This window comes from Occallatibacter sp. (assembly GCF_049582745.1).
Taxonomy (GTDB): Bacteria; Acidobacteriota; Terriglobia; order Terriglobales; family Acidobacteriaceae; genus Telmatobacter.
Genome location: NZ_JBAUUO010000116.1, coordinates 1 through 43,861, shown reverse-complemented (window position 1 = coordinate 43,861; position 43,861 = coordinate 1). Strand labels below are relative to the sequence as shown.

The following is a 43,861-nucleotide window of genomic DNA, read 5'->3' as shown; positions in this document are numbered from 1 at the left end:
GGCATCGACATCGGCGGCCGGCACGCCCGGACGCGCGGCAGCCAGCGCCGCGGATTGCGCTCGCTGCACAATGTCGAAGACGGCTTTCATCTTGTCGGTCGGTTTGCCCAGGACGAAAGTGCGCGTGATGTCCGACGTGTAGCCCTCGACAGCGCAGCCATCGTCGAGCATGAGAATGGAGCCTTCGCGAAGCGTCTGCGGTTTGGCCGAGCCGTGCGGCAGCGCCGTAAATTCATCGACGTTGAGACTGGCTTCGCCTTCAAAGCCGACACGATGGTACGCGGCGGCGACAAGCGCATGTACCTCCGGCGTGGTCATGCCGGGCGTGAGCGACTGCGCCACCGCGCGATACACAAGCAGCGTGACATGGCACGCAAGGCGCATGCAGTCGATCTCGTGCGCTTCTTTGATCATGCGGCAGCCGGCAGTGATGGGCGTGGCTGAAACGAGATTCAGGTGCGGGCTGGCTGTGCGGATGCCGTCTGAAAAGACAAAGGCCATGTGCTCGTCCAGGCCGACAGTCCCGCTGCTAAGACCGCGATCCGCGAGCCCTTTGCCCAACAGCACATAAGGGCTTTCATCTTCCTGCCAGATCAGCACGTCGACGTTGCCGGCGAGCGGCCCGGCCGAAAGCAGATCATGCGCACGCCCCTCCTCGAATGCCGGACAGACCAGTAACGCCCTGCCGCGCGCCGGAATCACGAGCGCCCACAACCGTTCGCCGCCATGGAGCCGCAGGTCGGCAAAGTAAACCGAAGAGCTTGTGGAGTTGGCGAGAACGATGGCGTCGATTTTCGCGGAGGTCATTAGCCGACGGGCGCGCTCAATGCGTGCCTGACGTTCCACGTTCGTGAATGGCCGCGCCTGGCTGGAGAGGTCAGGCAACGCGGCAATAGCGGGAGGTGCTTCTTTGCCGGCGATGGCCTGCGCCGCCCGCGATGGGAGGACGGTGGCTGCGACCGCTGCGGTGGCAGCGCCGAGAAAGCTGCGGCGCGTAAATGCGGGTGTATAGGGCATGGGTCTCCGGGGAAAAGAGAGAAGATGGTTCCTTTCAGAATAATCGGTTCAACCGGGGCCGCAATCCCTGATCGCCAATTCCGAGAAAATACGCAACCGTTGGGCTGCAATTCTATTTCACGTCGTCGATTACCAGCGTCATGCAATGCTGCTGCGTGACTTCGCACTGCAGCATGTCTTCGGCCAGCAGATTCCAGCCAACGAAGCCCGCGAATTTTCCGCCGGGGGACTGCGCAACGGTGGGCGCCAGTCCATCGCCGGTCTCAGCATCGTAGTCCTCATGCATCGATCCCCACTTTTGAATGTCGCGATGGAGATCGGTGGCAAGCGTCAAGGCCAGCCAGTGGGCCTCGCCGTTGAATCCGTACCGTCGCAGCGCGATCCAGTCGAGAAAATTGGCATTGATCCAGATGGGGCCGCGCCAGTTGGAGTAGGGATTGATGATCGCCTCGTTGTTGTAGGCGGCGTCAAACCGCGACAAGCTGCGGAATCCGTGCTCCGAACGCATCTGCGCCGGGTTCAGCAGGTAGGCAGAGATCATGCGGCGGCCCTCATCGCACGGCAACAGGCCATCCATCAGCGGCAGAAAGTTGGACCACGCGACCACGCGGACAATCGCGCCCGTGTCGCGGCGGCGATTCCAGAACATACCATCGCGCGCCGACCATAGCTGCCGCAGCATGGCGTGACGCGTCGAGAGAACTTCAGCGCGATAAGCCTTCGCATCAGCCAGGTCCCCGAGTTGATCGGCGAGTACGGCCATCGCTGCATATTCGCGCATCGCATAGATCGAGGCATCGACGGCAAGGATGGCGCTGCGATCCTTCTCACCGTTTGTAAGTGCGGCATTGTTGTCGGCGCCGGACTGCATGGCGTTATCCCAGTACCAGAGCTTCCACTTCTCGTCGTACTGCGTGCGGCGGCGATAGTCGAGAACGCGCTTCATCGCAGGCCATACGGGGCGGAGCCATTCGTAGTCGTTGAGATCTTGCGCAGCGATCAACGCACCCTGCGCGAGGAAGGGCTTCATCGCAAACTTTCCGAACAGCGGGCGCGGGCCTTTCGGCGTAATGCATCCGGCGACATAGCCGTCGGCGTCCGCGGAGCCTGCGAATCCGAGAACCCAGTCGCGGAGATACTTCGCGTTCGCTGGGTCCTGGTTGGCCCAGTGCAGGCCGATGAAGAAGCCGTCCCAGTCCCACATCTGGTTGTAGTAGCCGGCGGGGATGAGGTACGGATGCTGGATGTATCCGTCGGCCGGGCGAATAGTTTGCGGTGCGAGGCGATTAAAGTCGGCGGTAAGTTCGCGCAGGAGGAGGGTGGGATTGTGCTGGTCGGGAGGGTCTTGGGCGGCGGAGAATGCGATGCCGATCAGAATCACGGAGATGATGGGAAGATTGATACGAAGGACTCTTCGAAGATTCTGCACGTGGAAATCATAGCGCCGTTCAAGCGGGAGCGTCTGTGTTCGTCTGTATCCACGCTGAATTGTCGGGTCAAAGTTTGCGGGTGCTTAGACGGGAACAACTTCACTCACCTGCACGACACTCTCTCCGCTGTAATATTTCCGCTGGTCCGCAATCAGTTCCGGCGCCGTCGCGGCCAGAGCGACGTCAAGCTCCAGCATGGTCTCGAAGTAGAGATGGCCGATGGCGTGATAATGCGAGGGCGTGCCGGGCGGAAAGGCGCCGATGCCGCGATCGACTTCGATCCGGACGAGCCCGCGCGGCGAAAGCAACTGGCGCGCGACAACGAGGTGCGGTCCGAGGTAGTAGTTCCAGTCAAAGGTCGATCCGGCTGTAGTGGGATACATCACGCTGAGACGAACCATGAGTTCGGAATACATCCCGGGAAGACGGGATGTCAATGAAATCTAGGGCGCAGGTGTTGCCGGGTAAGTTTCAACGTAGTCGAATGCTGCGGGGTCATGACCGTTCGGCGTGCCGGCAATCCGGATTGTGTCGCGCGGCTTGAGTGCGACGTCGTAGACGATGTGCCGCGTAGAGTTGTCTCCGTGCAGGTGCGGCGTCGGCAGCATTGCATCGGCCGACCACGAGGCATCCGGCACTGGCTGCTGGCCGTTGACGCTGAGCGCGAATTTCGCAACTCCATCCTGCAAATCGAAATATTGGACGGCAATGTTGAAGCGGCCGGCGGCGCCGTTATACGTCCATTCGGCAGAGCAAGTGGCCAGCTCGCACGAGACAGCCTTCCCGCGGCTGGCGTCTTCCCACGGATTGACGTCGATGACTTTGTACCCGGCAAGGCGAGCATTTTCAGCTTCAAGACGATTTGGATAGTGGCCCGCGCGGCCGGTTTCGTCAGGAATTCCGCTAAGCTTGAGAAAGTATTGCGTCACCGCATCGCGCCATGCCACGGCGTGACCGGCCTGGTAGATGAGCCGAGGCAGCACGCTCGCGTGGAGCTCTGGATCGATGCGACCCTTGAGCGACTCCCATTCAGGGACAAACCTTGCCGCCTGCGCCGCCCCCTGGTAGTGCGAGTCGTAAAGATACTGGATCACCGTTTTTCCATCGTGCAGCTTGTAGGTATAGGGCACATGGTGAAAGAAGAGGAGCAGATCGTCAGGCGTCGTGGCCTCGTTCTCGTAGATCTTCGCAACCTCGGGCTGGTACTGGCCGACGTAGCCTGTTCCCGTCGCGACCGTGCGATCGAAGCCAACGCCTTCGTGATCTGCCTTGTGCCACTGCCCCCAGCCGTTGCGCTCGCTCGACTCAATGTTCGGTCCGTAATGGCTGCCGGTGATGTCGGTCAGCGTCTGCAAACCGAGAGGCCCAGTGTAGCTTTCATACGCGAGCCAGCTTTGCATCAACATTGTGGCGACAGTGCGCACAACCGACGGATCATTGGAGATCGTCTGACGTGTCCATTCGGCGACGATCTGTTCCGGCGTGAGATTAGGATCCCACGCGAGCCGCCCGAATGCATACAGGTTGGCAAGAGCCAGCGGCGACCCAAGCCACGCCTGCTGGCCTACACAGGCCACGCCCACCATTCCACCCAGCGGCCGATGAAAAGCCTGTCCGGCAATAACCTGCTTTACCGGTGTGGAAGCGCCGTCGACGCGCATGTCGAAGTCGAGGACCTCTTTCCACATGGGTGCGAGATAAACGAGGTGACGTTGCTGTCCCATGTACTCCTGCGTGATCTGGAGTTCCATCGCCTGGCTCGTCTGCGGAAGTCCGCCGAAGAGGGGCGAGACCGGCTCGCGCGCCTGGAAGTCGATGGGGCCTTCCTTGGTCTGGATAATGACGTTGGGCGCGAACTTGCCGTCGAGGGGATGAAAGATGTCGTAGGCGGCGCGGGCGCGGTCGGCTTTCGGATCCTGCCAATCGAGGTGATGGTTGTAGACGAAGGCGCGATAGAGCACTACGCCGTTGTGCATCACAAGGGCCGCGGCGAGGGTGTTTGCGGCGTCGGCCGGCGTGCGGCCAAAACTGGCGGGCCCGGGTTGGCCTTCGCTGTCAGCCTTCACCGTGAACCCCGCGAAGTCGGGAATAAGATCGTAGATTTCGTTGACCTTCTTGGCCCACCACTTTTTGACAGCCGGGTCGAGTGGATCGAAAGTATTCAGTCCGCCAATTTTCTGCGGGCTCGCAATATCGGCGGAGAGGCCGACGCGCACCCCGTATGGCCGCATGGCTTCGGCAATGCGGGCAACTCCCTGCAGCATCTCCGGCGTCAGAAAATCCGCCCCGTTGTTCACGTTGTTCAGATTGCAGCCGTTGACGCCGACCGATGCCAGCAGGCGCGCGTATTCGGCGACGGGAGCGAGGTCTTCGCGGACGTGCCCATGGTCGAAGAAGATGCTGCGCCCGGCGTAGCCGCGCTCGACGGAGCCGTCGAGATTGTCCCACTCGTCGACCCAGCGAATGGGCATGGCGGGGCGCTCGCGCAAGTTGGCATTGCTCATGTCAGCGCCCTGCGCGAGATTCCGCAGGAATGCGAAGACCCCGTAGAGAACGCCGCGGTCGCTGCCGCCAATAATGTCGATTTCGCGTGTCAGGTCGCCATGCCGCGCGGAGATGAGGAACTCATCGGGCTCGAGGGATGGCACAGCGCTTTTTGGATGGACCGCGCGCATCTCCTGCGCAGTGCCGAGAAGGATCTTGTTGGGACCCATTTCGAGCGGAGCGCCTCCAGAGAGCGAGAGAAGTCCGCGACGAAGCTCGATCGCCGCGGTTTGTTCGAGGAGAGTCTGCCGCAGAGTGTCTACACGCGTCGGGACCGTGAGCGGCTTGCCGACCGCGCGGTACTTGAGCCAGGCCTGGGCCGCATTCTGCGCGAGTGACGTTGCCGGAAAAGCTACAAGGGCTAGGAACGCAATAACGGCAAACCTCTTCTTGAAGAAGGGGCTCCAGCTCGATCGGCATCCCCACACCGTGATCAAACTCCGCATCCCAACGTTCTATCATCCCCAGCCGACACGGGGCTTTTTATTCCCTGATCCCTAATCCCTATTCCCTGCCTTCTTGACACGCCTAGCCCTCTATGCCTAGACTTCTCCATACCAAGATTGCTAGGGGTGAAACATGGCGAAGAACGATCTTCAGGGGACACTCGACTTACTTGTCCTCAAGACGCTGGATCAGAACGGCGCACTGCACGGCTACGGCATCGTGCTCCACATCCAGAGCGCTTCCAATGACATGCTGCGCGTGGAAGAGGGTTCGCTCTATCCGGCTCTGCATCGCATGGAGCAGAGCGGCTGGATCGCCGCGGAGTGGGCATTGACCGAGACTAACCGACGCGCCAAGTATTACAAGCTCACTGCCACCGGACGCCGCCAGCTGCAGCAGACCGAAGAAAGCTTCGATCAGCTGGTCAAAGGCGTACGCGCGGTGCTGCGCTACGCCTGAGGTTCGTCTTTCTCGGAGGTTCTGCCATGGCTGTTTTTCACCGCATCTTCAATCTTTTTCGCAGCTCCCGCGTAGACCGCGACATCCTCGACGAACTCCAATCGCATATCGACCTGCGCATTGAGTCAAACCTCGCCGCAGGCATGTCGCCCGAAGAAGCGCGCCGCGACGCCCTGCTTCGTTTCGGCAACCCTACTTCCACGCGCGAACGCGTAGCCTCTGCCGACGCCGTCCTGAGCCTGGCATCCGTTTGGTCTGACGTGCGCTATGCCGGACGTCAATTAGTGAAGTCTCCAGGGTTTGCTATTACCGCGGTGTTGACGCTCGCCATTGGTATCGGGGCAAATACGGCAATCTTCAGCAGCATGGACGCCGTCGTGCTGCATCCGATTTCCGTGCCCGATTTGAATCGGGTGGTGACGCTTGCCGAAGAGCAGGGCGCTGGAAACTATCATTCGGTTGCCTTGGCGAATTACTACGATTGGAACCGGCAAAACGGTTCGTTTGAGCAACTGGCCGTGCGCACCTACGCGGATATGAGCCTGACCGGCGCTGGCGATGCAGCGCATGTTCAGGCGGCGCTGACGTCGGCGAATTTCTTCAGCGTTCTCCGCGCGCAGCCGCTGCTGGGCCGCGTCTTCGCCGATAGTGAGTGCCAGCCGGGTCGCGATGCCGTGGCTGTTCTGAACTACGGTTTCTGGCAGCGGCGCTTTGCCGGCGATCCATCGATCCTGGGCCGCCAGATCGAGCTTGACCAGCGCGTATTTACCATCGTCGGCGTCATGCCCAAGAGCATGCAGTATCCGTCGATGGCCGACCTTTTTCTGCCGCTGGCGCCGACTCCGCAGCAGGTTGCTGACCGCAGCACCCATGACTACCTCGTGATCGGCCGCCTGCGCGGCGGAGTCACGGTCAAACAGGCCCAGGCCGAGATGCGCATTGATGCCGAGCGGCTGGCAAAGGACTATCCGGCAACCAACCTTGGCTGGTCAGTGAAGGTTGAGCCGCTGCTCGACGGCATCAATGGCGAGTCCACTCCGCTCTATTACCGGATGCTGATGGGCGCTACTCTCTTTGTCCTGCTGGTAGTCTGCGCCAACATAGCCAACCTCCAATTCGCCCGCGGCATTGCGCGCCGTTCTGAAATCGCCATGCGCTCCGCCCTCGGCGCCAGCCGCTTGAGGATCATGCGCCAGTTGCTCACCGAAAATGTCCTGCTGGGAATGGTGGGTGCCGGCGGTGGCCTGCTTCTGGGCGGCATCTACCTCCATTTCCTCATCATCAACATGCCTGCGCGCATCGCGCGCTACATGGCGGGATGGTCCAACACTTCGTTGAACGGCCGGGTCATGGCCTTCTCTCTGCTCATCGCATTGGGCGCCGGAGTGATCTCAGGCATTGCGCCCGCCATCGAGGCCATGCGCATGAATCTCATGGATCAGCTGAAGGCTGGGTCCCGCGGCGCCACAGGATCAGGGCGTCATCGCCGTCTTAGGAATGTCTTCGCCGTCTCGCAAATCGCTCTCGCCGTCGCCCTCGTGATCGGCGCGGCCCTGATGTCGAAAGGCATGTTGCACCTGCTGCACCTGGGAGACGTGTACAAACCCGAAAAGGTGCTCACGTTCAACGTGACACCGCCAGCGACCCGTTACAACAAACCGCAGAAACTTGCTGCCTGGTATTCCGACAGCCTTGAACGGCTGCGCGCTCTTCCCGGCGTCACGCATGCCGATGTAGCCGCCGCGCTGCCCTACAGCGATAACGGGTGGATGCAGGACATGGTGATTGAAAACCGTCCTGCCGTACCCGGAAAATTTCAAAGCGCGCTTCGCATTCCGGTCAGCGACGGATACTTCTCTGCTTTCCATCTTCCCGTGATCGCAGGTCGCGCGCTGAACCGAGGCGACAACCTGAACTCCCAGCCAGTCGCCGTGGTAAGCAGAAGGTTCGCGGCGCAATATTTCGGTGGGGAAAACCCGCTCGGCCATCGCGTGCGCATGGGCAATTTAAACGACAAGAAGGAATCGTGGCTCACCATTGTCGGCATCGCGGAAGACACCAGCTACTCCACATGGGACCAGTCGATCCAATCCGTCGTCTACATGAGCGCGACGCAGATACCTCCGCCCGGCGTGACGTATGCGGTCGTCACGGACGGTGATCCCCTCGCCCTCGCTCTCCCCGCACGGAAGGCCCTAGCTTCGATCGATTCCACGTTGCCGCTCGATGCGGTAATGACTTACCAACAATCTCTGCATGAAGCGTTAACCGGGCTGATCGACGCTTCTGTGATGCTGGGAATCGATGCGCTCATCGCTCTTTTCCTCGCGGCCATCGGCATCTTCGGCGTCATGGCGAACCTTGTCGGCGAGCAAACGCGGGAGATCGGCGTTCGCCTTGCGATGGGCGCACCCAGGGAACGTGTGCTGGCCATGATTTTGCGCCGGGCTTCGTGGCTCACGGCAATCGGGCTCGGCTGCGGTCTGCTCCTGGCTTTTGGCCTCGCCCAGCTCGTTGCCAACCTTCTGCGCGGCGTCAGTCCGCACGATCCCGTCATCTTCGGCGGAGTATCCACTGCCATTGCGGCGATCGCGCTTGCATCAAGCTGGATTCCTGCCCGACATGCCGCAAAAGTTGATCCCATGCAAGCCCTGCGAGGCGACTAACCAAAGACAGGAGACTTTCCCATGGCTCTCTTCCGTCGATTTGCGAATTTGTTCCGCCAGTCCAAAGTCGATCACGATATCGACGCCGAATTGCAGGCGCACATCGACCTGCGCATCGACGCGAACATAGCCGCGGGTATGTCGCTGGATAAAGCCCGCCGCGATGCGCTCGTGCGCTTCGGTAATCCCACCATGACCAGGGAACGTGTCGCCGCCTCCGACGCGCACCTCAGCCTCGCCGATCTGGGCCGCGACCTTCGCTACGCCGCGCGCCAGTTGCGCCGCTCGCCGGGATTCGCGCTGACCGCGATTCTTACCCTGGCCCTCGGCATCGGCGCGAACGTCGTGGTCTTCGGGGTGATGAACGCCATGATTCTGCGGCCGCTGAATGTTGCGGGTGCGGATCGCCTGCTGGAGTTAGCAGGCGCGAGGCCGGCTGACGACAACCAGTCTTACCCCGACTTCGTCGACTTCAAGACGCGCAACTCAACATACACAGATATGGCGGCATACCGTCTGGGGTACGTAGGCCTGAGTTCCGGCGGCACCGCGCAGAAGTCCTGGGAATACGAGGTCTCAACCAACTACTTTGACATGCTGGGTGCGCAGCCGCAGGTCGGCCGCTTCTTTCACACGAGCGACGAGCACGGTCCCAACTCGGCTCCCTACATCGTGCTGAGTGATGCCACGTGGCGCACACGATTCAACGCCGACCCGCGCGTCGTGGGCACCACCGTCGACCTCAATAAGCATCCCTTCACCATCATCGGAGTGGCGCCGAAGAACTTCAATGGAACGGAAATCTTCTTCTGGCCTGAATTCTGGGTTCCGATGGTCAATGAAGAGCAGATCGAAGGCTACAACTTTCTCACCAAACGTGGAAGCCACGGGCTCTTCGTGGTCGGGTCGCTGAAACCCGGAGTAACGCCGCGCCAAGCCGAAGACAACCTCACCGCTGTTGCGCACCAGATGACGCGCGAACATCCAACCGACGATGACGGTCTTACCGTTCGCCTCGTCAAGCCTGGACTTCTCGGAGATACTCTCGGCGACCCTGCGCAGCCGTTTCTGGCCGCAATCATGGCGCTTGCGCTGCTGGTATTGCTTGCGGCCTGCGTCAATCTGGCTGGCATCTTCGCCGCGCGTGCGGCGGATCGCAGCAGGGAACTGGCAATCCGGCTCTCGATCGGCTCGACGCGCTGGCGCATTCTCCGTCAACTGCTCACCGAAGCAGTAGTGGTTTCACTAGCCGGAGGCGCGCTGGGGACCCTTATCGCGACGGGCATGCTCAAAGTGCTCACCCAGTGGCAGCCCATCAGCGAATATCCCATCCACGTCACCGTTATCGCAGACAATCGCACATACATCATCGCCGTGTTGCTTTCGTTCGCCGCCGGAATCTTGCCCGGCCTTTTGCCCGCGCGCCAGGTATGGAAGACCGATGCCACCGACGCCATGAAGAGTGGAACGATTTCTGCCAAGATCATGCGCCGTCTCACCCTCCGCGATCTCCTGCTCGGCATCCAGATCGCGATGTGTGCTCTCCTATTGACCGCGTCGCTTGTGGCGTTGCGCGGTATGGATCGCTCCCTGCATGCACCGATGGGCTTTGTCCCGCAGGGCACGATGGTCGCCGATACTGACATGCACATGGCTGGCTACTCAGACGACTCTGCATTGCCGGTCCAGCGCCGCATCATTGAACAGGCCTCGCAACTCCCCGGTGTTCAAGCCGCAGGCACCATCGACTCCTTGCCCCTGGGCGGCGGCGGCAGCAACTGGTCGGTCTATCGCGAGGGAACCACGGACCTGCGCTCCTCCAACAGCGTGATGACGCCGCACAGCTACGGCATCTCGCCGGGATATCTCAAAGCCGCCGGAACCACCCTGCTCGCAGGCCGCGATTTTACCTGGGACGACAAGTCCAAAACGCCGAATGTCGCGATCGTCAACGAGTTCTTCGCCCGAACAATGTTCGACAGCAATCAGTCGGCAATCGGCCGCTACTTCCTCGGTGGCGACAAAACAAGCTATCAAATCGTCGGAATCGTCGAGAACGGCAAGTACGAAATGTTGACGGAAGATCAGGGCCCTGCGATGTTCTTCCCGCTTGCGCAGGCCCACGAGGCGAACACCATTCTGATTGTGCGGTCTGACCTGCCGCCCGCTGAAATCGCTTCCGCCCTGAATCGCATGTTCACTGGCATCGACGCGAGCATGCCTGTCATCCTGCGTACCTGGCCAGACAGGCTCTCGCTCGCCCTTTTCCCGCCGCGTATCGCCACGGCCGCGCTTGGAGTCATGGGACTTCTTGCGGCCATGCTCGCGATCACCGGGGTCTTCGGCATGGCAACCTACACAGTCTCAAAACGCATGCGCGAGCTCGGAATTCGGGTTGCTCTCGGTGCGCACCGCGCCCAGTTAATGCGTGCGGCACTCGGCCGCCCCATGCTTGTACTGCTTTCCGGATCGCTGGCAGGCCTGGTGCTGGGCGTGCTTGCCAGCCGGCTGCTCGCTGGACTGGTCTATGAGGCCACTCCGCGCGATCCGCTGGTGCTCATCGGAGCCGTGCTTGCGATGGCCCTCATTGGCCTCGTCGCTACCTGGATTCCGGCTCGCCGTGCCATCACCATCAATCCCGCGCAACTGCTCCGGCAGGAATAACCGGCGGCGCTCGGGACCGGTCGCCGGCATGGGCGGCCCCGGCAAACTTCCCTATTGCCGGCTGATCCGTCCAACCCCTGTATCCCCAGGAAACTGAAGCACCGGCTGGTCGCCGCCCCGACCCAAGCCGGATACAATGGGAGTACGCGCGAAAACCGGGCGAATACCGATTTTTCTTCGAATCTGGAGCAGGTGCACGTGATACGTATGTTCCGCCGCGGTCTGCGGCTCCAATGGCTTGCTGCACTGTGCGTTGCGGTTGTAATGCCCGCACTGGCAGCCCCCGCCGCAACTTCGCAACGAGCTACACAAACCTCGCTTCGTATCGACACCCGCGACGCGAATGGCCGCACACAGGCCACGCTCTCAATGGCGGTTATCGGCTCGGATGGCCAACCGGCCGCAGGATCGATCGCGATTCAGGATCGGGGTAAGCCGCTGGCTGGCATTGTGCTCGATGCTGCAGGGCGGGCAACGGCAACCATTGACCTCGGAGGCGGCGATCACAGTCTTTCCGCCGTATACACCGGCGACCCGGCGCACCTGGGCTCAAACTCTGAAGTCACGCCAGTGCATGCGGTCTCCGGTACTACTCCCGATTTCTCTGTTTCGATCGCGCCCGCAACTCTGTCGCTCAAGCAAGGACAGTCGGGATCGGCGACCGTTTCCGTTACGCCGATCAATGCCGCGTCGCTGACGGCGCCGATGTTCGTAACCATCTCCTGTTCTGGCCTCCCCGATCAGAGTGCCTGCTCATTTACGCCGGAGAATATTGAGATTCCCGTGGGGGCTACCGCCGCCATCAACAGTTCCGTGGTCATCGCCACACAGGCCACTTCGCTGGCCAAGGCCGAACCGAACCTGAATCGCGGAGTACAGCCCGTTGCCTTGGCTTTTCTGCTGCCCGGCGCGCTCGTTCTCGGCGGAATCGCCTTTAGCGCGCGCCGGCGTCGCTTCTTGAGCCGTCTTGTATTGCTCGCCCTGGTCACGTTCGTTTCCGTGCTTGGCACCGTTGCCTGCGCGCCGCTCTATAACTACCGCAACCATGGGCCGCCGTATAACCTTCCGACGCCCGCAGGCAGCTACAACGTGACCATCGCCGCGCAATCGAGCAATGGAGTTACCGCAACCACGCATACCACGACCATTGCCCTGACCGTCACGCATTAGCGCAGGCACTCGGAGTGACTCCTACCTCCGCACTCACCCTGTCAATCCGCTCAAATACAAAATCCCCGGTTCATCTCTGACCGGGGATTTTGCTTGCTGCCTTGACAAAGCGTTATTGACAGCCCGTCCCGTCTCTTGGGTCGACATCCCGCCCTTTCCGCTATCCTTTCAGGTTGAGGGGTATTGCCATGACAGAGACGGCTACGCGTCCACAACTTGCATACTTGACCGATGTGTTGAACGATCTGCGGGCGAAGGGAACGTATTTCAAACTGCGCATCCTCGACGATCAACAGGCCCCGCTGTGCCACTACGATGGCCGCGAAGTGATCAATCTGGCCAGCAACAATTACCTTGGCCTCGCCAATCACCCCAAGCTCATCGAAGCATCGCTGAAAACCACAAGGGAACTCGGCGTCGGTTCCGGTGCGGTCCGCACGATTGCCGGTACCATGCGCATTCACATGGATCTCGAAGAGAAGATTGCCCGCTTCAAGAACGCCGAAGCCTGCGTCGTCTTCCAGAGCGGCTTTGCAGCCAATGCAGGTACGGTGAGCGCAATCCTCGGCAAGGAAGACTTCATCCTCTCGGATGAGCTGAATCACGCCAGCATTATTGATGGCGCACGCCTGTCGCGGGCAAAGATCAAGGTCTTCCGCCACAAGGATGTCGGTCATTGTGAGGAATTGCTGAAGGAAATTGCCGGAGAGCCCGGCCACAAGCTGGTCATCACCGACGGCGTCTTCTCCATGGACGGCGATATCGGCCCCGTCGACAAGCTCGGAGCGCTGGCCGAAAAGTACGGCGCCATCATGATGGTCGACGATGCGCATGCCTCCGGCGTTCTCGGCCGCAACGGCCGCGGCAGTGTCGATCACTTCGGTATGCACGGTCGCGTGGATGTGCAGGTGGGCACGCTGTCAAAGGCTATCGGCGCGCTGGGCGGCTATGTCTGCGGGTCGAAAGATTTGATTGATTATCTCTACCACCGCGCGCGACCATTTCTGTTTTCCACGTCGCATCCGCCGTCGGTCGCGGCCACCTGCATCGCGGCCTTCGACATTCTGGAGACAGAACCCGAACGCATCGACCGCCTCTGGAAAAACACCCGGTACTTCCAGGGTGAACTCAAGCGCGCGGGCTTCAACATCGGTGGCGTGAATACCCCGGCAACCGAGACACCGATTACCCCCGTGATCGTTGGCGAGGGACGCGCCGCAATGGACTTCTCCCGTGCGCTGTTCGACGAAAGCGTCATGGGCACCGGCATCGCATTTCCGACAGTCCCCGAGGGCAAGGCGCGCATCCGCCTGATCCTCACCAGCGAGCATACGAAAGAACAACTTGATCGTGCGCTCGAAACATTGGAGCGCGTTGCGAAGCGAATGGGGATACTTGCCTAAAGTGGCCGCGTATTGTCAGGGAATAGAATTAGGAAGACCTTGACCTGGCGCAATGGGAACCGACATCTCCTTCCATATTTCGCGCACCGCGATTCTCGCCCTGGATTGCCAGGCTGGCATTGTGTCGATCTACGTCCAGCCCCCGGAAGAGTTCCTGAAGCGCGCTTCGAGTGTGCTCGCGGCGGCGCGGCAGGCTGGTATGACAGTTATCCAGGTACAAGTTGGCTTTCGCCCAAGTTTGCCGGAGGTTAGCAGCCGGAACAAGCTCTTTGCCGGGCTCAAAGCGAATGTACAGCACCAGCAACTTTTTCAGGGCGCGGCCGGTGCCATCCACCCGGCGCTCGGACCCGAACCGGAGGACATTGTTGTAACGAAACATCGCGTGAGCGCCTTCACCGGCACAGATCTCGAAATGCTGCTTCGCGCGAATGAGATTGAAACGCTTGTGTTGTTTGGGATCGCGACGAGCGGGGTCGTCCTATCCACGCTGGTGCACGCTTTTGATTCTGATTACAGGACGATCGTGATCGGCGACTGCTGCGCGGATCGTGATATGGAGCTTCACAGCGCCCTGCTTGACCATCTGTTCCCTAAGCGCGGGGAAGTTTTGACTGCGGATCAATTTGTGATGGCCTTGCAGAGTGCTCAAGCTCTTGCCGAAGACCGAGGAAAAGAATGATCGCGCATCTTCGCGGCGAGCTGATTCACAAACAACCGGGCCAGGCCATCGTCGAAGCCGCTGGAGTGGGATACGACGTCGTTATCTCCGTGCCGACCTTCACCTCGCTGCCGAGCGTAGGTGCGGAAACATCGCTCCATATCCACACGCAGGTCAGCGAAGACCAGATCGCCCTCTTCGGCTTTCTCGATCGCGAAGAGAAGCGCCTCTTTGAGCGGCTCATCACCGTCAGCGGCGTTGGCCCCAAGCTCGCCATCAAAATTCTCTCCGGCCTCTCGCCCGAGCGCACCGTGCAGGCCATTCGCGCGCAGGATCATGCGCAGTTGACGCACATTCCCGGCGTAGGCAAAAAGCTGGCCGAGCGCCTCGTTGTCGAGCTTAAAGACAAGTTGGATGACTTCGCCGTCGCGCCCGTTCCATCGGCCGTCGCCGGCCCCGCCGTGGACGACGTGCTCTCAGCCTTGACCAATCTCGGCTATCAACGCCCCGCCGCCGAAAAGGCAATCGAGCAATCGGTCGCAAAGGACAAAGCACTTGCCGCCGATTTCGATGGCCTCTTCCGAGCAGCGCTGAAGGTGATTCGCTAAAGAGCAGCTCTTGCCGGCGAGTTCACTCGTCGTAGCCCAACGAAACAGATAGCTCGCGCCAGCTTTCGAGTTCGGTTCTTGTTCCCTCTAACTTCTGCTCGAACATACCGACGGCATCGGAACCCGCCAGGAACCGGAGCGGCGGATTGCTGCTGTTGACGATGCGCAACAAGGCAAGGGCAAGCTTGCGCGGATCACCCGCCTGTTTCCCGTGCATCGTGGGTGCAGACCTGCGGACCGCGCCCGCCGTTTCGCCGTAGTCCTCGATCTCAGTTGCTGCGTATTGCAGTGCTTCAAGGGCGAGGAGTTCGGTACGAAAGTAGCCGGGTTCCGCAATCGTCACGCGAATACCCAAGGGGGCCACTTCTTTCGCCAGCGCCTCGCTCAATCCCTCAACGGCAAACTTGGTACCGCAATAAGCGGATATTCCGGCATCGGCATGAAAGCCACCGACCGAACTGACGTTGACGATGTGTCCGGCGCGTTGCCTGCGGAGAACTGGAAGCGCGGCCCTGGTGACGTTGATCAACCCAAAGACATTGGTCTGGTACTGTGCCAGCGTCTCTTCAACGCTGCATTCTTCGAGCGCACCGCACAATCCATATCCTGCGTTATTCACGAGAACGTCGATCCGGCCAAATCTCTCCACTGCGGCTCCCACAGCTCTGTCGGCATCTGCTGGTTGAGTCACATCCAGAGTAAACGGCAGAAGCAGTTCCGAGCTTCCAAGAGCTCTGGTCACACTTTCTGCGCTCCTGCTGGTGGCGACGACGGAATCGCCGAACTCAAGAGCTGCCTTCGCGAACTCCGCTCCCATGCCTCGGCTCGCACCGGTAATGAACCAGGTTTTCATAATGTGATTTGTACCATGCTGATTGGACTGTATTGAGGAGAGATCCGGATACGAGCCTCTGCGTTGCTGCAAACTTTTCGTTTTCCTCAGGAAATACGCCCCCTGTGCATGCATCGCCTCGTGCGCTCGCCTACACTTGCAAACGTATGCCACACGCAGCTAAATCTTCTCCCGCAACACCGGCACCCTATCTTCGACCCGAAGCAATTACATTTCTGCGCAACCTCGCCAAGCACAACGACCGCGACTGGTTCGCCCCGCGCAAGCCGCAATTTGAAGCGCAGTTGAAAGAGCCCATGCTCGCCATCGTCCGCAAGATCACCGACGCCATGACCGACTTCGCGCCGAATCATGTGCGCCCCGCAGAAAAATCCCTGTTCCGCATCTATCGCGATACACGCTTCTCACACGACAAGAGGCCCTACAAGACGCACGTCGCCGCATGGTGGTCCCACCAGGGACTCGAAAAAACTTCCGGCGCTGGTTACTACTTCCAGGTGAGCCCCAAGGGCGTAGTGATTGCCGCGGGCGCCTACATGCCCGAGAAGGAACAACTGGCGCAGATACGCAACTGGCTGCTCGACAACCACGAAGACTTTCGCAAAATCCTCCGTAAGCCGGCAGTGCGCAAAACCTTCAGCGAGTTTGAAGGCGAGGCGTTGACGCGGCCGCCCAAGGGCTTTCCGCCAGACCACCCTGCCATCGATCTGATCCGCTGCAAGCAGTGGGGTCTTAGCACGACGCTTCCCGTGGGATCGGCGCAGCGCAAGGATTTTGCCAAGGTGCTCATCAAGCATTTCAAGCTGCTCGCACCCATGGTGGATGCGCTGAATACGCCTATTGCCGCCGCCGCTGCGCCCAAACGAAAGGTGCTTTTCGGCCTCAACTAGCGCACCCGACCAACCGGCTACTGCAGCTGAAATTGCCCGTATTTTGGGGTTCCAGCGCCCTCCTCTCCTCAAAAACCGGCAAAAACAGGCCTTTTCGGCCTAAATACCCACAAATACCTGAGAAAATTGTGGAAAACCGGCGTTTTTCCATTGACTTTAGGCCATCCCAAGCCGCATTGTTACGAACGACAGGGTTCTCGAGAACCCGCATAAATAAAGGGGTTTCGTGCATATGTTGCCTCCAGGCGTTTTCGGCGTGAAGTTCGAAACGCGACGGTCGCACTACCCCATGCGGTACGCTTCATGGCTTCTTGCAGTCATCTGAAAGAGGCCGGGCGGCGGGATACCAGGCAACAACTAGCGAAGGAGAACATCACATGGCAACTGGAATGACCAAGACTGGACTTACCCGGCATATGGCCGAGAAGCTCGAATTGACCAACAAACAAGCGGCCGCTTTCCTTGATCTTCTGGCTGAGACCGCCATCAAGGAGACCAAGAAGAACGGCGTATTCGTGATCCCCGGCATCGGACGCCTCGTCAAGGCGGAGCGCAAGGCGCGCATGGGCCGCAATCCCCAGACCGGTGAAGCAATCAAGATCAAGGCAAAGACCGTAGTGAAGTTCCGCGTGGCCAAGTCCGCCAAGGACACCATCGCGCCGCCGAAGAAGTAGTTTTTCCTGAGGGGTGCTGTACAAGCTGGGGAAGAGCTTTCGCTCTTCCCCAGCTTTCTTTTCCGGCTTCCAGTCGCACCCTGCAGCCTCACGAATATTTGCGCATACCTAGGCTGCCCAGCCACATCAAAGGGCCATGGCTACCTCGGTGAACACAATCCTTCGATCCAGCGCCGCCGTTAGCGGCTCGGTGCTGACCTTGCTGCGGCTGGAAGGCTTGGCAGTGGCCGCAGTAACGGCAGTGCTGTACGCACGCACCGGAGCAAGCTGGTGGCTCTTCGCCGCCCTGTGGCTCACGCCCGATCTGTCGATGCTCGGCTATCTTGCTGGATCGTGCTGGGGCGCGCGCACCTACAACGCGGTACATACCTACGTGGTGCCCGGTGCCCTCGCGCTCAGCGCCTTATTCCTGCACGCGCCCGCGGTGTTGCCCTTTGCGCTCATCTGGGCAAATCACATCGCCGTCGACCGCCTCATGGGCTACGGCCTCAAGTACTCCGACGGATTTGGATTCACTCACCTCGGCCGCCTCGGCAAGCGCAACGCTACTTTGCCGAGTTGATCTTGACGCCAGGCATCAACGCGCGCACCACGAGCGACGCTCCGAAAAAGACAAGGATAATGCGACCGGCAAGCTCGAGGTCGTAGTTGCGCGAGAAAACCACAATCGCGATGAGAATGCCGATTGGCGTCAGCTCGGCCAGCATTGCGCGGAGCCAGTGCGGCTTGGCCCCTGTGGGCGCGGGTGCTCCGCGAAGGCGCGGGATAAAGCGAGGCACAGCGCGCATGTAAGCCAGGTAGGGCTCACCGAGCCGCGCGGTTAGAAAGGCCTCTTCGCCGAGGGTCAGCCGAACCGCAAATATCCCGATCAGGATTACGGCAAACGCCGCGCCGCCGGCCGGCATCAGAAATGCTGCCGCGATCACCATGCACCAGAGGCCGATGTAGAGCGGGTTCCGCATGTAGCGATAAGGACCGTCGGCCATCACTTTCCCCGCCACCATGTTGAAGCTGTTGACGGTGCCGGCGCCAAGGTAGGCGGTTCCCCAGACGCGAAATAGGGCGCCTTTAGCGGCGATCAGCGTGGCGATGATCAAGAGCAACGGAGTCGCAACCGTAAACGACGCTATGCCGGTGCGGCTCAACTCCAATGCCAACCACCCCAGCAGCGGGATGCGGTGGCCAATATGCCAGGTCTCGATCCAAGGCGCCCAGAAACCAAGAATGATAATGGCGGCATTGATCACCATGCGCAGCCGGAACTCAATCGCACTTGCTCCCATTTCATGCCCTCGCGCCGGAGTGTATCATCCGCCGCATTGGAAAATGCGATTGCTACTCCCAGCGCAGCGCCGTCATCGGATCCGTCTTCATCGCACTCCGCGCCGGGATCAGGATGGCGATCAGAGCCACCAGCCCCAGCAGCACGCTAACGACCCCAAAACTAACTGCGTCGTGCGGGCTAACACCAAACAGCACGCTCCCCAGCACTCGCGACAACGTTAGCGCTGCCGCCAGCCCAATCGCGCCTCCGATCAAGACGAGGCGCAATCCTTCGCGCAGAATGAGCCGCATGACGTCGCCGCGCGTCGCGCCCAGCGCCATCCGTATGCCAATCTCCTGCGTCCGCTGTGCCGCCATGAATGCAACCACGCCATACAGCCCGATAATCGCCATCACGAGCCCCGTGAGCGCGAAGAACGTGAGCAGCGCCGTCTCGAACCGCGGACGATCGGCAAGCCCGCTCACGCGTTCGTTCAAGGTCTCGATGTCGACCGGAACGGTTGAGTCGATGGCGCTGATTTGCGCGCGGATCCACGGTGCCATTGCAGCCGGCGCAAGTGCCGTCTTCACCACAAGCGCTGCCGAGTGCGGCTGTTGCCAGTCCTCCGCTTCAGAGCGCCAAAGTTGGTAATACTCAGGTTCATCCTCTTTGCTAAGCCCCGAGTTTTTGACGTTTGCCGCCACGGCCTGGACCGTAAACCACGGCCCACCCGGCACCGGCTTCACGCGCTGCCCCAGCGGATCCTGACCTGGAAATAATCGCGAGGCTAATGCACTGTCGATGATCATGAAGTGGTCGCTGGATGTGCGCTGATCTTCAGTGAAATTGTGTCCGCGCACAACAGGTATATCGAGCGCGTTGAAGTAGTCAGGCGTCACCCAGCGCCAGGCGACCATGCCGCCGGTCCCGCCTGTCATCGGAGGACGTCCCGCGACCTCCATGATGCTGTATATATGGTCGCGATGAAGGCCACCCGGCGGTACTGAATCACTCAGTCCCACCGATGCTGCTCCCGGAAGCCTGCGTAGCGCCGCCTCGGCTTGGAGAAAGAACTGCATCCTGGCCTGCGGCGTTGTAAATGTGTACCGGTTAAGAGAAATTCTCGCCGCTACTACCCCGGATGTCTGCAGGCCCAGAGGCTGCGTCTCCATACTGGTGAAACTGCGCATGAGCAATGCAGCACCGGCAAGCAGAATCACGCTGGTGGCAATTTGGCAAGTAACCAGGATCTTCCGCATGATGGCTCGTGCGCCCGACGGCAGCGTTCGCGCTGCCAGAGCAAGGGAGCGCGGCGCGTGCAGAGCCGGAATGATTCCGAATAAAAGTCCGCTCACTACGGCAATCCCTACCGTAAAGCACAAAATGCGCGCATCCAACTGGGCTCGGCCGAGAAACGGCAGGCCTGATGGGGCGATGGCGACAAACACACGCAACAGTCCTTTAGCCACGCTGCATCCCGTCGCGGCTCCCAACGCGCACAGGATGATTGACTCGATCAGTGTCTGCCGAATCAAGCGATGCCGGCTCGCGCCCAGCGCAGAGCGGACGGCCAGTTCTCGCTCGCGCGCCGCGGCACGCGTCAATAGAAGGCTCGCCACGTTGGCGCAGGCAATCAGCAGGACCGCCAATACCGCTCCGAGCAATATCCATGCCGCCTTGCGAGCGTCCTGCATCTGCCGGTCCCGCACCGAACGTACACGCAGCTTTACCTCACTGCGAAAACGGGCTGGCGCCAGGCTGAGAGCGTGTTCGAACTCGGGCTGCATTTGCTCCGCTGCCTGCGCTGCGGTGATTCCTGGCTTGAGTCGCGCGAAAGCAAACATCACCCGATCTGGATCAACCTTGCTTACATCAACCGCCTGCGGAACAAGTATGTCGGCTTGTTCCAATGCAGGCATCTCGAAGTTGCTCGGCAACACGCCGATCACCCGCACCTGACGTCCATCGATATCGATCAGCCTGCTCACAATGCCAGGATCGCGATTGTAATGGCTGGTCCACAAACCGTATGAAATTAGCGCAACCCGCGGGCCATTCGGCCGGTCTTCCTCAGGCAGAAAATTACGGCCAAGGATGGGCGAGAGGCCAAGGCAGGAAAGAAAATTGGCATCCACGCTAACGCAACTCAGATGTGCCGGATTGTGTTCCGTCAAGTCGCATGCACTCGCCCCGGCTTCAGAGGTAATTGCCGTAAAAGGAGTTTGATGATCGCGCCATTCGTAGTACCACGCCCCCAGTACAAATTCCTGCGGAATAATCGGAGCAGTAAGCCCCACTGATACCAGCCGATCGTCATGCGCATAAGGCAGCGGCCTGAACAGAATTCGATCCACCACGCCGAACACCGCCGTCGTTGCGCCAATACCGAGCGCCAGCGTGAGAATCGCGGTAATGGCGAAAACGGGATTGCGCCCGAAGCCGCGTAGCGCATAGCGAACGTCACGCAGAATGTTTTCAACCCATGGCAGCGTGGCGCGGTCCCGATACGCCTGACGGACCTGCTCCATCCCCCCGATGCGCAGTAACGCCTGCCGCCGGGCCTCCGCCTCACTCAGCCCACTTCGCACGCCTTCGCCGATCTCCGCCACAAGGTGCGCCTCAAGCTCGCTGTCAAGTTCGTCCCCGATCCGGCGTGCAATAAAGATGCCGCGCACTCTCAACCATAACGCTCGCAGTTTTCGCATCCCGCCTCCTAATCTGCGCGTAGCGCGTCCATGGGGTCAACAGCAGCGGCGCGCCGTGCAGGAATCCACGCCGCCAGCAACGCGACCATTGCCATCAAAAGGGTCACGAGGCTGAAGGTCAGCGGATCGATCGCGCTCACCTCAAAGAGAAAACTGTGCAGCACACGCCTCAATGCAACCGCACCCACAAGTCCGGCCACGCATCCCGTCGCCGCCAGGTACAGACTCTGCCGCACCACGCCCAGCACAATCTGCCATCTCTGCGCGCCCAGCGCCAGGCGCAACCCGATTTCGCGCGTGCGCCAGCTCACGATATACGAGATCAGGCTATACACACCTACGGCGCCAATAATGATCGCCAGCGCTCCAAATCCGAGCAGCAGTATGGCCAGCGCCCGTGGTGCCGCCACCGACGTCGAAACCAGGTCATCCATCGTGCGCACCCGCGTGACAGGCACCAATGAGTCGATGCCTGCCACCGCGCTGCGCAAACCCGACGCCGCCTCGCCAGCACTGCTGCGCGTGCGCAACACGGCAAACATCACTGGCAGCGCCCGGTCCGTAGTCATCGGCAGATACACCTCATCGCGGAATCCTTCCTCCAGGCTTCCCTCCCGCGCATTGCGAACAACGCCAACCACGATGGAGGCCTTCTCTTGACTCCACACTGCCGGCGACGGCTCGTCCACCACATCCTCCAGGTGTTTGCCGATCGGGTCCTGGTTGGGCCACAGGTGTTGCGCCATGTGCTCATTCACAACTACGGCATGGGAGGTTCCCGCCGAGTCCTCCGCATCGAGCAGCCGCCCGCGCACCAGGCGCAGGTTCAGCGTGCTGAAATAGCCCGGCGAAACAATTCGCCCGGTAGCAAGCCGCGCGCCTTCTCGCGCATCGCGTGGATGATCCTCCGCGTCGTACACGTAGTTATCCTCGCGTCCGCTCATGGGAAGTGAATCCACAAACGCCGCTCCCTCAACGCCGGGAATGCTCTGCATCCGATCGAGCAGCGCTGTAAAGAACGATGCGCAGCGTCCCTTCTGCTTGCACGCGGACGCGTCGAGAGAAACCTCGGCCGTGACCGTGTGGTCGGTGCGAAATCCCGGATCGACCTGCGTCAGCTTGTAGAGGCTGTGCAGCACCAGTCCGGCCGCCGTGATCACCAGCACCGTGAGCCCAATCTGCGCCACCACCAGCAGCATCGAAATCCCAAACCGTGAGCCGCTCCCCAGCAATGCCCTCCCACCCAGCCGCAGCGTACCCTGCAGGTTGAGCGACGCCATCTTGATCGATGGAATCAGCCCGAAGATCAGCCCCGCTAAGATCGCCGCGCATAGCGTGAAAACCACGTCCCCGGCATGCAGCGAGACATCCTCGATGCGCGGTGTATCCGCCGGCAGCAGATGCACAAACAGGCGCAGGCTCGCGAAGCCCGCACCCAGCCCGACGATCCCGGCCATCACCCCGATGACAATGCTCTCTGAAAGAAGCTGCTGGACGAGCCGTCTCCCCGAAGCCCCCATTGCGCTGCGCACGGCAAGCTCGCGCTCACGCGCCATGGCCCGCGCAAGCGTTAGGTTTGCCACATTTGCACAAGCGATCAGCAGAATCAGACCTACTGCCCCAAACAGCAGCAGCAGTCGCGGACGCATCGACCCGGTCTGTGATTCAAGAAGCGGCACTGCCGTCATGTCCGAAGCCCAGATGTCGGGCATCCGGAAGGGGAATATCGGCAGTAGCACGGTATGCAGTCTGCGCAATTCCGCCTGCGCCTGAGCCGGTGTGGCCTCGTCGGCCAGCCGTCCAAATCCCCGTAGATCGAAGATGCTCCACGCATCGAACACATCACTGCCGCGAAACGAAACAGGAATCACAAACTGCGTGTCCGCGTAAGGAAAGCGAACGCCCGCCGGCATCACCCCGATAATCCTCCTCGAAATGCCGTCGATGCGCATTTCGCGCCCAATTGCGGAGGGCTCGCCGCCAAAATGCTGCCGCCAGTACCCATAGCTGAGCACCACATCGTGATCCTGTCCCTCAAACGCATCACCAGCAGAAAAGAAATTGCCCAGTGCGGGATGAATCCCCAGCGTGTCAAACGCATTCACCGTCACCTTCGCGCCAAACACGCGATCCGGCGCATCCGATTCCGAGATATTCGATTCCGCATCCGGCCCATACCCCGCAACCGATTTCAGCGCCGTCGCATGCGAACCCAGTTCGCGAATCCAGGCCTTGGGAAACGTCGGCGAGTTCGTCCCCACAATGCGCACGAGCCGGTCCTGGTGCGCATAGGGAAGCGGTTGCAGAAGGATGGAGTCAATCAGCGTGTAGATAACCGTGTTAGCGCCGATTCCAAGCGCCAGTGTTAGCACCGCGGTGATGGTGAAACCCGGTGCGCGCCGCATTTGCCGCATGGCAAACCGCGCATCCTGCAAAATGCTTTCGATCAGTGGCAACGTTGCACGATCGCGATAAGCCTGGCGGGTCTGTTCCGCACCGCGAAGACGCAGCAGTGCCTGGCGCCGCGCTTCCTCACGGCTCAGTCCCTCGTGTGTCGCAGCGTCAACGTCCATCGCAATGTGGCTCTCGAGCTCCACATCAAATTCAACGGCCTTGCTGCGCACAAAAACTCCACGCAATCTCAACAGAAATGCTCGCAGTTTGTTCAAGACAGTTCCTCCTATTCGGTACGCAGCGCCTGCATGGGATCAATGGAAGCGGCTCGCCGCGCCGGCACAAATGCGGCCAACATGCCGCAGACAATCAGCAAGACAGAAACAGAAATCACCGTCAGCGGATCGTGATCGCTGACACCGAACAAGAACGACTTGAGCAGGCGCGTCGCGGCCCATGCGCCTGCAAGTCCGGTAACCAGGCCGGTGCCAACCAGCAAAGCGGCATTCTTCAGAACGAGGTACAACACGTCCACGCGCGCAGCGCCCAGTGCCATGCGTATGCCCACTTCGCGCGTGCGCCGATTCACCGAGAACGCCATAAGCCCATAAAGCCCCACCAGTGCCAGGAGCAACGCAATCACCGCGAACGCCGTGAACAACGACGTCTGGAATCGCCGCCGCGCACTCGCGATCGAGACCAGGTCGCCCATAGTCTGAACATCGGAAAATGTTACATCTGGATCGGTCGCTTTCAGCGCCAAACGAATCTCATTGGCCATCGCTGCGGGTGGAAGCACTGATCGCACGGCCAGCGAGCTTTCGCGCGAATCGTAGTTTGGGCTGTACATCTGGGCCTGCGGCTCCTCTTCCAGACTTGTGTGGCGTACGTCGGCAACTACGCCGACCACCGTGCCCCATTGCGCCTGCTTTTCGTCCGTGCTGATCCGTCCGCCAATCGGATTGCGATTGGCAAAGTAGGTCCGCGCAAATCGTTCGTTGATGATGACGGGGTGCGCGGGACCCGGATCGTCGCTTTCGCTAAAGTATCGTCCAGCGATGAGTGGAATATGCATCGCGTCAAAATACTTGGGCGTAATCGATCGTGCTTCGACGATTTGACCTTTCTGGTTTGCGAAGCCATCAACCCTGAAGGTGGAAAGGCTCTCGCTCTTCGCCAACGGCAGGTCACTGACCGCGCCAACCGAAATCACTCCCGGAAGTTTGCTGATTCTATCGAGGATGCTCTTGAAGTAGGCTGCGCGACCCGACTGTGCTTGGCTGTAGCTGTCGCCGAGAGCCACATTCATAGTCAAAGTGGATTGAGAAAAGCCCGTATCCACCGAGATGACATTGATGTAGCTGCGCATCAGCAGTCCGGCGCCAGCCAGGATCACCACCACCATGGCTGTTTGCGCGATGATCAGCGCACTCTGCAAACGGCTGTGCCCTGCTGCTCTTCCCGATGCGTTGTTCGATTTCAGAAACTCCGTAAGTTGCATGCGCGAAGCGCTCGCAGCGGGCAGCAGGCCGGCGACCATGCTCGTCAGCAGCGAAGCCGTGATTGCGGCCAGCAGCACACGCCCGTCAAGAGAGGCTTCATTCAGTCGCGGAATGTTGCCGGGATCGAGATGCGGCAGCACACGCAGGAAGAAAAGCGCAATCATAATGCCGACCGTGCAACCACCGATGCCAATCAGCAGCGATTCGGTCAGAAGCTGCCGGACCATTCGGCCGCGGCCAGCGCCGAGCGCGGAGCGCACGCTCAACTCGCGGCCGCGCTCTGCCGCGCGCGCCAGCAGCAGATTGGCTGCATTTCCGCAGGCAATCAGAAGCACGAGAGCGACAGTGCCGAGCAGCAGATTCATCAGCGGTCGCACCGGGCCAATGGAGAGGCCCGTAAAGCTCTCCACCAGCGCTCCCCAATCACCAAGCTGGCCAGGATATAGGCGGTCGAAACGCGTCATCATCGTGCCGAACTCCGACTGCGCCTGCTCGATGGATACTCCTGCGCGCAGCCGCGCAACGGCTACATTGTCATCGATGTCACGATCCGCCTTCTGTTTCGGCGTCAACGCGAGCGGTACCCAGATTCGTGTGGAAAGAATGTGCGGGTTTCCGTATGGCAGATCCGAGTTGAACGGGTACTCGAACTTGGGGGGCATCACGCCGATAATCTGATACATTGCGCCATCAAGTTGCAGCGAGCGCTTCAGCACGTCCGCGTTCGCCCCGTACATCGACACCCAAAGCGAATGGCTGATGACGGCAACCTTCGAGTGGCCGGGTTGATTGTCTTCAGCGTCTATCGTGCGGCCCAGTTCCGGCGTGGACTGGAGCGTTGCAAAAAACCCTTCGTCTACGCGTGCCGCTCCGACCGTCTGCGTCGCTCCCTGGGTCGGGACTTTGAACAGTGCCTGCTCGTACGAAGTCATATCTGCGAACGATTTATTCTCGCGCTTGATTTCATAGAAATCGCCATAGCGCGGACAGATCACTTCGGGCGGGATTTTGAGATTTACATTTGGAGTAAACAGATAAACTAGACGCTGCGGATCTCCATAGGGCAACGAGCGAATAAGCACGGCATTTACGAGACTGAAAATCGCCGTACAAGCGCCAATGCCGAGACCCAGCGTAAGCACAGCCGTCATCGTGAATCCCGGCGTCCGACGTAGGGTCCGCAGCCCATAGCGAACATCCTGTGCGAAGTTCTCGATCCACAAAAAGCCGCGTTGCTCTCGTTGGGCCTGTCGCGTTTGTTCCACACCGCCCAGTCGCAGCAGGGCTTGCCGCCGCGCCTCTACCGCATCGAGGCCCGCCTTGATCCCGGCTTCCGTATCCATCGCAACGTGCGCTCCCAGCTCCGCTAAGAATTCGTCGTCAGACCGGCGAACCTGTAGCGCACCAAGGAGCTGCATCCAAAATGCCCGACGCTTTCGCATGGCTCTCCTATTCTGTCCGCAGCGCCTGCATTGGATCGACAGACGCTGCCCGCCGCGCAGGAATAAGACAGGCAATCCCCGACACCGCAAACAGCAAAGCAATGGCAAACGCGTATGTGGAAACGTCTAGCCATGTCACCCCGAAGAGCATGGCATCGAGAGCGCGGCCCGCTGCCAGCGCTCCGCACAAACCAATAGCCATGCCAATAACGCTCAGCGTCATGCCCTGGCGCAGTACAAGCGAAAGAATGTCGGCGCGCGTTGCACCCAGGGCTGCACGAACTCCGATTTCACGCGTGCGCTCTGAAACGCTTCCGGCGAGGATGCCGTATATTCCGATTGCAGCCAGCACCAACGCAACCAGAGCAAAGGCCTCAAAGAGAATGAGCACGAAGCGGCGCTCGAGACCTGTTGCAGCCACCAGTTCGTTCATGGTTGCGACACGCGTGATAGGCCGGGTCTTGTCGACGGACCAGATTGCTTCCTGAATCGCGGGCGCAACAGTAGCCGGAGCTATCTCTGCGCGGGTCCTCACCACCACCGACTGCACTGCATCTCCCCACGCCCACTGCGCGGTCGTAACGTAAAATGCATCCTCCTGGTTCAGCGCCAGCGATTGCTGCTTGACGTTGCCCATCACGCCCACAATCGTCGCCCAGGGCTTGTTGGCCTGTCCGGCATCGGGACCCAGCCGAACACGCTGCCCGATCGGATCTTGCCCCGCGAACTCCTCGCGCGCAAGCGACTCAGTGATCAGCACGGCCACAGGCGCTCCAGCCCGGTCGTTTTCGCTTAACATGCGTCCGCGGCGAAGCGGAATGCGCATCGCTTCAAGGTACCCGGGACTTACCGCGTAGCGAAACGCTGGCGCGCCCAGCGGATTGTGATCTTTTTCAAATTCGATGCCGTAGATATCCTGGTCCCCGCTGAGCGGCAGTTGGCTGGTGAATCCCGCGGATACCACGCCAGGAATGCGACGAATGTTCTCCAGCGCATCTTGAAAAAGTTCTAACCGCGTCGCGTCCCTGTCGTAGCGATGCCCGGATTCCTGCACCTGCATGGTAATCAGATGGGATGCTTCGAAGCCCGGATCGACGGCAAACAGTCGCTGCATGCTGCGCAGCAAAAGACCGGCGCTCACCAGCAGCACGACAGCAAGAGAGACCTCCGTGACGACCAGGATGCGGCGCGTCCGATGGTGGCCATCAATCGCGCGGCCCGAATTCTGGCGCATTCTGGTGTGCAGGTCCACGCCTGAAGCCTGGAATGCAGAAGCCAGGCCGACAGAGATGCCGATCAACGTTGTAAGGCCGAGCGCAAAAGCAAAGACCCACCCGTCCAGCGAAATCGCGTTGAGCCGCGGCAAACCGGGCGGGCTCAAAGCCACCAGCGCGCGCACGCCTGCTTCGGCAACCGCCATTCCCAGCGCGCAGCCTGCAACGGCAAGCAACAGCGCTTCGGTAAGGAGCTGCCGTACCAGTCGGCTGCGTCGCGCGCCCAGCGCGGCTCGCATCGCAAACTCGGCGCGACGCTGCACTCCGCGCGCGAGCTGGAGGTTGGCCACGTTGACACACGCGATAAGCAGTACCAGCAGCACCGCCCCCAGCACCGCCAGCAATGCAGGCCGGACTCCCTCTGTAAGATCCCCCTGCATCGAATGTACAGCCATCCCATCCGGGGCGCCGCCGGAGCTGTCATAGCCTTTGGCATATGTCTGCGCGAGAGAGCGCAGAACGATGCTCAACTCATTGGCGGCCCGCTCCCTGCTTATTCCCACCTTGAGCCGGCCGATCATATGCAAATGGTGTCCCCACTCACGGCCGTCCCAGGGCAGCGCTGGATTGTATTGCAGAGGCGCCCAAATCTCCGCGGAGGGACTCAGCACGTCTTCAAAATCGCTGGGCATCACGCCGATAACGGAGTAAGGCGCATCGTCGAGCCGGATCTGCTTCCCGACAATGGCCGCGTCGGAACCAAAGCGGCTGTGCCAAAGTTTGTCGCTCAGGATAACGACATTGGGGCCGCGAAACCGGTCATCCGACGTCTCAAAGTCTCTCCCCTGTAGCGGCGAAACACCCAGGGTGCGAAAGTAGTCTGCGCTCACGCGTTGTCCGTCGAGTCGCTCCGGCCGGTCCGCAGCACTTGTGGCGGTCGCAGCCGGCTGCCACCCCTTGAAGACCGCAAGCGCATCGAAGGAGCGGTTCTGCTGGCTGATCCCGTAAAAGGTTCCAAAGGTTACCGGACTCGGCAGGCCGTTCTTCCCCGTCTCCCACGCCATCATCAGCCGGCTCGCATGCGGATAGGGCAACGGCGCAATGAGGATCGGCTTGATAGCACTGAAGATCGCCGTACTGGCGCCAATCCCAATCGCCAGCGTGAGCACGGCAACCGCAGTCGCAGCCTTTTGTCGGGTCAGCGTGCGGGCGCCGTAAACAAGGTCGCGCAGCAGATCTTCCAGCCAAGCCAACCTAGTGCGTTCCCGGTAAGCCTGCCGCGTCTGCTCAGCGCCGCCCAGGCGCAGCAAAGCCTGCCGTCGCGCTTCGGCTGCATCGAGGCCGGCCTTGACGCCGGCTTCCGCATCCAACGCAACATGCGCTTCAAGTTCCGCGTCAAACTCTCGTTCGCCATCGGCGCGAAGCAGCGTGGCGATCAGGCGATGCCAGAATGCACGAATCTTTGCTCGCAACGTCGTCATGCGCTCTCCGCTACGCTTCTTCCGCCGGGGTTAGAAACCGCGAAAGAATCTCAGTCGCCTGCTCCCACTCTGCTGCGGCCTTGCGCACCTGCTTGTGCCCGGCCTTGGTGAGTTCATAGAACTTTGCCTTGCGATTGTTGTCGGAAGTTCCCCACTCTGACCGTACATATCCCTCCTGCTCCAGCTTCAGCAGCGCCGGATACAGCGTCCCGTAGTTCAACTGCAGCAGATCTCCGCTGGTCTGCTCAATGCGCCGCGCCAGCCCATAGCCATGTTGCGGCCCCATCGTCTCGAGGGTCTTCAGAATCATTAGGGCCAGCGTGCCCTGCCATACATCGGTCTTGTCGCCCATTCCGTACTCCTCTTGCCAAGCAATAGGAGCAATGTACGCCTGTTTCTATGGGAATGCAATAGGAAGTGCGTCCACTTTGCAGAAGTCCATCTGTCACCCCCGACGATTCGGCATGTTAGGCTGACCCAAAGATTCCAACGATTCTCGTGGAGGCCCACATTGTTTTCTGGACCGATGATTCGACCCGTCATCACGCTGGCTGCAATCACCATCGCTGCCCTTCCCCCCATCGCGCAGAGCACACCCTCCGATCTCGCAGCCTCCGCCGCAAAGCAGTTGCCGTCCCTCTCCGAGACCTACAAACATCTCCATCGCAATCCCGAGCTTTCGCATCACGAGGAGAAGACCTCCGCACTTCTCGCCGCCGAGCTGCGCAAGCTCGGCTACACCGTCACCGAGCGCATAGGCAAATACGCTGATGGCTCGCAGGCATACGGCGTGGTGGCGATCTTGCAGAATGGCGTCGGTCCGCGTCTGCTCATTCGCTCCGATATGGACGCCTTGCCTGTCGTCGAGAAGACCGGCCTCGACTACGCCTCGACTGTTCGCTCGACGAACGCGCAGGGCCAGGACGTAGGCGTGATGCACGCCTGCGGTCACGACATCCACATGACCGTTCTGCTCGGCGTTGCCCATGAAATGGCAGACCGCAAGAGCCAGTGGCACGGAACGCTGATGCTGATCGGCCAGCCCTCTGAGGAAACCATCGACGGCGCGCGCGCCATGCTCGCAGACGGATTGTATGAGCGCTTCGGCAAGCCCGATTTTGTTCTCTCTGAACACGACGACTCCACCCACGCCGCAGGCAGCGTCGCTCTCAAGAGCGGTCCCATGCTTGCCAGTTCCACCAGCATCGACGTAACCATGCGCGGAGTGGGTGCGCACGGCTCCGCGCCCCAGCTCAGCAAAGACCCGGTGCTGATGGCCGCCGAATTCGTCGTCCTTGCGCAAACCATCGTCGCGCGCCAGATCGATCCACAGCAACCGGCAGTGCTCACAGTCGGCATGATTCACGGCGGTGCGAAGCGCAACATCATCCCTGAAGAAGTCACAATGGGGCTTACGCTGCGCACCTATTCCGACAAGGTTCGCGATCAGATCATCGCCGACGTGCGTCGCACCGCGGACGGTATCGCCATGGGCTACGGCGTTCCGCAGGACCGCATGCCCATCGTGACCGTGAGCGCCACCGAGATCACTCCCGTCGAAGCAAACGATCCTACATTAACCGAACGCATGCGCAAAGTCGCAATCAGTACCCTTGGAGCCGATCACGTGGATCCCGCAGATTCCGTCATGGGTTCCGAGGATGTCGGCCTCTTTTCGCTCGATGGAAAAATTCCGGCAATGATGTTCCGCCTCGGCGCCGCCGATCCAACTAAGCTGGCACACGCGGTTGAAATCGGCGTGCCGCTGCCGGGTCCGCACTCTCCATTGTTTGCGCCGGTCTACGCGCCAACAATTCAAACTGGTGTGACCGCGATGACCGCCATGGCACTCGACCTGCTGAAGGAATAATTCTCGCTGCCGGTCACCTACTTCGACGGGTCCACCAGCGCCCCGTACACAACCTGCCGGCTGCCGTATTCAAGCGGCGGGCTTGCCGGCCCCAGCATCCGCTGGATCATTCCAACGAAAACAACGTCGTTCGTGGGATCGACCCAGAACCATGTGCCTGCCGCGCCATCCCACTGATACGTTCCTCTGCCGTCGGGCAGGTTCGCCTCTGCCGGATTAAACTCAACCGCGCCGTTGTAGCCATATCCAAACCCCGGCCGCATCACGGCATTGCCGATTCCGAATTTGCCGGTCCGCAACTCCGCGGGCACGTGGTTCGTCATCATCAGCTTCACTGTCGCCGGCGCAATGATCCGTTTGCCGTCCAGTTCGCCTTCATTCAGCAGCATGCTTGCAAAGCGAAAGTAATCTTCAGCCGTTGATACCATGCCGCCGCCGCCCGAGGGCATCGGAGGCTGCGCATCATAATCGCCCGACCTGCGGCTGGCGCTCGAATCGGCAACCAGTTCTCCGTTGGTGCCAGTTCGATAGAGCACTGTGAATCGACCCCGCTTGTCTGCCGGAACGTAGAATCCCGCATCGCGCATGCCCAGCGGCGTAAAGATGTTGTCGCGGAAAAAATCGGGCAACGATTTGCCGGAGAGCTTTTCGACAATGTATCCCTCCACATCCATCGACATGCTGTAAGTCCAGCCCTGCCCCGGCTGATAGAGCAGCGGAATCTTCGCCAGCTTCTCGACAAATTCCTGCAGATTTGCCGAGGCCAGCAGGTTGGCGTCCCGATACATCTTGTCCACCGGCGTATCGCCAAAAAAGCCGTACGTGAACCCCGCTGTGTGACTCATCAACTCCCGCATCGTAGGGGGATGATCAGGATCCGTGAGGATCATGTTTCCGCTCGAATCCACGCCCTTGTAGACCTTGAGGTGCGCAAACTCCGGAATGAACTTCGCAATCGGATCCGACGGCTCCCACTTGCCCTGCTGGTAGAGAATCATCATGGCCACGCCGGTTACCGGCTTTGTCATTGAGAAGTCGCGGAAGATCACGTCCTTCGTCATCGGCGCGCCGGCGGCCATATCGCGATATCCATAGGCGCTGTAGTCAACAACCTTGCCGTGGCGCGCCAGGATGGTCACGATGCCCGCAACCTGTTTCTGATCGACTGCCTGCTGCATGAACTGGTGCAGGCGCTCCAGCCCCTCCGATGAGAAGCCGACCGTCTCCGGCTTCACCACGGTCATATCGAAGGCAGGATGCGCAGTGGACTTGACGCTCTGTTGCGCATCGGCAAGGCTCGCGCTGCAACTGAGCGCAACCGCCACTGCAACCAGGCGAGCCAAACGCGAAATGAGTTTCATGGATCCTCCCGGAGTTACGCGAATCGCGAATCTTGATACGTCGCTGCAGCGTGCAAATCTATGAAGCGCAAGGCTGGGGGAGCGCCAGTCCTTTATAGCAGAGAAGTGGCGGGGCAACGCTGCAGTCGGCCCGGCGCGAAGCGCTTTTAGTAGATCAGCTTCAGCGAGAACTGAATCTGCCTCGAATTCCCCGCCGTCCGGCTGATCTTCCCAAAGCCGGTGCCGGTGAGAATTTCGCCGGTCGTCTGGTTTACCTGCAAAGTGTTCGACGGCATCCCCATCGTCACAATATTGAAAAGGTTGAAGAACTCCGACCGGAATTGCAGATCCATCCGCTCGGCACCGGATTTGCGCCGGCCGAAAGGCGTGTCCTTGATGAAGGCGAAGTCGAAATTATAGAAAGCCGGGCCGCGGAGTGTGTTCCGCCCCAGCGTTCCAAGTCGCCCCTGGTTCGGACCAGTCCCACCCGGAATGTGCACGGGAACTGAAAAGAAGTCCGATCCGTTGTTGTCGCCGTCCCCAAAGTAGTCTTCCCGCACCTTGCGCGCGGTCGAAAGTTGCGGTTTGGCGATCTGATCAGGCCGATCCACGCCTCCCGCCCCATATCCGGTCTGCTGAATTCCGGAATACACCGTAAATGGCGACCCGGAACTTATGCTTGAAATGCTCAGCATCTCCCAACCATCCGTCACCTTCCGGCTGATCGGCCGCAGAAAATTCACGGATTCGAGATGCAGATCTTGCGCGATGCTCAATCCAAAGCCGTGCGTAACATCGAATGCCGACGGCCCTTTTTCCGGATGATCGTCGAACGGGTTCTGCGCAGTTCCCGCCGCCACCGCCCCGGTGGCTCCGGTTCCCGCAAGAACGAAGCTCGTGTCGTCGATGGATTTGCCCCAGGTATAACTTGCCTGGATACCCGGACCGCCGTGCCCCACCGTGCCCGATAGAGATGTTTGCAGGGCGTGATATGTCGAGTGGGAGTTGGCGGCAATAATGTTCTCAACGCCGAAGCCGCCGATGGCATTGCCGCTATCGTCGAATTCCGTATACGGCGCGAAGCCCGGCGATGCTCCTGCAAATGCGTTCGGGAATGTGTAGTGCGGCAGATGCGCGCTTGCCGTTCCCACATAGGCCGCATCGGCCGTCAGATTGCCGAATTTGCGCTCCAGCCCCAGCGTCCAGGTGTACATCGTCGCGTTGTCGAACTTCGCGTCTATGCCGCTCAGGTTCAGCGTACCGAATTGATGAGTCAGCACCGCGAGATCCTTCTCATAACGGTCGACATCCATCACCGTATTCGACGGAATCTGCGTGTCCTTCCACTTTGCAAACACATCCTGACCTGATGCCGTGTAAACCCGCGGCAACTGGTCCGGCGTCACCTGGAATCCATAGCTGATGGGCGCGCTCTGCGTCGCCACTACGCGTGGATACACCACATAAGGAGTCGAGCCAGTCAGGAAGTTATCCTGCCAGATATTCGGCGGAATCACCATCACGCCGGCGCCTGCGTGCGCCGTTATTTTGTTCGTTGCTTGCCATGCAACCTGCACGCGCGGCTCAAAGGCGTACCAGTTGGTCTCATACCCGGGCTGCGGATTGATGACAAAATCCTGCTTGCCATTGATCGTTCGAAACGCGGACGTTCGATGTGCGCGCTCGGTGATCGGCCCATAAAGGTCCCAGCGAAGCCCGAAATCAATGGTCAATCGCGGAGTGATCTTCCACGTGTCCTGCGCGTTGGCGCTCACATTGTTGCGGCTGATGGCCGCCGGACCGATGTGCTCGCCACCCGAGATGCCGGGCGTGGCAATCGCTACAGAATAAGAAAATGCATTGCCGGCAAGAAATGCCGAGAGCGTGTCGGGCAAAAGTCCCCCAGGGGCTACGTCGTGCATGCCGCTGCTGGAGTGGATAGTGGTCTCGCCCGTATAGTAAGCGGGACCGCTCCCAAAATCGTAATCGCCGTTCGGTCCGATGCCGAAGTAAGTGGTATCGCGATTAATACGAACTTCAGCGCCCGCCTTGAAAGCGTGATTGCCCCGTGTATAGGAGACGTTCTCGCGCCCCTGGAACAGGTTGCCGTAAGCCTGCATCACCGATCCGCCCGCCGCGTTGAATGCTTCGAACAACCCGTCTTTAAACGTGATCGTCGGGTCGGTATAGTCAGTGGTCGGAAACCCGGGCGTCGAACGAACAATGCTGATCGTCGATTCGAAAACCAGTCGCGGTGACACCGTGTGCGTATAAGTTCCCAGTACGTTCCGTTGCCGATCCACGTATTCGATACCAAACTTTGGATCGATCGCCGTCTGGTCGGGATTCGTCGTAGGCCCGCTCAGGTTATTGAGATTGAAACGCGCAAGGAACTGATCCTTGTCTGTAAATCGATGATCGATGCGCAGCGAAAACTGGTTGGCGTTGGTGACCACCTTCGACGCGGTCGCATAGGTCCGGTCGCCGTAGGTGCCGGCGGCGTAGTTAGGCAGCGGATACCGCGCCACAATCGCCGCAATCGACGGATTCACAGGAATGCTGAGAGTATCCTTCGTCTTCGATCCGTCTGCATTCGTAAACGTCACGGCGTCGCAAACGTTCGGCCGGCAGGGGTTCGCTTCATTGTCAGGATGCTCGTAAGCTGCCGGCACCGGCATCACCTGCGTCGTCCCCAGCACCTGCCGGAATCCCTGGTACTGCGTGAAATAAAAAGTCCGCTTGCGTCCGTCGTACACATGCGGAATGTATACCGGCCCGCCATTCGTGAACCCAAACTCGTTCCTCCGAAACGGCGGAATTCGCCCCGGATACGCCGGCGTCGGATGATCGAAATAGTTCCGCGCATCGAATGAAGAGTTCCGCACAAACTCAAAAAACGATCCATGAAATCCGCTCGCACCTGATCGGGTATGGATATTCGTGAAACCCGCCGCGCCCCGTCCAATCTCCGCCGGCAGCCATCCCGAACTCGAGTCAATCCCTTCCACCGCATCCACGTTGAAGTTCGAGAACGTCGCCCCGCCCATTTCCGGATCGCTGATGTCCGCCCCGTCCATGGCAAACGTCGCCTCTACGCCGCGCTGCCCGTTGATCGCAAACTGCGCCGTAAAGTTCGTCGCGCCATTGGCGTCCGTCATCGTCCCCGCCGCCAGCAGCAGCAGCGTGCTGAAGTCCCGCTTGTTCAGCGGCAACTCGCTCACCGCCTGGCTTGAAAGCTCCTCGCCGCCCGTGCCCGCCTGGGTCTTATTCTGAAGCGTGGCCACCGTCAGCTCGCCGCGCCCCGACAGCGTCAGAAGCGCCTCCGGAGTATTCGCCGTCAGTTCCACAGGCTGCAGTCTCTCCACCGTGCTGGCTTGCGCGGCAACCGTCAGGTGATAGCTCCCCGCAGGCAACAGCGGCAGCAGGAACCGTCCGTCCGCCCCCGTGCGACCCTCGGCCTTGCTCTTGCCCGACGACAGCGTCACGCGCCCATCGGCAATCGGCGCGCCGCCTGCGTTGCGCAGCACCCCGCTCCAGGCAGCCTGGACCGCAGTCGACTTCGCCTCCTGCGCGGCCGCGTGACCGGCTGCAATGCGTGGCCCGATGAGAGCGATGAAAGCGAAAGAACAAAAGAACTTCAGCGCTGCGCCCCGACTTCCGCGGACGACAGAAGACAATATGCATGGCTTCACTGATCTACCCTTGAAAATCATACGTTCCGCAAGGCTGTTCCGTTCAGGATTTCTCCCTGCAGAAACTCGCAAGAATTATATCGACTAAAACGCTGCTAAAACCTTTTTGTAGCGGCTCGGCAGCATTTTGTGACGGAACGGTCCCTGATATTCTCCCCATAGAACCATTTCCATCTTGAACGGTGTCATTCTCGAGGGAACGGGGCCTCAAACGCCGTTCAGTTTGGGGTGGTGAGCGAAGAATCTGTTTTTGGGCTTTCCCGTTTTCTGTCAACGACTTCAGACTCACTTCACGAGACAGGCACGACCGTCTCCGCCCGAGCCCGCTCGCCGATCATCGGCTTCCGATACGTGCTGCCACGATAAGCCTTATCGACCTGCTCGTTCACGACGTCATTGCCCGGTCCTTCCAGCGGCTCAAACGCTACTTCCTTCGTCATCCCCTCTGCAAAGATCCGCCCTAGAGTGTGCGGCCAACCGCCCTGGCGATGACGCGCAGCTCCACTATGAGCTTCTCAAACTGATCTGGGTACAGTGTCTGCGCGGCATCGGAGGTAGCTTTGTCCGCATTGGGATGAACTTCGACGAGGATGCCGTCGGCTCCGGCGGCGACGGCGGCGCGCGCCATAGGTGCGACCATTTCGCGATGGCCGGTGCCATGCGACGGATCGCCGACGATGGGAAGATGCGAAAACTTCTTGACGACGGGAATGGCGGAGATGTCCATCGTATTGCGCGTGGCGGTTTCGTAGGTGCGGATGCCGCGCTCGCAGAGGATGACGTCGTAGTTGCCGCCGGACATGATGTATTCGCTGGAGAGGAGCAGCTCTTCGATGGTGGCGGCAATTCCGCGCTTGAGCAGAACCGGCTTGCGCGCAGCGCCCAGTTCGCGGAGTAGGTTGAAGTTCTGCATGTTGCGCGCACCCACCTGGAAGCAGTCGACAAGACCAAGCATGGGCTCGATCTGCGCGATCTCCATGACCTCGCTGACGACGAGAAGACCGTTGGCGCGGGCGGCATCGTGCATGAGCTTCAGCCCAGGAATGCCCATGCCCTGAAAAGAATAAGGCGAACTGCGTGGCTTGTAAGCACCCCCGCGAAGGAATGTGGCTCCCGCAGCTTTTACGCGCTTTGCAGTCTCGAAGATCTGCGCTTCATCTTCGATGGAGCACGGACCGGCCATCACAACGACCTGTTCGCCGCCGAGCCTAACGCCGTTGGCGAATTCAATGACGGTACCTTCAGGGCGGAAGCCTCTGCCGGCCAACTTGTAGGGCGAACTGATGCGGTGAACGTGAAGCACTCCCGGCAGATTCTCGAACTTTGTGAGGTCGATAGTCGCCGTGGGGCCTACGCCGGCAAGGATGGTCTGGGTTGCGCCTGTGGTGCGATGAACGCCGACTCCTGCTTCGACCATCGCTTCAATGACGAAGTCAATCTGTTCTTCGGTGGCCCTCTCCTGCATTGCAACAATCATTTTTCGTTCCCTGTCTCGGGCGCGGCTCCGCGGTCCCCGGCAACAGGTGCTTGTTGCTGGGGTGGCGGGGCGCCAGTGTCTTGGCCCTTGAGGGCATTTCTCTCTGAAGCCAACTCGTTCCTCTGCAATGCCCGCATCACGTCGATGATGCGCTCGTAGATATGCGTCAACTCGATGTCGGGCAAGGGGCCCTTGTTGGCGGCGCGCACGTTGGCGTAGATGACTTTTTCGCGAGCCGGCTCATAGACCGGCAGGGAGGTCGCGACTTTGAGATGACCGATCATCAACGCGGCGCGAGCCCGCTCGCTCAGCAGTTCCACGAGCTGGCGGTCCAGAACATCAATTTGATTCCGCAATTCTTCCAGCGTCATTCCATCCTCGTTTGAGCTGTCAGCTTTCAGTTATCAGCTTTCAGCTCTATCCTGCCGATGCGAGCGTAATGCGGCCGAATCTGCCGTCCACAAGCTGACGGCTGAAAGCTGAGGGCTGTCTCTCTCACCGGGTCAGCGCCGCCTGGGGCAGACGCAGACCCTTGATAAATCGGGCAACAGTTTCGGGCGCCGCATCAGGGGCAGACCGCTCGATCAGCTCCACAATTGCGCTGCCGATGACCGCGGCATCCGCGAATTCCGCCACCTGGGCAACATGCTCGGGAGTGGAGATGCCGAATCCGACGGCCACCGGCAGCCCAACGCCAGCCGGTCCGGTCCATCGGCGAATGCGGGCGACGAGAGCGGCCGCATCAGATGTCATGCTTTGCTGCTTGCCGGTAATGCCGACGCGCGAAATGGCGTAGATGAAACCTCTGGCGTGTGTGGCGATGGCATCGAGACGGTCGTCGGGACTGGTGGGTGCGGCCAGAAAGATCGGAGCGAGTCCGACGCGATTCATCTGAGACAGATACTCCCCGGCTTCTTCAACAATCATGTCGATGATCAGAACGCCGTCTGCGCCTGCCGCTGCCGCGTCATCGGCGAATCGAGAAAAGCCATAGCGCAAAACGGGATTGAGATACGTGAAGATCACGAGGCCGGCACTGAGCCGTGCAGCGCGAATTTCGCCGGCGATTCTCAGCACACCGGCCATGCTGGTTCCGCGAGCCACGGCACGTTCGCTGGCGCGCTGGATTACGGGGCCATCGGCCAGGGGATCGCTGAAGGGGACGCCGAGTTCAATCACGTCAGCACCGGCATCGATTGCGGCGAGCGCGATGTCGCGCGTGATTTCGATGCTGGGATCGCCGGCCGTCAAATAGACGACGAGGCCTGGTTTGTGGCTGAAGCTAAGCGCCATTGAAGTCGGTTACGCTCCCTGGATTTTCAGTTCGCGCGCCAGGATGCCCATGTCCTTATCGCCGCGTCCGGAGAGGTTCACTATCAGTATGTCACGCGGCGAGAACGAAGGAGCGATGCGCAAACACTCGGCAACGGCGTGCGCGCTTTCAAGTGCGGGCAGAATGCCTTCGGTCCGCGCCAGCTTCACAACGGCATCGAGCGTGGCCGCGTCATCCTGCGAGACGTACTCGGCACGGCCGGAGTCGTGCAGAGCGGCGTGCTCGGGACCGATGGAGGCATAGTCCAACCCGGCAGAGACGGAGTGCGTTTCGGCGATCTGTCCGTTTTCGTCCTGCAGCACGTAGGAGAATGTGCCTTGCAGAACTCCAGGGACACCGCCGCTGAATCGTGCTGCGTGTTCGCCGAGCTCGGTGCCCCTGCCGCCGGCTTCGACGCCGATCAGCCGTACATCGCGATCGGGAATGAATTCGTAAAAAGCTCCAATTGCATTCGATCCGCCGCCGACGCAAGCAATGACTGCGGTGGGCAGGCGACCCTCTTTCTCGAGGATCTGTTGCTTCATTTCGCGGCTGATGCAGCGGTGAAAATCGCGCACCATGGTGGGATATGGATGCGCGCCGAGCGCGCTGCCCAACAAATAATGCGTCGTGCGGACATTGGTGACCCAGTCGCGCATGGCTTCGCTGATGGCGTCTTTGAGCGTCTTGGATCCGGAGGAAACGCCGCGGACTTCTGCCCCGAGCAGGCGCATGCGGAGGACATTGAGCTCCTGGCGCTCCATGTCGACGTCTCCCATGTAGATGACGCATTCCATGCCGAGCAGCGCGCAGACAGTGGCGGTAGCGACGCCGTGCTGGCCTGCGCCTGTTTCGGCGATGATGCGCTTCTTGCCCATGCGCTTCGCCAGAAGTCCCTGGCCAAGGGCGTTGTTGATTTTGTGGGCGCCGGTGTGGAGCAGGTCTTCGCGCTTGAGGTAGATCTTGGCGCCGCCGAGTTCTTCCGTCAGTCGCTTGGCGAAGTAGAGAGGTGTGGGGCGGCCGGCGAAGTCCTTGAGGAGGGAAGCGAGTTCGGACTGGAATGCGGCATCGGCTTTCGCGATCTCGTATTCGTGCTCGAGTTCGAGCAGCGCGGCCATCAGCGTCTCGGGGACGTAGCGGCCACCGTAAATGCCGAAGCGCCCCGGACGCGACTCCGATGGGGCGGATGGAAGGATCACTGATGCCATGGGCCGGCCTCCTGCTGGTTGCTGGGGGGGTGAGATGTTCACTTTCAGTTTACTCGGAGTAGTGGAAGAGGGCCGAGTGGAGGGTTCGGTCAGGTTGCGGACTTGAAGTTGGCGGCTGCAGCCCGCGCCTGCGCAACGAAGGCGCAAACTTTTTCAGGGGACTTGTGACTGGGGGCCGATTCTACGCCGGACACCACGTCGACGCCCCAGGGGCGAAGTGTCGCGATGGCTTCGGACACGTTGTCGGGGGTGAGGCCGCCGGCGGCTATGAGCTTATGGGGGAAGTCGAGGTTTCCAAAGAGCGCGTCGGCAGCGGTATTCCAATCGAAGGCGATGCCGGTTCCACCGACGGCGGCGGCAGTGCGAGAGTCGACCAGGAGCGCGTCTATGTTCCTGTCTGAAGCGAGAGAGGCGGCTTGTGCGACGATGCCTGGACTAAAGTGCAGCGTCCGCAAGATGCGGAGATTGGGACCGAACTTGTCACGTAATTGGGACGGAATCTCTGGTTTCGGTTCAAACTGCAATTGAACCCCGCTGAGGTTGCAGGCTAGGACGATTGCTTCGATTTCTTCGAAGGTTGCATCGACGAAGACTCCGATTTTCTCGATCGTGGTGGGCAGGTTCTGAACGATTTTAGCGACGTGCTGGTGGGTGACCCGACGTGGACTGGGAGCGAAGACGAACCCGAGGGCGTCGGCGCCGGCTTCAGCGGCGAGCATGGCATCTTCGAGCGAAGTGTTGCCGCAGATTTTGATCCAAAGGCTCATCGGACGACTTTGGAACCCGCGAGCAAGGCGGAAAGAGCAGCCCCAGGGGCGGGATGGCGCATCAAGCTCTCGCCGATGAGGAATGCGTGGAAGCCGGCAGTTCGTAGACGATCGATGTCCTCTGAAGTTGCAATGCCACTTTCAGCAACGCGAACGACGTTGGGTGGAATGCGATCAACGAGTTCGAGAGATGTTTCCATGCGCACTTCGAATGTCTTGAGGTCGCGATTGTTAACGCCGATGGCGTCGGCCCCGTTGTTGCCCAGCGTATCGAGCACGACGTCGAGCTCATTGGCAGTGTGGACTTCGACGAGGACATCGAGTGACTGCTCGTGGGCCGCGACGGCGAATCGCTTGAGCTCAGCGCTGGTGAGCGCTGCGGCAATGAGGAGAATGGCGTCGGCGCAGTGTGCGCGCGCTTCGAGTATCTGGTACTCATCGACGGTGAAGTCTTTGCGCAAGCATGGGAGGTTGGTTGCGGCAGATGCGATCTCGAGGTTGCGCAAGCTTCCCTGAAAGTAGGGTTCGTCGGTCAGGACGGAGAGCGCGGCAGCGCCGCCGTCCTGATATCTGCTGGCGAGCCACGCTACATCGAAGTCTTCGCGGATCAGTCCTTTTGTTGGTGAAGCTTTTTTGATTTCGGCAATGATGGCCGGCTCGGACAGGGAACGCCGGCGAAGGACCGCAGCCCAGCCGCGCGGCTGATGAAGGCTTGCCTTGCGCTCGAGTTCTGCGAGCGGCACACGTGCTTTGGCTACGGCGATGGTGGCTCGCGTTGTGTCGAGAATTTTGTCCAGTCGAGTCGACATGCGCTGGCTTGAGTATACGGTCGGGAACGTTGGGTGCGGCGATGGGCGCGATTGGGAAAAAGTGCCCTGACGAACCGGAGAAAGCGAGGAAGCGCTCTGGTGGGCCCGGAGGGATTCGAACCCCCAACCAAGGGATTATGAGTTTTGCCGGAATCTTCGCGCTCAACCAGCGCAACCCACTGAAAACATTAGCGTACTATTCAAACGCCCGCACGGAAGGAGAGCTTCGTCAGGTTGGATATGTTGGCGAAGTTGGGGGCAATTGAACCTGAACGTCACAAACACGTCACAGCATTGGGTCTTCACTCTAGTTGTTTCCCGAACGGATATTCTTAAGGAGACCGATGGCATTCTGGATATCTCGGGTCACGGGCTGCAACAGGCTTAGACGGCGAAAGGCAGACGAGAGCGTATCCAACTCTTCGCGCGTGAAAAATCCAAGCAGCGTCAAAGAAGAGGGCGGGTATTTGCCGGGTTCCGCCTCGCCCAAGAGGATAATTGTCCCATTGTTGGTCATGCGATTCAGCAGACTGCGATGGATACTCACCTGGGCGCGCGAAGCCATAAATGTGTTGAGCTGGTTTTTGTGTGTGCTTAGGACTCCCGTCTTGATGACCAACCAATCGCGATCGATTGATAGGTTCACGCTGCGGATGGTGACGCATTTGATAATGATCGAAACCAGCCAAATTAGAAAAATTGCGAGTGCCGCTACTGGGGCCCTAAGAGCGACCACAATCACCACTGCGGCGACCAGCCAGAGCAATGTCATGCTGATGAAGCTGCCGAGATAGGCGCTTAACCTGCGCTTCCGGAAACCGATGATGGAAGCGATCGTATCTAGGTGCTGTGAGATTTCAATTTCTACCGGTTCGCGGCTGCGACGAAGCAGCGCGTACAGGTCGTTCCCGGAGATCGTTTCGTTGACAGGCGGCGCGAACCCAACAGGGGGTTGTGAAATCGGCGTCGAGATTGGAGGCGGGGCGGGCGAGGCCGGAGCGTACGCCGAAGCGTATGAATCGGTCGTTGAGGGCAGAGAATCGAGCGCCCGCCGGGCGCCTACGTGGCCGGGGTTGATCTCAAGGGCACGGCGGTACAGCCGCACCGCCTCTGCCGTGTTGCCACCATCGCGACTTATATTGCCTAGGTAAAAATTGGCGTGCGCATGGTTCGGCTCGATGCGGATGCTAGTCAAGAGATGTCTTCGCGCCTGCTCCTGCTCTTGGCGGACCAAGTGAATGAGCGCCATGCCATAGTGCCCGGCACCAGTGGAATCTCCATCGAGAATGACCTCGCGAAAAACTCGCTCGGCATCGTCGCGCCTGCCTGCGTCGAACAGGCGAAGTCCCTCGTTCGGGTCGTAGCTTCCAGGCATAGAAGGCATGGTTCTCCTTGTCAAAAATGTGACACAGAGGCCGCGTCGTGATCGTGAGCCGCGTCATGGTGCGTAGCTGAGACGGCATCGTTGTGAGAGGCATGGGCAGCCGCCCCGGCGTCGTGTTGGTGACCCGGATCAGACGTGACCGTGCCGTTGTCATGATGGGCTGCCGCCGCGCCGTGATGGTGCCCCGGGTCGGCGGGGACTCCGCCATCGTGTGGATGTCCGGGATCGGCGATAACTCCACCGTCGCTCGGGTGACTAGCGCTAGAGCTGGCACCGCCCCCATGTGAATGTTCCGAGTGGGCGGCGACTCCGCCATCGTGTGGATGTCCGGGATCGGCGACGACTCCGCCGTCGCTCGGATGACCGGCGCCGGAGTTGGCACCGCCCCCATGTGAATGTTCTGAGTGGGCGGCGACTCCGCCATCGTGTGGATGTCCGGGATCGGCGACGACTCCGCCGTCGCTCGGATGACCGGCACCGGAGACAGCTCCGCCATCTTGCGGATGACTAGGATTGG

At 60.2% G+C, this 43,861-nt stretch carries 33 protein-coding genes; 11 read left to right on the top strand and 22 right to left on the bottom strand.

The features are described 5' to 3' along the window. The 4 genes from WCA10_RS17145 to WCA10_RS17130 all read right to left on the bottom strand — a co-directional run. Positions 1-1,017 (bottom strand): M24 family metallopeptidase (locus tag WCA10_RS17145; RefSeq protein ID WP_472823731.1); only part of this gene is annotated, 1,017 nt, incomplete at its 3' end. Between the two features lie 112 nt (positions 1,018-1,129). Beyond that, positions 1,130-2,446 (bottom strand): MGH1-like glycoside hydrolase domain-containing protein, encoded by a 1,317-nt coding sequence (locus WCA10_RS17140; RefSeq protein WP_472823730.1) that lies wholly within the window; start codon positions 2,444-2,446, stop codon positions 1,130-1,132. An 84-nt stretch (positions 2,447-2,530) separates the two neighbouring features. Continuing rightward, on the bottom strand, positions 2,531-2,848 hold the full coding sequence (locus WCA10_RS17135; protein ID WP_472823729.1) for an EthD family reductase: 318 nt from the start codon (positions 2,846-2,848) through the stop codon (positions 2,531-2,533). Positions 2,849-2,890: 42 nt separating this feature from the next. Continuing rightward, a complete protein-coding gene (locus WCA10_RS17130) occupies positions 2,891-5,437 on the bottom strand; it encodes an alpha-glucuronidase family glycosyl hydrolase (RefSeq protein ID WP_472823728.1) in 2,547 nt (848 codons plus the stop codon). Between the two features lie 133 nt (positions 5,438-5,570). Here WCA10_RS17130 and WCA10_RS17125 point away from each other — a divergent pair, with 133 nt between their 5' ends. The 7 genes from WCA10_RS17125 to ruvA all read left to right on the top strand — a co-directional run bounded on the left by WCA10_RS17125 (position 5,571) and on the right by ruvA (position 15,066). Further along, complete coding sequence (locus WCA10_RS17125; protein ID WP_472823727.1) at positions 5,571-5,897, top strand: PadR family transcriptional regulator; 327 nt, start codon at positions 5,571-5,573, stop codon at positions 5,895-5,897. 26 nt (positions 5,898-5,923) lie between these two features. Continuing rightward, entirely contained in the window at positions 5,924-8,563 is a 2,640-nt protein-coding gene (locus tag WCA10_RS17120; RefSeq protein ID WP_472823726.1) for an ADOP family duplicated permease, read from the top strand. Positions 8,564-8,584: 21 nt separating this feature from the next. Next, positions 8,585-11,227, top strand: a complete 2,643-nt coding sequence (locus tag WCA10_RS17115) for an ADOP family duplicated permease (RefSeq protein WP_472823725.1) — start codon at positions 8,585-8,587, stop codon at positions 11,225-11,227. A gap of 207 nt (positions 11,228-11,434) precedes the next feature. Beyond that, positions 11,435-12,397: an Ig-like domain-containing protein gene (locus WCA10_RS17110; protein WP_472823732.1), complete on the top strand. Its 963-nt coding sequence runs from the start codon at positions 11,435-11,437 to the stop codon at positions 12,395-12,397. Between the two features lie 188 nt (positions 12,398-12,585). Further along, on the top strand, positions 12,586-13,800 hold the full coding sequence (locus tag WCA10_RS17105; RefSeq protein WP_472823724.1) for a glycine C-acetyltransferase: 1,215 nt from the start codon (positions 12,586-12,588) through the stop codon (positions 13,798-13,800). A 52-nt stretch (positions 13,801-13,852) separates the two neighbouring features. Then, a complete protein-coding gene (locus WCA10_RS17100; RefSeq protein ID WP_472823723.1) occupies positions 13,853-14,479 on the top strand; it encodes a cysteine hydrolase family protein in 627 nt (208 codons plus the stop codon). Further along, entirely contained in the window at positions 14,476-15,066 is a 591-nt protein-coding gene (gene ruvA, locus WCA10_RS17095; protein ID WP_472823722.1) for a Holliday junction branch migration protein RuvA, read from the top strand. Before WCA10_RS17100 ends, ruvA begins: the two co-directional genes overlap by 4 nt. A gap of 22 nt (positions 15,067-15,088) precedes the next feature. Here ruvA and WCA10_RS17090 read toward each other — a convergent pair whose 3' ends face one another. Further along, positions 15,089-15,919, bottom strand: coding sequence for an oxidoreductase (locus WCA10_RS17090; protein ID WP_472823721.1), 831 nt, complete (start codon positions 15,917-15,919; stop codon positions 15,089-15,091). Between the two features lie 146 nt (positions 15,920-16,065). On the opposite strand from WCA10_RS17090, the gene WCA10_RS17085 reads away from it, so the two are divergent. From WCA10_RS17085 to WCA10_RS17075, 3 genes are all read left to right on the top strand, one after another. After that, the gene (locus tag WCA10_RS17085; RefSeq protein WP_472823720.1) at positions 16,066-16,809 is read left to right on the top strand and encodes a DUF2461 domain-containing protein; all 744 of its coding nucleotides are present in this window, start codon (positions 16,066-16,068) and stop codon (positions 16,807-16,809) included. A gap of 377 nt (positions 16,810-17,186) precedes the next feature. Next, complete coding sequence (locus WCA10_RS17080) at positions 17,187-17,483, top strand: HU family DNA-binding protein (RefSeq protein WP_472801348.1); 297 nt, start codon at positions 17,187-17,189, stop codon at positions 17,481-17,483. A 136-nt stretch (positions 17,484-17,619) separates the two neighbouring features. Next, positions 17,620-18,045, top strand: coding sequence for a DUF4260 domain-containing protein (locus tag WCA10_RS17075; RefSeq protein ID WP_472823719.1), 426 nt, complete (start codon positions 17,620-17,622; stop codon positions 18,043-18,045). Here WCA10_RS17075 and WCA10_RS17070 read toward each other — a convergent pair. From WCA10_RS17070 to WCA10_RS17045, 6 genes are read right to left on the bottom strand one after another with little or no spacing between them, the layout of a single operon-like run. Then, the gene (locus tag WCA10_RS17070) at positions 18,029-18,766 is read right to left on the bottom strand and encodes a methyltransferase family protein (protein WP_472823718.1); all 738 of its coding nucleotides are present in this window, start codon (positions 18,764-18,766) and stop codon (positions 18,029-18,031) included. The genes WCA10_RS17075 and WCA10_RS17070 overlap by 17 nt on opposite strands. A 52-nt stretch (positions 18,767-18,818) precedes the next feature. Further along, on the bottom strand, positions 18,819-21,452 hold the full coding sequence (locus WCA10_RS17065; RefSeq protein WP_472823717.1) for an ADOP family duplicated permease: 2,634 nt from the start codon (positions 21,450-21,452) through the stop codon (positions 18,819-18,821). Between the two features lie 8 nt (positions 21,453-21,460). After that, on the bottom strand, positions 21,461-24,121 hold the full coding sequence (locus tag WCA10_RS17060) for an ADOP family duplicated permease (RefSeq protein WP_472823716.1): 2,661 nt from the start codon (positions 24,119-24,121) through the stop codon (positions 21,461-21,463). A gap of 11 nt (positions 24,122-24,132) precedes the next feature. After that, complete coding sequence (locus tag WCA10_RS17055) at positions 24,133-26,790, bottom strand: ADOP family duplicated permease (RefSeq protein ID WP_472823715.1); 2,658 nt, start codon at positions 26,788-26,790, stop codon at positions 24,133-24,135. 7 nt (positions 26,791-26,797) lie between these two features. Continuing rightward, the gene (locus WCA10_RS17050) at positions 26,798-29,485 is read right to left on the bottom strand and encodes an ADOP family duplicated permease (protein ID WP_472823714.1); all 2,688 of its coding nucleotides are present in this window, start codon (positions 29,483-29,485) and stop codon (positions 26,798-26,800) included. 10 nt (positions 29,486-29,495) lie between these two features. Continuing rightward, on the bottom strand, positions 29,496-29,837 hold the full coding sequence (locus tag WCA10_RS17045) for a PadR family transcriptional regulator (RefSeq protein ID WP_472823713.1): 342 nt from the start codon (positions 29,835-29,837) through the stop codon (positions 29,496-29,498). Positions 29,838-29,996: 159 nt separating this feature from the next. Here WCA10_RS17045 and WCA10_RS17040 point away from each other — a divergent pair, with 159 nt between their 5' ends. Continuing rightward, a complete protein-coding gene (locus WCA10_RS17040; RefSeq protein WP_472823712.1) occupies positions 29,997-31,355 on the top strand; it encodes an amidohydrolase in 1,359 nt (452 codons plus the stop codon). Positions 31,356-31,372: 17 nt separating this feature from the next. On the opposite strand, the gene WCA10_RS17035 is transcribed toward WCA10_RS17040, so the two are convergent. The 11 genes from WCA10_RS17035 to WCA10_RS16985 all read right to left on the bottom strand — a co-directional run. After that, entirely contained in the window at positions 31,373-32,716 is a 1,344-nt protein-coding gene (locus tag WCA10_RS17035) for a serine hydrolase domain-containing protein (protein ID WP_472823711.1), read from the bottom strand. A gap of 146 nt (positions 32,717-32,862) precedes the next feature. Further along, on the bottom strand, positions 32,863-36,372 hold the full coding sequence (locus tag WCA10_RS17030; protein ID WP_472823710.1) for an outer membrane beta-barrel protein: 3,510 nt from the start codon (positions 36,370-36,372) through the stop codon (positions 32,863-32,865). 305 nt (positions 36,373-36,677) lie between these two features. Then, on the bottom strand, positions 36,678-36,827 hold the full coding sequence (locus WCA10_RS17025) for a hypothetical protein (protein WP_472823709.1): 150 nt from the start codon (positions 36,825-36,827) through the stop codon (positions 36,678-36,680). 20 nt (positions 36,828-36,847) lie between these two features. After that, positions 36,848-37,864 (bottom strand): 3-deoxy-7-phosphoheptulonate synthase, encoded by a 1,017-nt coding sequence (aroF, locus tag WCA10_RS17020; protein ID WP_472823708.1) that lies wholly within the window; start codon positions 37,862-37,864, stop codon positions 36,848-36,850. Beyond that, entirely contained in the window at positions 37,861-38,235 is a 375-nt protein-coding gene (locus WCA10_RS17015; protein ID WP_472823707.1) for a chorismate mutase, read from the bottom strand. Before WCA10_RS17015 ends, aroF begins: the two co-directional genes overlap by 4 nt. Before the next feature lie 124 nt (positions 38,236-38,359). After that, positions 38,360-39,157: a tryptophan synthase subunit alpha gene (trpA, locus tag WCA10_RS17010; protein ID WP_472823706.1), complete on the bottom strand. Its 798-nt coding sequence runs from the start codon at positions 39,155-39,157 to the stop codon at positions 38,360-38,362. A 9-nt stretch (positions 39,158-39,166) separates the two neighbouring features. Continuing rightward, positions 39,167-40,384 carry a tryptophan synthase subunit beta gene (trpB, locus tag WCA10_RS17005; protein ID WP_472823705.1) on the bottom strand — a complete coding sequence of 406 codons (1,218 nt, stop codon included), beginning with the start codon at positions 40,382-40,384 and terminating at the stop codon, positions 39,167-39,169. An 89-nt stretch (positions 40,385-40,473) separates the two neighbouring features. Continuing rightward, entirely contained in the window at positions 40,474-41,151 is a 678-nt protein-coding gene (locus WCA10_RS17000) for a phosphoribosylanthranilate isomerase (RefSeq protein ID WP_472823704.1), read from the bottom strand. Next, positions 41,148-41,960, bottom strand: coding sequence for an indole-3-glycerol phosphate synthase TrpC (gene trpC, locus WCA10_RS16995; RefSeq protein ID WP_472823703.1), 813 nt, complete (start codon positions 41,958-41,960; stop codon positions 41,148-41,150). The genes WCA10_RS17000 and trpC overlap by 4 nt, the downstream gene beginning before the upstream one ends. A gap of 307 nt (positions 41,961-42,267) precedes the next feature. After that, entirely contained in the window at positions 42,268-43,344 is a 1,077-nt protein-coding gene (locus WCA10_RS16990) for a tetratricopeptide repeat protein (protein ID WP_472823702.1), read from the bottom strand. Positions 43,345-43,355: 11 nt separating this feature from the next. Then, positions 43,356-43,861: hypothetical protein (locus WCA10_RS16985; RefSeq protein WP_472823701.1), on the bottom strand; the 506-nt coding region annotated here is incomplete at its 5' end.

Excerpts from the sequence above, each read along its gene's own strand:
- ruvA (WP_472823722.1), top strand. The coding sequence starts at position 14,476 with ATGATCGCGCATCTTCGCGGCGAGCTGATTCACAAACAACCGGGCCAG.
- trpA (WP_472823706.1), bottom strand. The coding sequence starts at position 39,157 with ATGGCGCTTAGCTTCAGCCACAAACCAGGCCTCGTCGTCTATTTGACG.
- WCA10_RS17080 (WP_472801348.1), top strand. The coding sequence starts at position 17,187 with ATGGCAACTGGAATGACCAAGACTGGACTTACCCGGCATATGGCCGAG.
- WCA10_RS17105 (WP_472823724.1), top strand. The coding sequence starts at position 12,586 with ATGACAGAGACGGCTACGCGTCCACAACTTGCATACTTGACCGATGTG.
- WCA10_RS17065 (WP_472823717.1), bottom strand. The coding sequence starts at position 21,452 with ATGCGAAAACTGCGAGCGTTATGGTTGAGAGTGCGCGGCATCTTTATT.
- WCA10_RS17045 (WP_472823713.1), bottom strand. The coding sequence starts at position 29,837 with ATGGGCGACAAGACCGATGTATGGCAGGGCACGCTGGCCCTAATGATT.
- WCA10_RS16990 (WP_472823702.1), bottom strand. The coding sequence starts at position 43,344 with ATGCCTTCTATGCCTGGAAGCTACGACCCGAACGAGGGACTTCGCCTG.
- WCA10_RS17070 (WP_472823718.1), bottom strand. The coding sequence starts at position 18,766 with ATGGGAGCAAGTGCGATTGAGTTCCGGCTGCGCATGGTGATCAATGCC.
- WCA10_RS17115 (WP_472823725.1), top strand. The coding sequence starts at position 8,585 with ATGGCTCTCTTCCGTCGATTTGCGAATTTGTTCCGCCAGTCCAAAGTC.
- WCA10_RS17130 (WP_472823728.1), bottom strand. The coding sequence starts at position 5,437 with ATGCGGAGTTTGATCACGGTGTGGGGATGCCGATCGAGCTGGAGCCCC.
- WCA10_RS17100 (WP_472823723.1), top strand. The coding sequence starts at position 13,853 with ATGGGAACCGACATCTCCTTCCATATTTCGCGCACCGCGATTCTCGCC.
- WCA10_RS17000 (WP_472823704.1), bottom strand. The coding sequence starts at position 41,151 with ATGAGCCTTTGGATCAAAATCTGCGGCAACACTTCGCTCGAAGATGCC.
- WCA10_RS17125 (WP_472823727.1), top strand. The coding sequence starts at position 5,571 with ATGGCGAAGAACGATCTTCAGGGGACACTCGACTTACTTGTCCTCAAG.
- WCA10_RS17135 (WP_472823729.1), bottom strand. The coding sequence starts at position 2,848 with ATGGTTCGTCTCAGCGTGATGTATCCCACTACAGCCGGATCGACCTTT.
- WCA10_RS17050 (WP_472823714.1), bottom strand. The coding sequence starts at position 29,485 with ATGACGACGTTGCGAGCAAAGATTCGTGCATTCTGGCATCGCCTGATC.
- trpC (WP_472823703.1), bottom strand. The coding sequence starts at position 41,960 with ATGTCGACTCGACTGGACAAAATTCTCGACACAACGCGAGCCACCATC.
- WCA10_RS17075 (WP_472823719.1), top strand. The coding sequence starts at position 17,620 with ATGGCTACCTCGGTGAACACAATCCTTCGATCCAGCGCCGCCGTTAGC.
- aroF (WP_472823708.1), bottom strand. The coding sequence starts at position 37,864 with ATGATTGTTGCAATGCAGGAGAGGGCCACCGAAGAACAGATTGACTTC.
- WCA10_RS17055 (WP_472823715.1), bottom strand. The coding sequence starts at position 26,790 with ATGCGAAAGCGTCGGGCATTTTGGATGCAGCTCCTTGGTGCGCTACAG.
- WCA10_RS17015 (WP_472823707.1), bottom strand. The coding sequence starts at position 38,235 with ATGACGCTGGAAGAATTGCGGAATCAAATTGATGTTCTGGACCGCCAG.
- WCA10_RS17110 (WP_472823732.1), top strand. The coding sequence starts at position 11,435 with ATGTTCCGCCGCGGTCTGCGGCTCCAATGGCTTGCTGCACTGTGCGTT.
- WCA10_RS17120 (WP_472823726.1), top strand. The coding sequence starts at position 5,924 with ATGGCTGTTTTTCACCGCATCTTCAATCTTTTTCGCAGCTCCCGCGTA.
- WCA10_RS17085 (WP_472823720.1), top strand. The coding sequence starts at position 16,066 with ATGCCACACGCAGCTAAATCTTCTCCCGCAACACCGGCACCCTATCTT.
- WCA10_RS17090 (WP_472823721.1), bottom strand. The coding sequence starts at position 15,919 with ATGAAAACCTGGTTCATTACCGGTGCGAGCCGAGGCATGGGAGCGGAG.
- WCA10_RS17035 (WP_472823711.1), bottom strand. The coding sequence starts at position 32,716 with ATGAAACTCATTTCGCGTTTGGCTCGCCTGGTTGCAGTGGCGGTTGCG.
- trpB (WP_472823705.1), bottom strand. The coding sequence starts at position 40,384 with ATGGCATCAGTGATCCTTCCATCCGCCCCATCGGAGTCGCGTCCGGGG.
- WCA10_RS17025 (WP_472823709.1), bottom strand. The coding sequence starts at position 36,827 with ATGACGAAGGAAGTAGCGTTTGAGCCGCTGGAAGGACCGGGCAATGAC.